Annotated in this window: 53 protein-coding genes and 3 pseudogenes (2 of these 56 only partly in view); 23 read left to right on the forward strand and 33 right to left on the reverse strand. The window is 72.8% G+C overall.

Annotated features, from left to right (window positions below; genetic code table 11):
- Positions 1 to 1,801, forward strand: partial view of an MMPL family transporter gene (locus PV419_RS39355; RefSeq protein ID WP_319697260.1) — the 3' portion only. It extends 467 nt beyond the left edge of the window; 1,801 of the gene's 2,268 nt are visible here — the last part of the coding sequence; its start codon lies beyond the left edge, outside the window; its stop codon occupies positions 1,799 to 1,801.
- On the opposite strand, the gene PV419_RS39360 is transcribed toward PV419_RS39355, so the two are convergent.
- A complete protein-coding gene (locus PV419_RS39360; protein WP_319697262.1) occupies positions 1,718 to 2,173 on the reverse strand; it encodes an Lrp/AsnC family transcriptional regulator in 456 nt (151 codons plus the stop codon). The genes PV419_RS39355 and PV419_RS39360 overlap by 84 nt on opposite strands.
- 80 nt (positions 2,174 to 2,253) lie before the next feature.
- On the opposite strand from PV419_RS39360, the gene PV419_RS39365 reads away from it, so the two are divergent.
- The gene (locus PV419_RS39365; RefSeq protein ID WP_319697264.1) at positions 2,254 to 3,582 is read left to right on the forward strand and encodes an APC family permease; all 1,329 of its coding nucleotides are present in this window, start codon (positions 2,254 to 2,256) and stop codon (positions 3,580 to 3,582) included.
- Complete coding sequence (locus PV419_RS39370) at positions 3,579 to 4,346, forward strand: class I SAM-dependent methyltransferase (protein ID WP_319697266.1); 768 nt, start codon at positions 3,579 to 3,581, stop codon at positions 4,344 to 4,346. Before PV419_RS39365 ends, PV419_RS39370 begins: the two co-directional genes overlap by 4 nt.
- 7 nt (positions 4,347 to 4,353) lie before the next feature.
- On the opposite strand, the gene PV419_RS39375 is transcribed toward PV419_RS39370, so the two are convergent.
- Positions 4,354 to 4,857: a MarR family transcriptional regulator gene (locus PV419_RS39375; protein WP_319697268.1), complete on the reverse strand. Its 504-nt coding sequence runs from the start codon at positions 4,855 to 4,857 to the stop codon at positions 4,354 to 4,356.
- A 106-nt stretch (positions 4,858 to 4,963) separates the two neighbouring features.
- On the opposite strand from PV419_RS39375, the gene PV419_RS39380 reads away from it, so the two are divergent.
- On the forward strand, positions 4,964 to 5,380 hold the full coding sequence (locus PV419_RS39380) for an organic hydroperoxide resistance protein (protein WP_078610984.1): 417 nt from the start codon (positions 4,964 to 4,966) through the stop codon (positions 5,378 to 5,380).
- 122 nt (positions 5,381 to 5,502) lie between these two features.
- On the opposite strand, the gene PV419_RS39385 is transcribed toward PV419_RS39380, so the two are convergent.
- The gene (locus PV419_RS39385) at positions 5,503 to 5,949 is read right to left on the reverse strand and encodes a MarR family transcriptional regulator (RefSeq protein ID WP_319697269.1); all 447 of its coding nucleotides are present in this window, start codon (positions 5,947 to 5,949) and stop codon (positions 5,503 to 5,505) included.
- A 65-nt stretch (positions 5,950 to 6,014) separates the two neighbouring features.
- On the opposite strand from PV419_RS39385, the gene PV419_RS39390 reads away from it, so the two are divergent.
- Together PV419_RS39390 and PV419_RS39395 are read left to right on the forward strand one after the other, a co-directional pair.
- Positions 6,015 to 6,518: a MarR family winged helix-turn-helix transcriptional regulator gene (locus tag PV419_RS39390; RefSeq protein ID WP_319697271.1), complete on the forward strand. Its 504-nt coding sequence runs from the start codon at positions 6,015 to 6,017 to the stop codon at positions 6,516 to 6,518.
- An 85-nt stretch (positions 6,519 to 6,603) separates the two neighbouring features.
- Positions 6,604 to 7,233 (forward strand): pyridoxamine 5'-phosphate oxidase family protein, encoded by a 630-nt coding sequence (locus PV419_RS39395; protein ID WP_319697272.1) that lies wholly within the window; start codon positions 6,604 to 6,606, stop codon positions 7,231 to 7,233.
- On the opposite strand, the gene PV419_RS39400 is transcribed toward PV419_RS39395, so the two are convergent.
- The gene (locus PV419_RS39400; protein ID WP_319697274.1) at positions 7,224 to 8,237 is read right to left on the reverse strand and encodes an AraC family transcriptional regulator; all 1,014 of its coding nucleotides are present in this window, start codon (positions 8,235 to 8,237) and stop codon (positions 7,224 to 7,226) included. The two genes, PV419_RS39395 and PV419_RS39400, sit on opposite strands and share 10 nt — an antisense overlap.
- 118 nt (positions 8,238 to 8,355) lie before the next feature.
- On the opposite strand from PV419_RS39400, the gene PV419_RS39405 reads away from it, so the two are divergent.
- The gene (locus tag PV419_RS39405) at positions 8,356 to 8,862 is read left to right on the forward strand and encodes a DUF1772 domain-containing protein (protein WP_319697275.1); all 507 of its coding nucleotides are present in this window, start codon (positions 8,356 to 8,358) and stop codon (positions 8,860 to 8,862) included.
- Positions 8,863 to 8,948: 86 nt separating this feature from the next.
- Here PV419_RS39405 and PV419_RS39410 read toward each other — a convergent pair whose 3' ends face one another.
- Both PV419_RS39410 and PV419_RS39415 read right to left on the reverse strand, forming a co-directional pair.
- Positions 8,949 to 9,926: a DNA polymerase Y family protein gene (locus PV419_RS39410; RefSeq protein WP_415925480.1), complete on the reverse strand. Its 978-nt coding sequence runs from the start codon at positions 9,924 to 9,926 to the stop codon at positions 8,949 to 8,951.
- A gap of 338 nt (positions 9,927 to 10,264) precedes the next feature.
- Positions 10,265 to 13,855 carry a DNA polymerase III subunit alpha gene (locus tag PV419_RS39415; RefSeq protein WP_319697277.1) on the reverse strand — a complete coding sequence of 1,197 codons (3,591 nt, stop codon included), beginning with the start codon at positions 13,853 to 13,855 and terminating at the stop codon, positions 10,265 to 10,267.
- Positions 13,856 to 14,106: 251 nt separating this feature from the next.
- Between PV419_RS39415 and PV419_RS39420 the strand changes: the two genes are divergently transcribed.
- Positions 14,107 to 14,592 (forward strand): PPOX class F420-dependent oxidoreductase, encoded by a 486-nt coding sequence (locus tag PV419_RS39420; RefSeq protein WP_319697279.1) that lies wholly within the window; start codon positions 14,107 to 14,109, stop codon positions 14,590 to 14,592.
- Between the two features lie 185 nt (positions 14,593 to 14,777).
- On the forward strand, positions 14,778 to 15,221 hold the full coding sequence (locus tag PV419_RS39425) for a subtilase-type protease inhibitor (RefSeq protein WP_319697280.1): 444 nt from the start codon (positions 14,778 to 14,780) through the stop codon (positions 15,219 to 15,221).
- Between the two features lie 60 nt (positions 15,222 to 15,281).
- On the opposite strand, the gene PV419_RS39430 is transcribed toward PV419_RS39425, so the two are convergent.
- From PV419_RS39430 to PV419_RS39460, 8 genes and pseudogenes are all read right to left on the reverse strand, one after another.
- Positions 15,282 to 16,355, reverse strand: coding sequence for a S1 family peptidase (locus PV419_RS39430; RefSeq protein WP_319697282.1), 1,074 nt, complete (start codon positions 16,353 to 16,355; stop codon positions 15,282 to 15,284).
- Between the two features lie 170 nt (positions 16,356 to 16,525).
- Positions 16,526 to 16,792 carry a DUF6895 family protein gene (locus tag PV419_RS53525; RefSeq protein WP_415925481.1) on the reverse strand — a complete coding sequence of 89 codons (267 nt, stop codon included), beginning with the start codon at positions 16,790 to 16,792 and terminating at the stop codon, positions 16,526 to 16,528.
- A 632-nt stretch (positions 16,793 to 17,424) separates the two neighbouring features.
- Complete coding sequence (locus PV419_RS39435) at positions 17,425 to 18,312, reverse strand: slipin family protein (protein WP_319697284.1); 888 nt, start codon at positions 18,310 to 18,312, stop codon at positions 17,425 to 17,427.
- Positions 18,313 to 18,560: 248 nt separating this feature from the next.
- Positions 18,561 to 19,466, reverse strand: a complete 906-nt coding sequence (locus tag PV419_RS39440) for a S1 family peptidase (protein WP_319697286.1) — start codon at positions 19,464 to 19,466, stop codon at positions 18,561 to 18,563.
- Between the two features lie 277 nt (positions 19,467 to 19,743).
- Positions 19,744 to 19,956, reverse strand: a pseudogene (locus PV419_RS39445) (F420-dependent methylene-tetrahydromethanopterin reductase); the annotation flags it as partial.
- Between the two features lie 113 nt (positions 19,957 to 20,069).
- Positions 20,070 to 21,227: an LLM class flavin-dependent oxidoreductase gene (locus tag PV419_RS39450; RefSeq protein WP_319697361.1), complete on the reverse strand. Its 1,158-nt coding sequence runs from the start codon at positions 21,225 to 21,227 to the stop codon at positions 20,070 to 20,072.
- Positions 21,228 to 21,261: 34 nt separating this feature from the next.
- Positions 21,262 to 23,113, reverse strand: a pseudogene (locus tag PV419_RS39455) (FAD/NAD(P)-binding protein).
- Between the two features lie 475 nt (positions 23,114 to 23,588).
- Positions 23,589 to 24,812, reverse strand: a complete 1,224-nt coding sequence (locus tag PV419_RS39460) for a DUF5685 family protein (RefSeq protein WP_319697287.1) — start codon at positions 24,810 to 24,812, stop codon at positions 23,589 to 23,591.
- 237 nt (positions 24,813 to 25,049) lie between these two features.
- Between PV419_RS39460 and PV419_RS39465 the strand changes: the two genes are divergently transcribed.
- A complete protein-coding gene (locus PV419_RS39465) occupies positions 25,050 to 25,481 on the forward strand; it encodes a cell division protein SepF (protein ID WP_319697288.1) in 432 nt (143 codons plus the stop codon).
- Positions 25,482 to 25,505: 24 nt separating this feature from the next.
- Here PV419_RS39465 and PV419_RS39470 read toward each other — a convergent pair whose 3' ends face one another.
- Together PV419_RS39470 and PV419_RS39475 are read right to left on the reverse strand one after the other, a co-directional pair.
- A complete protein-coding gene (locus PV419_RS39470; RefSeq protein WP_319697290.1) occupies positions 25,506 to 26,702 on the reverse strand; it encodes an acyl-CoA dehydrogenase family protein in 1,197 nt (398 codons plus the stop codon).
- Positions 26,703 to 26,876: 174 nt separating this feature from the next.
- Positions 26,877 to 28,757 carry an MFS transporter gene (locus PV419_RS39475; protein WP_319697292.1) on the reverse strand — a complete coding sequence of 627 codons (1,881 nt, stop codon included), beginning with the start codon at positions 28,755 to 28,757 and terminating at the stop codon, positions 26,877 to 26,879.
- 301 nt (positions 28,758 to 29,058) lie between these two features.
- Between PV419_RS39475 and PV419_RS39480 the strand changes: the two genes are divergently transcribed.
- The gene (locus PV419_RS39480; protein WP_415925476.1) at positions 29,059 to 30,249 is read left to right on the forward strand and encodes a mannosyltransferase family protein; all 1,191 of its coding nucleotides are present in this window, start codon (positions 29,059 to 29,061) and stop codon (positions 30,247 to 30,249) included.
- 266 nt (positions 30,250 to 30,515) lie between these two features.
- Positions 30,516 to 31,550: a phosphatase PAP2 family protein gene (locus tag PV419_RS39485; RefSeq protein WP_319697294.1), complete on the forward strand. Its 1,035-nt coding sequence runs from the start codon at positions 30,516 to 30,518 to the stop codon at positions 31,548 to 31,550.
- Positions 31,551 to 31,693: 143 nt separating this feature from the next.
- Here the strand turns inward: PV419_RS39485 and PV419_RS39490 are convergent, their stop codons facing one another.
- Positions 31,694 to 31,909 carry a proteinase inhibitor I78 gene (locus tag PV419_RS39490; protein WP_319697295.1) on the reverse strand — a complete coding sequence of 72 codons (216 nt, stop codon included), beginning with the start codon at positions 31,907 to 31,909 and terminating at the stop codon, positions 31,694 to 31,696.
- 382 nt (positions 31,910 to 32,291) lie between these two features.
- Between PV419_RS39490 and gvpO the strand changes: the two genes are divergently transcribed.
- From gvpO to ctaD, 9 genes and pseudogenes are all read left to right on the forward strand, one after another.
- On the forward strand, positions 32,292 to 32,594 hold the full coding sequence (gene gvpO / locus PV419_RS39495) for a gas vesicle protein GvpO (protein ID WP_319697296.1): 303 nt from the start codon (positions 32,292 to 32,294) through the stop codon (positions 32,592 to 32,594).
- Positions 32,595 to 32,657: 63 nt separating this feature from the next.
- Positions 32,658 to 33,137: a gas vesicle structural protein GvpA gene (locus tag PV419_RS39500; RefSeq protein ID WP_319697297.1), complete on the forward strand. Its 480-nt coding sequence runs from the start codon at positions 32,658 to 32,660 to the stop codon at positions 33,135 to 33,137.
- Positions 33,134 to 33,853 (forward strand): GvpL/GvpF family gas vesicle protein, encoded by a 720-nt coding sequence (locus PV419_RS39505; RefSeq protein WP_319697299.1) that lies wholly within the window; start codon positions 33,134 to 33,136, stop codon positions 33,851 to 33,853. Before PV419_RS39500 ends, PV419_RS39505 begins: the two co-directional genes overlap by 4 nt.
- Positions 33,854 to 33,861: 8 nt before the next feature.
- Positions 33,862 to 34,062, forward strand: coding sequence for a gas vesicle protein GvpG (locus PV419_RS39510; RefSeq protein ID WP_319697300.1), 201 nt, complete (start codon positions 33,862 to 33,864; stop codon positions 34,060 to 34,062).
- A pseudogene (locus tag PV419_RS53530) lies at positions 34,059 to 34,421 on the forward strand (gas vesicle protein); the annotation flags it as partial. The gene PV419_RS39510 and the pseudogene PV419_RS53530, both read left to right, overlap by 4 nt.
- Before the next feature lie 56 nt (positions 34,422 to 34,477).
- Positions 34,478 to 35,365 carry a GvpL/GvpF family gas vesicle protein gene (locus PV419_RS39520; protein ID WP_319697302.1) on the forward strand — a complete coding sequence of 296 codons (888 nt, stop codon included), beginning with the start codon at positions 34,478 to 34,480 and terminating at the stop codon, positions 35,363 to 35,365.
- Entirely contained in the window at positions 35,362 to 35,565 is a 204-nt protein-coding gene (locus PV419_RS39525) for a gas vesicle protein (protein ID WP_319697304.1), read from the forward strand. The genes PV419_RS39520 and PV419_RS39525 overlap by 4 nt, the downstream gene beginning before the upstream one ends.
- Positions 35,562 to 35,840: a gas vesicle protein K gene (locus PV419_RS39530; RefSeq protein WP_319697305.1), complete on the forward strand. Its 279-nt coding sequence runs from the start codon at positions 35,562 to 35,564 to the stop codon at positions 35,838 to 35,840. Before PV419_RS39525 ends, PV419_RS39530 begins: the two co-directional genes overlap by 4 nt.
- Before the next feature lie 90 nt (positions 35,841 to 35,930).
- Entirely contained in the window at positions 35,931 to 37,640 is a 1,710-nt protein-coding gene (ctaD, locus tag PV419_RS39535; RefSeq protein WP_319697307.1) for a cytochrome c oxidase subunit I, read from the forward strand.
- Here ctaD and PV419_RS39540 read toward each other — a convergent pair.
- The 4 genes from PV419_RS39540 to PV419_RS39555 all read right to left on the reverse strand — a co-directional run bounded on the left by PV419_RS39540 (position 37,609) and on the right by PV419_RS39555 (position 41,099).
- Positions 37,609 to 38,568 carry a helix-turn-helix transcriptional regulator gene (locus PV419_RS39540; protein WP_415925477.1) on the reverse strand — a complete coding sequence of 320 codons (960 nt, stop codon included), beginning with the start codon at positions 38,566 to 38,568 and terminating at the stop codon, positions 37,609 to 37,611. The two genes, ctaD and PV419_RS39540, sit on opposite strands and share 32 nt — an antisense overlap.
- A gap of 130 nt (positions 38,569 to 38,698) precedes the next feature.
- On the reverse strand, positions 38,699 to 38,869 hold the full coding sequence (locus tag PV419_RS39545; protein ID WP_319697309.1) for a hydrophobic protein: 171 nt from the start codon (positions 38,867 to 38,869) through the stop codon (positions 38,699 to 38,701).
- Positions 38,870 to 38,961: 92 nt separating this feature from the next.
- Entirely contained in the window at positions 38,962 to 39,852 is an 891-nt protein-coding gene (locus PV419_RS39550) for a hypothetical protein (protein WP_319697311.1), read from the reverse strand.
- The gene (locus PV419_RS39555) at positions 39,849 to 41,099 is read right to left on the reverse strand and encodes a glycosyltransferase family 4 protein (protein WP_319697313.1); all 1,251 of its coding nucleotides are present in this window, start codon (positions 41,097 to 41,099) and stop codon (positions 39,849 to 39,851) included. Before PV419_RS39555 ends, PV419_RS39550 begins: the two co-directional genes overlap by 4 nt.
- Positions 41,100 to 41,371: 272 nt before the next feature.
- On the opposite strand from PV419_RS39555, the gene PV419_RS39560 reads away from it, so the two are divergent.
- Together PV419_RS39560 and PV419_RS39565 are read left to right on the forward strand one after the other, a co-directional pair.
- On the forward strand, positions 41,372 to 42,148 hold the full coding sequence (locus PV419_RS39560; protein WP_319697314.1) for a hypothetical protein: 777 nt from the start codon (positions 41,372 to 41,374) through the stop codon (positions 42,146 to 42,148).
- Positions 42,149 to 42,398: 250 nt separating this feature from the next.
- Positions 42,399 to 42,827: a hypothetical protein gene (locus PV419_RS39565; protein ID WP_319697315.1), complete on the forward strand. Its 429-nt coding sequence runs from the start codon at positions 42,399 to 42,401 to the stop codon at positions 42,825 to 42,827.
- Positions 42,828 to 42,884: 57 nt separating this feature from the next.
- Here the strand turns inward: PV419_RS39565 and der are convergent, their stop codons facing one another.
- From der to PV419_RS39625, 12 genes are all read right to left on the reverse strand, one after another.
- A complete protein-coding gene (gene der, locus PV419_RS39570) occupies positions 42,885 to 44,345 on the reverse strand; it encodes a ribosome biogenesis GTPase Der (protein WP_319697316.1) in 1,461 nt (486 codons plus the stop codon).
- Positions 44,346 to 44,419: 74 nt separating this feature from the next.
- On the reverse strand, positions 44,420 to 45,043 hold the full coding sequence (locus PV419_RS39575; RefSeq protein WP_319697363.1) for a lysophospholipid acyltransferase family protein: 624 nt from the start codon (positions 45,041 to 45,043) through the stop codon (positions 44,420 to 44,422).
- A gap of 125 nt (positions 45,044 to 45,168) precedes the next feature.
- Complete coding sequence (gene cmk / locus PV419_RS39580; RefSeq protein WP_319697318.1) at positions 45,169 to 45,870, reverse strand: (d)CMP kinase; 702 nt, start codon at positions 45,868 to 45,870, stop codon at positions 45,169 to 45,171.
- Between the two features lie 64 nt (positions 45,871 to 45,934).
- Positions 45,935 to 47,032, reverse strand: a complete 1,098-nt coding sequence (locus PV419_RS39585) for a prephenate dehydrogenase (RefSeq protein ID WP_319697319.1) — start codon at positions 47,030 to 47,032, stop codon at positions 45,935 to 45,937.
- Positions 47,029 to 47,391, reverse strand: coding sequence for a chorismate mutase (gene aroH, locus PV419_RS39590; protein WP_319697321.1), 363 nt, complete (start codon positions 47,389 to 47,391; stop codon positions 47,029 to 47,031). The genes PV419_RS39585 and aroH overlap by 4 nt, the downstream gene beginning before the upstream one ends.
- Positions 47,392 to 47,546: 155 nt before the next feature.
- The gene (locus tag PV419_RS39595; RefSeq protein ID WP_319697322.1) at positions 47,547 to 48,668 is read right to left on the reverse strand and encodes a pseudouridine synthase; all 1,122 of its coding nucleotides are present in this window, start codon (positions 48,666 to 48,668) and stop codon (positions 47,547 to 47,549) included.
- On the reverse strand, positions 48,668 to 49,375 hold the full coding sequence (scpB, locus tag PV419_RS39600; protein WP_319697323.1) for an SMC-Scp complex subunit ScpB: 708 nt from the start codon (positions 49,373 to 49,375) through the stop codon (positions 48,668 to 48,670). The genes PV419_RS39595 and scpB overlap by 1 nt, the downstream gene beginning before the upstream one ends.
- Complete coding sequence (locus tag PV419_RS39605) at positions 49,372 to 50,613, reverse strand: segregation and condensation protein A (RefSeq protein WP_319697325.1); 1,242 nt, start codon at positions 50,611 to 50,613, stop codon at positions 49,372 to 49,374. Before PV419_RS39605 ends, scpB begins: the two co-directional genes overlap by 4 nt.
- Positions 50,614 to 50,681: 68 nt before the next feature.
- On the reverse strand, positions 50,682 to 51,278 hold the full coding sequence (locus tag PV419_RS39610) for a hypothetical protein (protein ID WP_319697326.1): 597 nt from the start codon (positions 51,276 to 51,278) through the stop codon (positions 50,682 to 50,684).
- Positions 51,263 to 52,429, reverse strand: a complete 1,167-nt coding sequence (locus tag PV419_RS39615) for a ParA family protein (RefSeq protein ID WP_319697328.1) — start codon at positions 52,427 to 52,429, stop codon at positions 51,263 to 51,265. Before PV419_RS39615 ends, PV419_RS39610 begins: the two co-directional genes overlap by 16 nt.
- A 363-nt stretch (positions 52,430 to 52,792) precedes the next feature.
- Entirely contained in the window at positions 52,793 to 53,908 is a 1,116-nt protein-coding gene (gene ald / locus PV419_RS39620; RefSeq protein WP_319697364.1) for an alanine dehydrogenase, read from the reverse strand.
- Between the two features lie 189 nt (positions 53,909 to 54,097).
- On the reverse strand, positions 54,098 to 56,185 hold the 3' portion of the coding sequence (locus PV419_RS39625; RefSeq protein WP_415925478.1) for a tetratricopeptide repeat protein. Its footprint extends 78 nt past the window's final position; only the last 2,088 of its 2,166 coding nucleotides appear in the window; the start codon falls outside the window, past its right edge; its stop codon occupies positions 54,098 to 54,100.

The following is a 56,185-nucleotide window of genomic DNA, read 5'->3' on the forward strand; positions in this document are numbered from 1 at the left end:
CGCGACCAAGGCGGTGAAGACCGTACAGGCCCGCCACCCTCAGGTGCGGCTGGCGCAGGCGGGCGACAGAAGCCTGTCGCGCGTGGTGGACGAGGGCATCAAGGGTGACTTCAAGCGGGCCGAGTTCTTCTCGCTGCCGCTCACCGTGGGGATCCTGCTGGTGGTGTTCGGCTCGCTGATCGCCGCCGCGATCCCGCTGCTGCTGGCGGCCACCACGGTCGTCGCCACCTTCGGCTTTCTCCAGGTGCTCGCCCGCTGGGTGCCGGTGAACAGCGCCACGTCCTCCATGGTGCTGCTGATCGGCGTGGCGGTGGGCGTCGACTACTCGCTGTTCTATCTGCGCCGGGCGCGCGAGGAGCGCGCGGCCGGGCACGGCGTCGCGGAGGCGCTGCGGATCACGGCGCGCACCTCGGGGCGGGTGGTGGTGGTCTCGGGTCTGACGGTGATGCTGTGCCTGGTCGGGCTGCTGTTCACGGGGCTGGACAACTTCAAGGGGCTGACGACCGGCGCGGTGCTGGTGGTCGGGGTGGCGATGGTCGGCTCCGTGACCGTGCTGCCCGCCCTGCTGGCCCTGTTGGGGCACCGGGTGGACACGGCCCGTATCCCGTGGGTGGGCCGCCGCCGGACCGCGGCGGACCGGTCCCGGGCCTGGGCGGCGGTGGCCGGCGCGGTGGTGCGGCGCCCGCTGGTGTGGGGCGGCTCGGCGGCGCTGGCGCTGCTGGTGCTCGCGCTGCCCGCGCTGGACATGCGGCTGCAGGACGCGGCGGTGACCGACAGCCTGTCGCGGAAGGTGCCGACGGTGGACGCGGCGGCCCGGATGCAGGAGGCGTTCCCGGGAGCCCCGGCCCCGGCGTCGGTGGTGATCTGGGGAAAGCGGGATCCCGACGCCGTGGACAGCCCGGCGGTACGGAGGGCGGTGGAGAGCCTGCACGGGCGGGCCGCGGCGAGCGGCGGGGCGCTCAACGAGCCCATCTCGGCCACCAAGGTGGGCCGGGCGCTGGTGGTGCGGGTGCCGCTGGCGAGCTCCGGCACCGACGACGCGGCGAACCGGGCGCTGGAGACGCTGCGCGAGCGGACCCTGCCCGCCGCGCTGGGCGAGGTGGCGGGGGGCGACGGCGGAATCGACTACGCGGTCGGCGGCAAGACGGCCTTCGCGTACGACTTCACCCGCCAAGTGACCGACCGCACGCCGTACGTCTTCGCCTTCGTGCTGCTGCTGGCCTTCGTGCTGCTGGTCGTCGCGTTCCGCTCGCCGGCCATGGCGCTGGTGTCGATCGTGCTGAACCTGCTGTCGATCGGGGCCGCTTACGGGGTGCTGACCTGGGTGTTCCAGGACGGCCACCTGGGTTCGGCGCTCGGCTTCACCTCGTACGGCGGGGTGGTCGGCTGGCTGCCGCTGTTCATGTTCGTCATCCTCTTCGGGCTGAGCATGGACTACCACATCTTCGTGCTCAGCCGGATCCGCGAGCGCCGGCTCGCCGGGGAGGAGGCGCGCGAGGCGGTGGTGGGGGGCATCGCGTCCGGCGCGGGCGTGGTGACCAGCGCGGCCGTCATCATGACCGCGGCCTTCAGCGTCTTCGTCGTGCTGTCCGCGATCGAGTACAAGATGATGGGCGTCGGGCTGGCGGTGGCCGTCCTCATCGACGCGACGCTGGTGCGCGGGGTGCTGCTGCCCGCCGCGATCACGCTGCTCGGGCGGAGGTCCTTCCCGCAGGCGTCACTCCAGGGGCGCGATCGCATCGCCCGCCACATGCTGGTAGATGATCGAGCTGCGGAAGTCGACCACCTCCCGGCGCCCTGAGAGGCGGTCCATCAGGAAGGCGTGCAGCCGGTCCACGTCCGGCACCGCGACATGGACGAGGAAGTCGTCGCCGCCCGCGACGACGTACACGGACAGCACCTCGGGGAGGGGCACCAGGTACGCCTTGAAGCCCTCGATGACCTCCCGGCTCAGCGGCCGGATGCGGACCGCGACCAGCGCCTGCACCGGGCGGTTCAGGGCGCGCAGGTCGACGGTCGCGCGATAACCGGTGATCACCCCGCGCTCCCGCAGGCCGCGCACCCGCTCCAGGCAGGTGGAGGGGGCGATGCCGAGGGTGCGCGCGAGGTCGCGGTTCGTCTGCCGTGCGTCGCGCTGCAGTTCGCGGACGATCGCCGTATCAAGTTCGTCCATGGCGCCTCCCCAGCCCGGCTCACCGAATTTCGTTCGGTGAGCCGGTCAGCTCATCGGTGTTTCAGCTAGCTTCTCGAGCTGTGACCGTACAACGTACTCCAACTCCTGTTTCCCCACGTCCGCCGGCAGCCCGCTCGGGCGTTCGCCGCCTCGGGATCGGCGGCGGCACCGCCCTGTACGCGGGCGCCGTCCTCGGCCCCGGCGTGCTCGCGCTGCCCGCGCTCGCCGCCGCTGCCGCCGGCCCGGCCTCGGTCCTCGCCTGGGCCGCGCTGCTGGCGACCAGCATCCCGGTCGCCGCCTGCTTCGCCGCGCTCGGCGCGCGGTTTCCCGACGGGGGCGGGGTGGCGACGTACGTCCACCGGGCCTTCGGGCCACGGGCGGCGGCGACCGTCGGGTGGTGGTTCTTCGGGGTGGTGCCGGTCGGGGTGGTCGCGGGCGCCTGGATCGGCGGCCAGTACACCGCCGCCGCGGCGGGCCTCGGCGAGGCGGGCACGGCGGCCGTGGCCGGGCTGGTGCTGACGGCCGCCTTCGCCGCGAACCTTGGCGGACTGCACCTGTCCAGCCGGGTACAGCTGCTGCTCGTGGGCCTGCTGGCGGCGCTGCTGCTGGCCGCGGTCCTGGCGGCGGTGCCGCATCTGCGCGCCGCGCACTTCACGCCCTTCATGCCGGGCGGCTGGAGCTCGGTCGGCTCGGCGGCCGGGGTGCTCTTCTTCGCCTTCGTGGGCTGGGAGGCGGCCAGCCATCTGTCCGCCGAGTTCGCCGATCCGCGCCGGGACCTGCCACGGGTCACCGCGCTCACCCTCGCCGTGGTCACCGTGCTGTACCTGGGGCTCTCGCTGGCGACGGTCGGCGCGCTCGGCCCCGCCGCCGCGACCACGGACACCCCGCTGACCGAACTGCTGGCGCGGAGCGTGGGCGGCGCGGCCCGGCCGGTGGCCGCGGTCGCGGCTCTGTTCCTCACGTTCGGCGCCGTCAACGCCTACCTGGCGGGCGCGGCCCGGCTCGGCGCCGCCCTCGCCCGCGACGGCGCGGCGCCCCGGTGGCTGGCCCGGGGCGGCAGGCCCGGCGAGGTGCCGCGCCGCAGCCTGGCCGTGCTGGCCGGGGCGTGCGCCCCGGGCGGGGTGGTGGCCGCGACGGGCGCGGCCGACCTCGACCGGCTGATGCGCGCCACCTCCACCTGTCTCGCCGCGGTCACCCTGGCGGGGCTGCTGGCGGCTCTCAAGCTGCTTCCGCGCCGAACTCCCCTATGGTGGTCGGCGGTTGGCAGCGCGGCCGTCGTCTCCACCGTTCTCGCCCTCTCCGGGCCGCTGTTGCTGATCCCGCTCGGGCTGGCCGTCGCCGCGCTCTGCTTCCAGGCCTTCGCCCGCCGACGCCCCGCCCGGGGCCGCGACCACGAGGACCACGTATGACCACGTCCGCCGAACGACACTACGAGCAGCTGCTGGCCGCCCACTACACCTGGATGACCGGAGGCGATGTGGCCGCGTCCGCCGAGGACGAGGCCAAGCTGTTGCGCGGACTCGGCGTGGCCCCGGCCTCCCCCGGCCCCTCCCCGGCTGTCGACCTGGGCTGCGGGCCCGGCGCCCAGGCGCTCGCCCTCGCGGCGCTCGGCTTCTCGCCGGTGATCGCGGTGGACACCAGCCAGGCCCTGCTGGACGAACTCACCGCGGCCGCGAAGCGGTTCCCGGATGCCGCGATTCGGCCCGTACGAGCCGACCTCCGCACCGCCCTGCCCGAACTCACCGCGCCGGGCGAGACGGACGTGATCGTGTGCATGGGCGACACACTGACCCATCTGCCCGCCAAGGACGACGTGCCCGCCCTGCTCGCCGACGCCGCCCGCGCGCTGGCCCCGGGCGGCCGCCTGGTCATCACCTACCGCGACCTGACCCGACCGCTGGAGGGCACGGACCGCTTCCTGCCGGTGCGGAGCGACGCGGATCGCATCCTCACCTGCTTCCTCGAATACATCGACGCCGACACCGTGCGGGTCCACGACCTGCTGCACCTGCGGACGGCCGAGGGCTGGACGCTGCGGACCTCGTCGTACCCGAAGCTGCGCATCGCGGCGGACTGGCTCGCGGGCCGGTGCCGGGACGCGGGCCTGGAGGTGGCCCATGACGAGGTGGGGCCGCGCGGCATGCGCGTCCTGGTGGCGGTGCGGCCCCGCTGACAGCGGCTCAGCTCTCCGCGTCCGCCTGCGCGGCGTCGAGCGCCGCCGTCAGCCGCTGCAGTCGGGCGCGCAGATCGACCACTTCCTCCGGGTCCAGGCCGCTGGCCTGGATGATCTGGAGAGGCACGGCCCGGGCGGCCTCCCGCAGCGCCTCGCCCTCGGCCGTCAGCCGGACCGTGACCGAGCGCTCGTCGTGGAGGCTGCGCTCGCGCTGCACGAGGCCCGTCGATTGCAGGCGCTTGAGGAGCGGCGAGAGGGTACCCGAGTCCAGGCGCAGGAACTCCCCGAGCTTCTTGACCGGCATCTCGCCGTGTTCCCACAGCACCAGCATCACCAGGTACTGCGGATAGGTCAGCTCGATGTCGCGCAGGACCCGCCGGTAGACGCTTCCGAAGGCGCGCGAGGCGGCGTGCAGGGCGAAGCAGACCTGCAGATCGAGGCGGAGCAGGTCGTCAGCGGCTTCATCCGCTGTCGGAGTCGGGGCCGTGGCCGGGCCGGTCTGGTGTGACATGTACCTAGGGTACCTCTTAATTGTGCACAACTTAATTGTGTGCTCTACTTCTGGCATGGCGGAGCGCACGACGGCGAGCCGCAGGACCCGGAAAGGGATGATCTTCATGGACGCGCTCTACACCGCGGTGGCCACGGCCAACGGACGCGACGGCCGGGCCGTGAGCTCCGACGGACAGCTGGACCTGGCCCTGGCCATGCCCCCGGAGCTGGGCGGCAGCGGCAAGGGCACCAACCCCGAGCAGCTGTTCGCCGCCGGCTACGCGGCCTGCTTCGCCAGCGCGCTCGGGCTCGTCGGCCGCCAGGCGAAGGTCGACACCAAGGACATCTCCGTCACCGCCGAGGTCGGCATCGGCAAGGACGAGTCGGACGGCGGCTTCGGGCTGAAGGTCACCCTGCGCGTCGAGCTGCCCGAGGAGCTGGAGGGCGAGACCGGCCGCAGCCTGGTCGAGCAGGCACACCAGGTGTGCCCGTACTCGAAGGCGACCCGGGGCAACATCGCCGTCGAGCTGATCGCCGAGTAATTTCAGAGCCGGGCAATTCAGAGACGGGCAATCCAGAGACGGGTCGTCCGGAGAGCGGCCAGACGGGTCCGGGGTCCGTCACCCCTTACGAGAGATGACGGACCCGCCGGCCGCCGCAGCGATCACGCGGCCGGCGCCGCGCCTGCGACCCCTCCCAGGTTCTCCGCCATGCGGCGGAGTACATCGACGGTGGCGAGGTACTCCTCGTCCGTCACCCCGCCGGTCACCCGCCGCCGGGTGGCCCCGACCCGCTCGGCCACCGCGGCGTGCCCTTCGGTGCCGAGCGGAGTGAGCGCGTACGGCCCGTCGGCGCCCTCCCGGGCGAGCCAGCCCCGGCGCTCCAGCCCGTCCAGGACCTCGTCGAGCGTGATCGCAGCCGCGCCCCAGAAGGGGCGCAGCGCCGCGGTGAGTTCATCCAGGGCCTTCGGCCCCGTCGACAGGGAGTTCAGGGCCTGCCAGTGGCGCCGGACGAGGCCACTGTCACTCAGGACGCGTTCGAACTCGACCTCGAGCAGGCCGTCCAGATACTTGAGCCAGTATCCGATCGGCTTCACGCCTTGCTCCTCCATGGCTTCTCCTCCACAGGTGCATGTAAAATAGCAACTAGATGTTCTTGATTATGCATGGAGGCATGATGGCCGACAACCGGGAACCCGTCGACGACATCGAGCGGGCCATGGTCGCCATCCGGCGCAGCCAGAGCAGGCGTTCACTGGCGCGGCTCGCGGGGCGGGACTCCGACGACGGCGCGCCGGCGAGCCGGGGCACGGCGGCGAGGGGCGCCGCCTTCGACGTCCTGGACGCGATCGAGGCGGCGGAGCAGAGCGGCGAGCCGGCCACCGTCTCCAAAGTCGCAGCCGCCCTGGCCGTCGACCAGCCCCGCGCCAGCAAGCTGGTCGCGGGGGCGGTCGAGGCCGGGCTGGTGCGGCGGGAGGCGGACCAGGCGGACGGGCGGCGCGCCCTGCTGGTCATGACCGAGGCGGGGCGCGCCCTGACGGACGAGGTCCGGCGGTTCCGGCGGTCCGTGTTCGCGGAGGCGATGGCCGAGTGGCCGGAGCCGGACCGCGCCGAGTTCGCCCGGCTGCTCACGGACTTCGTCGGCTCGCTCGGCAGGATGGGGGGCCGGGCGCCTCGGTGACAACACGACTCTGTCAGTGGGATGACGTAAAGTCTCGAACGTACGATCAGGCAGTCGGGCGGGTCGCGACCGGGGGGAGACGGTGATGGAGATGACGGACCTGGTGGAGGTCTCATCCGAGGCCGAGCTGCGGGAGCTGGTCGGCGAGCCCAATCAGCAGGCGGCCAACAAGTCCCGCCCCTCCCTGCACGAGCTGGACCGGCAGTGGCTGGCCCGGTCGCCGTTCTGCCTGATCGCCACCTCGGACGCCGAGGGACGGTGCGACGTCTCCCCCAAGGGCGACCCCGCGGGCTTCACGCTCGTGCTCGACGACACCACCATCGCGATCCCGGACCGCCCCGGCAACAAGCGGATGGACGGCTTTCGTAATGTGCTCGCCAATCCCCACGTCGGGCTGATCTACCTGCTGCCCGGGCGCGGTGACACGCTCCGGATCAACGGCCGGGCGCGGCTGCTGCGTGACGCCCCGTTCTTCGACGACATGGTGGTCAAGGGCAACCGCCCGCGGCTCGCCCTCCTCCTCGAGATCGAGGAGGTCTTCCACCACTGCTCCAAGGCGTTTCTGCGCTCGGAGCTCTGGAAGCCGGAGACGTGGCGCCCGGACGAGCTGCCGTCAAGGCCCCTGATATGCAAGGCGCTCGAAGCCCCGGACGTCCCCCTGGAAGCGCTGGAGGAGCACTACGGCCCGCGGTACGCGGAGCGGCTCTACAACTGAGGTGATGTGACGGACGTGATGACGTCGGCGGGGTCACTCGGATCGGGCTCCCGCCGGGCGGGGCCGGAATACCGGACCGTGTCGCGGTGCTGGGCGGGACTGAGGCCGCGGACCCGTTTGAACGCCGCGCTGAGCGCGAAGGCGCTGCTGTAGCCGACCTGCCGGGCGACCGAGGCGAGGGTGGCGCCGGGTTCGGCCAGCAGGTCGGCGGCGAGGGAGAGTCGCCAGCCGGTGAGGTAGGTCATCGGCGGCTCGCCCACCAGCTCGGTGAAGCGACGGGCGAGGGCGGCTCGGGAAGCACCGACCTCGGCGGCGAGATCGACAACCGTCCAGGGCCGGGCGGGATCGGAGTGCAGCAGCTGAAGCGCGGGGCCCACCACCGGGTCGCCGTGGGCCCGGTACCAGGCCGGCGCCGCGTCGGCTGACCGGGAGAACCATGTGCGCAGCGAGCTGATCAGCACGAGGTCGAGCAGCCGGTCAAGGACCACCTCCTGCCCCGGTTGATCGCGGCCCATCTCCTCCTCCAGCAGCGGCAGCAGGGGGGAGTGCCATTCCTCGGCGGTCAGCAGGAGGACGGTCGGCAGGCTGCGCAGGAGCCGTCGGCTGACCTCGCCGGGCAGCTGGTACGTGCCGCTGATCAGCACGTGCGCCGCGTCTGGGCGGTCGCCCCACATCCGGACGCCCTGGTCGAGTTCCTCGCACAGTTCGCCCCCGGCGGGGTCGGTCGACACCTGCCCGGGGTGGATCACCACCTGCGGCTCGGTCGAGGGGTGGTCCGCCACCAGGTACGGCTCGGGCCCGCGCACGATCGCCAGGTCACCGGGGCGCAGCCGCACGGCAGGTTGGCGGTCGGGAACGATCCAGCACTCGCCGCGGAGCATGGTCAGAACGGTCAGCGGCGCCTCGTCCTGGATCCGGATCGCCCAGGGCGGGTCGAACACCGAGCGAAGGAGAAACGCGTTGCGGGCGCGGGGGCCGGTGAGGAGTGCGCCGAGTGCGTCCACACCGGTCAGCGTAGGGCCTGCTGGAGGCTCGCGTATGCGGTCGAGCGTCTCGGCCATGGCTCGGGGTCCGGTCGGCCGGTTGACTGACGGTGTGGCACAACGAACGGGGATTGTCGGCATGTCGGTTATTCGCATTGTTGTTCTGTTCGGAGCGACGCTGACCACCGGACTCGGCGCCGGGCTCTTCTACTCCTATGCCTGCTCGGTGATGCCGGGTCTGGCCCAAGCCGACGACCGGAGTTTCATCGAGGTGATGCAGCGGATCAACGTGGCCATTCTCAACGGGTGGTTCATGCTCTCCTTCCTGGGCGCCCTGATGTTGATCGGGATCGCCGGGGTGCTGGAGCTGAAGGGCGGCAACCGCACCGCGCTGCTGTGGATCGGCGCGGCGGCCGTGTTCCAGCTGGCCGTGCTGGTGATCACCGGTGTGGTCAACGTCCCGCTCAACAACCGTCTGGCAGCGGCCGGTTCGCCGGACGGCATCGCCGACCTCGCCGCCGTCCGGGCCGCCTTCGAGACCACCTGGGTCCGGTGGAACCTGGTCCGCGCCCTGACCTCCACCGCCGCCTTCGCCTGCATGGCCTGGGCCCTGCGGCTCTCCGCCCGGACACCCGCCGCGGGCTGAACGGATCCACCGCCGCGGGCCGGGCCGTGGGGCACCGCGCCACCGGCCGCCCGGGCATCGCCGTGGTGAGCGTCCCGCCCTGGTTTTCAACAGGTGTCGAACCCCCCGGCCGGGCGTACCGCCCGCTCGCCGAAGCGGGCCCGCGCCCGGTCGACGGCGGCCTCGATACGGCGGGCCTTGTCGTCCACGGGGTCGAACGTCAGCTGGTGGGAGGCGAGTTCGGCGGCGGTCAGCCCCTCGGCGCGCAGCGCGATGGACCGCACCCGGGCCCGCTGCAGGCCGAGCGCGGCGTGCAGGGCGTACGCGGTGGCGGTCAGCGCCGGGGTGTGGGCGGTCGGCTCGGCCAGGGTCCGGCTGCGGGTGGTCGTGGAGCGGTCGGCGTAGCGGACGGTGAGGGTGAGGACGCGGGCGACCTGCCCGCTGGTGCGCAGCCGGGAGCCGAGCCGGTCCGCGAGGGTGAGCAGCGCGCGGCACCGGCGCTCCGGGTCCAGCTCGTCGTGGCCGAAGCGGTGTTCGGCGGCCATGGAGCGGGCCGGGGCGTTCGGGGTGACGGGGACCGGGTCGATCCCGCGCGCCCAGTCGTGCACCCGGCGCGCGGTGGCCGGGCCGAGGATCCGGCGCAGGGTGGGCAGTGGCACGGCGGCGATCCGGCCGGCGCTGTCGAGGCCGTACGAGCACAGGGTACGGGCGGTCGCCTGGCCGACGCCGGGCAGGGCGGTGGGGGGCTTGTCGGCGAGGAAGGCGGCGACCGCGTCCGGGTCGTCGGGGACGGTATGGACCGCGCCGGCGTCCTGTGCGGCCATGCGGGCGAGCAGCGGGTTGGTGGCGACGCCGACCGTGCAGTCGACGCCGTACCGGGCCAGCGCCCGGACCCGTACGATCTCCGCCAGTCCGGCCGCGTCCCGGTCGAAGTAGCGCAGCGCGCCGGCGACATCGGCGAGCGCGGCATCGGGCGGCACCGCCTCGACGACAGGGGTCACCTCGGTGAGCAGGGCGAGCAGGCCCTCGTAAGTGTCCGCGCCGAGGACGGGGTTTAGCCCGATCGTGTGATGTCCTGCTTTCAGGCTTGCGGTGTCCTGGGCAGGCCGAGATAGCGTTGCTGTGCGATCTGGGACGCCGGGTACGGCGCCAGCAGTCGGGGCCCCTGCTCCACCAGAGAGATGGTTCAGGGCCTCCCCGTCGCCTTTGGCCGCATCCACATGGCCAGATCGTGAGGGACTCCGCCCTTCCAGGACCGGACCACGGACACGATCCGTGTCGCCGCCCGGTTGCGAAAGCGGACGACCAGTACGCCCAAGACCGTTCGGGGCGTGCCAGTGCGCGGGCTCACTCCCGCTCACCGTCAAGGAACGGTGGAAGCGCACGTACAGCACATGCGGTTGCTCATGGGTCGGTCGGGGAGTCATCCCGCGCTCCCTGGGCTGGAATGCCACAGCTTGCGGCCGGTGGCGGCCTGTTCGCCCGCGGGCCGGAGGTCGGCCCACGGGTGCATGGCGTAGCCGGTGGGCAGGTGGATGCGGCGCCCGGAGTCGCCGCCGGTCTCGCTCCCGGCCCCGCTCCCGGCCTCGGCGTCCGCGCCGGCCGGGACACCGGCGGGGGCCCCGGGCTCGGGCTCCGCCCGGCCCGCGCCCGCGAGTTCGGCGGCGACCGCCTCCAGGCCGCCCTCGCGCCGGAGTTCGACCAGCTCGGCGAGGTTCCAGACCGCCGAGCCGACGACGCTGAGGCTGCGCGGCCCGCGCCGCTGGACCACGCCGCGCACCAGCAGCAGCCAGGAGTGGAAGACGGTGTGCGCGCACGCGGCGTGGCTGTCGTCGAAGAAGGCGCAGTCGACCAGCCCCGTACCGTCGTCGAGCGTGGTGAAGATGACGCGCCGCCCCGAACGGATCGGCGGGGTCTGGGTGGCCGCCTTGGCCCCGGCGACCAGCACGGTCTCGCCGTGCCGCGCGTCGCGCAGCCGCTTCGCCGGGACCGCGCCCAGTTCCTCCAGGAAGGCCCGGTGGTCGCCCATGAGGTGGCGCGAGACATCCATACCGAGGATGCCGAGCTCGGCGCCGAGACGTTCCTCCGGGTCCAGGTCGGGCAGCCCGGCGGGGGCGGGCGGCGCGGTCTCGGCCAGCGGGAGCTGGCCCTCACCGGTGCCGTCGCGCCGGGCGCCCCGCTGCTGCCGGTGCAGTTCGGCGATCTGCAGCAGCAGGTCGCGGCGGCTGGTGCCGAAGGCGTCCAACGCGCCGACCTGGGCGAGCCGTTCGGCGACCGGCCGCCCGGGGTGGGCGCGCCGCCACAGGTCCTGGAGCGAGGAATACGGCTGCCCGGCCGCGATCCGCGCGGTCTCGGCCTCGCTGATGCCGTGGACGTCGCTCAGTGCGAGCCGGATCCCGAAGCCCGCGCCCGTGAAGCCCGCGCCGGTCGCCCTGTCCGACCCCCCATCACCAGACACCAGTTCGATTCGATAGGCGGCGCCGGACCGGTTCACATCCAGCGGCAGGATCGGCACCCCGCGCCGCCGCGCGTCCGCCAGCAGCAGCCGCTTCGGATACATCCCGGGGTCGTGGGTGAGCACCCCGGCGTAGAAGGCCGCCGGGTGGTGCGCCTTGAGCCAGGCGGACTGGTAGGTCGGCACCGCGAAGGCCACGGCGTGCGCCTTGCAGAAGCCGTACGACCCGAACGCCTCGACGATCTCCCAGGTGCGCGTCAGCACCTCCGGCGGATAGCCGCGGTTCGCGGCCTCCGCGTGGAACCAGGCCCGCACCCGCCCCTGCCGCTCGGGGTCGGACAGCGCGCGCCGCGCCTCGTCGGCGAGGTCCCGTTCGCAGCCGGTCATGATCGACAGGATCTTGATGATCTGCTCGTGGAAGACGACCACGCCGTAGGTCTCGCGCAGCGCGTCCTCCAGGTCCGGATGCGGATAGCGCGGCGGCTTGCGGCCGTGCCGCGCCTCGATGAAGGGGCGCACCATGTCGGCCGCGACCGGGCCGGGCCGGAAGAGCGAGATGTCGACCACGAGGTCGTGGAAGGAGGTGGGCTGCAGCCGTCCGAGGAGGTCGCGCTGGCCGGGCGACTCGATCTGGAAGCAGCCGAGCGTCTCGGTGGAGCGGATCAGGTCGTAGGTCGCCGGGTCGTTCGGCCGCACCACCTCGGGGTCGTCCAGGTCCAGCGGCCGGCCCGTGACCCGTGCCACCTCCGCGGCCGCGTGCGCCATCGAGGACTGCATCCGCACCCCGAGGACATCGAGCTTGAGCAGCCCGAGGTCCTCGACGTCGTCCTTGTCGAACTGCGACATGGGGAAGCCCTCGCCGCTGGTGGGCACGACGGGCGTACGGGCCCGCAGCCCGGCGTCGGAGAGCAGCACCCCGCACGGGTGCATGGCGATGCCGCGGGGCAGCCCGTCCAGCGCCTCGACCAGCTCCCAGAGCCTGCCGTGACGTTTCTGCTCGGCGGCGACCGCGCGCAGCTCGGGCAGTTCGGCGAGCGCCGCGCGGGCGTCGCGGGCGCGGATGTGCGGGAAGGACTTGGCGAGCCGGTCCACCTCGGCGGGGTCCATGCCGAGGGCCGCGCCCACGTCCCGTACGGCGTGGCGCACCCGGTAGGTCTCGGGCATCGAGACGGTCGCGACCCGCTCCGCCCCGAAGCGGCCGAAGATCGTGCGGTAGACCTCCAGGCGGCGCGCGGACTCCACGTCGATGTCGATGTCCGGCAGCGCGGCCCGCCGCACCGACAGGAAGCGCTCCATCAGCAATCCGTTCGCGACGGGGTCGGCGTGCGCGATGCCGAGGAGGTGGTTGACGAACGAGCCCGCGCCGGAGCCGCGGGCGGCCACCCGGATGCCGAGCGCCCGGGTGTCGTCGACGACCTGGGCGACGGTGAGGAAGTACGAGGCGAAGCCCAGCCGCTCGATGGTGCGCAGCTCGTCCTCCAGCCGCCCCCACCGCTCGTGGTCGCGGTCGTAGCCGCGCAGCACCATGGCGGCGGCGCAGCGCGAGCGCAGCACCCGCTCGGCGCTCCGGTGTCCGGCCCCGACCAGGTGCGGCTCGGGGAAGTGGATGCTGCCGAGGCCGAGGTGGTCCTCGGGGTCGACGAGGCATGCGGCGGCGGTGTGCGCGGTCTCCTCCAGCAGCCGGTGCGCGGCGTCCCGCCGCCATCCCGCGGCCTCCGCGATCTTCTCGGCGATCCGCGCCATGTCCCGCGGACCCTTGAGCCAGCGCTCGCCGCTGTCGAGCGCCGCGAGGTCGCGCGGGTCGATCGGCACCAGTCTGCGGGCGGCGTCCAGCACATCGGCGACCGGGCCCTGCCCGGGGTCGGCGTACCGTACGGCGTTGCTCAGCACGACCCGTACGCCCTGGTCGGCGGCGAAGCCGACGGTACGGGCGGCGAGCCGCAGCGAGCCGGGGCCGGTGCCGGTGCGGCCGTGCCACACGGCCTCCAGGCGCAGCGCGTCGCCGAACAGCTCGCGCCAGGGGGCGATCAGCTGCTCGGCCCGGTCGGGCCGCCCGGCGGCCAGGGCCCGGCCGACGTCGGAGTCCGGGCCGAGGAGCACGGTCAGCGGGGCGAGGGCGGTGGCGCCGCCGCCGCTTGCGAGGTCTTCCCAGTGCAGCAGGGACTGCCCGGCGCCGCCCGGGTGGGCTTCTGCGTGGGCGGCCGAGACCAGCCCGCACAGCGCGGCCCAGCCGGCCGCGCCGCCCCGCGCCAGGAAGACCGCGCGGGGCGCGGACTCGTCGATGAACGCCCCGCCGCGCACCGGTGTGCGCCGCCGGACCGTACGCCCCGGCTCCACGGCCCGCGCCCGTACGGCGAGGTCCACCCCGAAGAGCGGCCGCACCCCCGCGGCCGCGCCCGCCTTGGCGAACCGGACCGCCCCGGCGAGGCTGTCGCGGTCCGTCAGCGCGATCGCGTCCATGCCGCGCTCGGCGGCGCACTGGGCCAGCCGCTCCGGGTGGACGGCTCCGTACCGCATGGAGAACCCGGAGGCGGTGTGCAGATGCGTGAACCCTGGCATCCGCACCTCCCGCTGTTTGTCGCACCCCCCTGCCGTCCCTGCTCGCCACGCGGCGGAGCCGCATGTAGCGCAGCCCCCGGACCCACCTTAAACCAATTCTCGAACACTCGTGCGAAACGACTCGCCTCCCGCGCGACCTGCGGGAATGACACCTTCCCCTTTCACCATAAGGGACTAAAACCTCATAACACCCACATCGCAAGGCGGTGCGCCCATACCGGCCCGGCGGCCGGCCGCGTAGGGTCACCGCCATGACCGACCGCCCCGACCACGCCACGGAATCCGACGACACCGACCTGCTCGGCCTGTTGCGGGAGCAGCGCACCGGCGCGCTCGTCACCCTCAAGCGCGACGGCCGCCCCCAGCTCTCCAACGTCGCCTTCGCCTACGACCCCACGGCGCGCCTCATCCGCATCTCGGTCACCGACGACCGCGCCAAGACCCGCAATCTGCGCCGCGATCCGCGCGCGAGCTTCTATGTCACCAGCGGCGACCGCTACTCCTACCTGGTCGCCGAGGGAAACGCCGAGCTGACCCCGGTCGCGGCCGCCCCCCACGACGCCACCGCCGACGAGCTGGTCGAGGTCTACCGCGCCATCGCGGGCGAGCACCCGGACTGGGAGGAGTTCCGCGCCGCGATGGTCGCCGAGCGGCGGCTGGTGGTGCGGCTGCGGGCCGAGCGGGCGTACGGGTGGGGTCGGGAGAGCGGCGCGCTGAGCGGCTCACTCGACGGCTGACCGGCGCCGTGCGACCCGGCCAGGTCACCGCCGCGTGCTCCCAGGGAACGCACCTTCCTCGCGCAACAATGAGCCACCACATGATTACGTGTTGCGACCGGAAGTGATCGAGTGATGTGCGTTCCTGATATGCATCGCGTGCGACTCCGTCCGGTATCCGCAACCACGAGCAAGGAGTGTTCGAAATGCGGAGAACCGCAGGGGCGATCGCTCTGGGCGCCGCCTTGACCTTGAGCAGCGTGGTGGGGACAGGAGCCGGTGGCGTGGCGAGCGCCGCGCCCGCGCAGCCGAGGAGCCTGTATCCGGCCTCGGCGCTGGTGCTCAGCTACGGAGAGGGGGAGGACGCGGCCTCGGCCCCGGTGCGGCGCGCGGTGACGCTGAGCTGTCACCCCACCCCGGCCGGCACCCACCCGACGCCCCGTCGGGCCTGCGCCGAACTGCGCGCGGTCGACGGGACGTTCCGGGCGCTGACGGCCAGGACGGAGCACGGCCGGGTCTGCACGAAGGAGTGGCGCCCGGTCACCGTCACCGCGGAGGGGGTCTGGGAGGGCCGCCGGGTCTGGTACGAGCACACCTTCCCGAACCCCTGCCTCAAGAACAGCCTCCGGAGCCAGCTGTTCGGCTTCTGAGTGCCCGAGCGCGCTGACCGGCAGGGCCCCGAAGGCCCTGCCGGCCGGCGTGTCAGCCCCTCAGCCGATCTCGGCGTCGAACGCCTGGAGCGCCTCCGGCACCGGCTGGAAGAAGGTCTCACCGCCCGAGGAGCAGTCGCCGCTGCCGCCCGAGGTCAGCCCCAACGCGGTGTCGTCCGCGAAGAGCGAGCCGCCGCTGTCGCCGGGCTCGGCGCACACGGTGGTCTGGATCAGCCCCTCGACCGTGCCCTCCTGGTAGTTGACGGTCGCGTCGAGGGCGGTGACCTTGCCGTCGTGCACCTGGGTCGTGCTGCCGCTGCGCTGCACCGTCTGGCCGACCGTGGCCTCACCGGCCTTGGTGATGGCCTGCGTGCCGCCGTAGAGGTTCACCTCGCTCGGGTGCGCGGTGTCGCCGGTGTATTTGACCAGCCCGTAGTCGTTGTCGGGGAAACTGCTGCCCGCGTTCTTGCCGATCTCCGCGCCGCCCTGGGAGTCGGACCAGCTGCTGATCGCCTCGGTGCAGTGACCGGCGGTCAGGAAGTACGGCTCACCGCCCTTGACGACGTTGAAGCCCAGCGAGCAGCGCCCGCCCTGGCCCCAGATGGGGTCGCCGCCCGCGATGAAGGTCCGGAACGTCCCGGCCGAACGCCGCACCTCGACCTTGTCGCCGAGCCCGTCGGCCACCTCGTTGAGCCGGTCGAGCCGGGCTCCCTCGACCGTGCGGTCAGCCGTTACGACGACCTTGTCGGTCCTCGGGTCGACCGACCACGAGGTGCCGGGGATGGTCGCCTTGTCCTTCAGTACCGCACGGGCGGCGCCGAGCTGCGCCAGCGAGTACTTGACCACCCTGGCCTCGGCCCCGGCCGCGCGCACCTGGTCAGCGGCTGCCTGGTCCAGGACGTTGACCACCAGCTTCTTGGCCTCGGCGTCGTAGTACGCCCCGGCCGCACCGCCCTTGAGCCCGGCGATCAGGGTGGCCGCCGTCTGCCCGGCCTCGGCGGCCGAGAGGGTGGGGGGCGGCGGTGGGGTGGGGGCGGCGGTGGCGGTCTGCAGGGACAGGGCCCCGGCGGTGAGGGCCACGGCGGCGGCGCCGGTGACGACCACACGTCGCCGGGATATGCGTCGGTGCTTCAACTCAGGCCTCCTGTGGGGGGTTGGGCCCGGCGGTGAGGTGCGCCGGACCCGGAGGACTCATGGCACAGGCGTGCCTGCCCAGCCGGGGGCGCGTCCATGCCAAATTGCGCCGCCGAGTATTCCGGGGTGCGCGGGGCGCGTACAAGGTCGCGTACACGTCGCGCGAAAGATCACGAAAATGCGCCCCTGGCGCCGGGCACGGCCGTGCGGGCGCACGGCAGTTCGGAACGGGGACGCGTCGAAGGCCGGGTCGGCCGGGGTGACCTTGGCACATGCTCGACGACGTGTGCGGCGCCCATCGCGGCGAAGTGGGGGATCAGCCGCTCCAGGCCGGGGTGACGGTGGCCGGTCCGGGCGAAGTGCGCGTAACACTCCAGGACGTCGGTGGCCAGAGGGTGGCGCAGCAGCCGCTCGTACAGCAGGGCGCCCTCCTTCAGCTGCGCCCAGCAGAACCCAGCGCGATGTCCTCGTCAGCAAGGCCGCGTCCAGGGGAAGCGCGACACCGTCGGCAGCCAGCCAGGCCAGCCAGCGGGTGATGCGCGCCGCGGTGGCGACGTCCCGCCGCAGCAGCGCGCGGGTGGCGCCGCGGCCCAGGGCCAGGACACCGGAGCGTGCGGCCTGGTGCACGGGCCCGTCCAGGCCGGGCAGGGCCAGCGACGCCAGCTGCCCCATCCGCAGGGACCAGGGCACCCAGCCCCCAGTCGATCCAGGCCCTGGTCCACGGCTGCTCCCGCCCGCCCGGCGGCGCGGCGGGCGGGCGCTGCGCGGGGGGCAGCGCCGAGAGGCGGAGGCGGACGGCCGCCGATTCCTCCGGCAGCAGGGCCCGGCCGGTCAGCACATACGGAGCCAGCACGTCGGCCCCAGGACTCGCACGGCGCCCACCGCGACCGCCGCGCCTGATGCCGCCGTCGCCCTGCCTCCGTCGCCGATCGCGGACGGCTCACGATGCGCCGCCTGAAGATCCGCCGCTTGGAGATGTGCCGCCGCGACAGCCGTGCCCCCGGTGCCCCGCAGGGCATCGAGGGCACAGCGCGCCAAGAGCTCGGCCGATGGCTGGAAGAGAAAATTCTTAGCCAGAACGGCGCTGGGGCTCGGTCGGCTCGACCAGCTCGGGCATGCCGGCTGACGCCTCACCAGCGGGCAGATTGGCGGGCCGGGGCTCCGGGGCCGCCACGGAGCCGTCGGGGTGGGGCGTCTCCTGCTGGCCCCTTTCGAGGAAGCGCAGCAGCTCCACAGGGATGGGCAGCACCAGCGTGGAGTTCTTCTCGGCGGCCACCGCCATCACGGTCTGCAGCAGTCGCAGCTGCAGCGCGGACGGCGTCTCGGCCATCTGCGCGGCCGCCTCCGCCAGCTTCTTCGAGGCCTGCAGCTCCGCGTCGGCGTTGATGACGCGGGCGCGCCGCTCCCGGTCGGCCTCGGCCTGGCGAGCCATCGAGCGCTTCATGGTCTCCGGCAGCGAGACGTCCTTGATCTCCACCCGGTCGATATGCACGCCCCACCCCACGGCCGGGCTGTCGATCATGAGCTCCAGGCCCTGGTTGAGCTTCTCCCGGTTGGAGAGCAGATCGTCCAGGTCGCTCTTGCCGATGATCGAACGCAGCGAGGTCTGGGCCATCTGGGAGACCGCGAAGCGGTAGTCCTCGACCTGGACGATCGCGTCCGCCGGGTCCACGACCTTGAAGTAGACGACCGCGTCGACCCGCACGGTCACATTGTCCCGGGTGATGCCCTCCTGAGCGGGCACGGGCATGGTCACGATCTGCATGTTCACCTTGCGGAGCCGGTCGAACGCCGGAACGATCACGGTGAACCCGGGGGGCCGGATCGCCGACCTCAGCCGGCCGAGCCGGAAGACCACGCCCCGCTCGTACTGCTTGATCACGCGCGCCGCCGCTATCGCGTACACGGCCCCGCACGAGGCCACGACCGCGCCTGCTGTCACAAGCTCCTCGACCATCACGGCCACCTGCCTGCCGTATCGCGAGCGATGCCCCATCTGGGGCGCTGTTGTCCACGATAGTCCCGCCCCCGACGCACCGGGGAGAGAAGCGTCGGCAACCGGAATCGACGAAGCGGCCGGGAACGACACAGAACGCCCCTGAACGGCGGGAACCCCCGCCCGGAGGACCGGGCGGGGGTCAGGGGACTCGGCCGGACGACCGGCCGTGGGTCGGTACGGCCGTGGGGGTCCGTACCGGCCGTGGATCAGTAGACGCTCACGCCGTACGCGTTCAGCGCCTCGACGACCGGCTGGAAGAAGGTCGTGCCGCCGGAGGTGCAGTTGCCGCTGCCGCCGGAGGTGAGGCCGAGGGCAGTGCTGCCGGCGTACAGGGGGCCGCCACTGTCGCCGGGCTCGGCGCATACGGTGGTCTGGATCATGCCGTAGACGATGTCACCGCTGCCGTAGTTCACGGTGGCGTTCAGCGCGGTGACCCGGCCGCTGTGGATGCCGGTGGTGCTGCCGCGCCGGGTGACCGTCTGGCCCACGGTGGGGTTGGCGGCGCTGGTGATGTCCTGGCTGCCGACGGTGCCGGCGGGGGTCACCGAGCCGCTGTACCGGACCAGACCGTAGTCGTTGGTCGGGAAGCTGGAGCCGGACGTCGGGCCGATGGTCGTAGTGTGGCCGGAGTTGCTCCACCACGTGCCCGCGCCGTCGGTGCAGTGACCGGCGGTGACGAAGTAGTTGGCTCCGCTGCTGTTGCGCACGTTGAAGCCGAGGGAGCAGCGCCAGCTACTCGCGTAGATCGCGTCTCCGCCGGAGATCAGCTTCTGCATCTTGCCCGGAGTGCGCTTGACCTCGATCGCGTCGGCGTTGGCGCCGGCGGTGTTCTTGATCTTGGATATCTCGGCCTGCGAGACGGTGCTGTCGGCGGTGACGACAAGGGTGTTGGTCGCCTTGTCGACATACCAGGCCGTGCCCGCGACATCGGCCTTGAGGACGGCGTTGCCGGCCGCCTTGGCCTCGGCCGCGGTGAACTTGGGGGTCGCGTCGTTGCCGGCGTAGGCGCTGGGTGCGGCGAGTGCCGTCCCGGCCAGCAGGGCCGAGGTCGCGGCGACCAGGGCGAGACGTCTCGCGTGCTTGTTGTGGGGGGCGTTGCGCTTGATCCTCAACTCTTCCTCCGGGGGAATCGGGGGTCCGCTTGGGTGAGCAGGCCCGTGAGGCGCAGTCAATGAGCACGCCGACGCCGATATCAACGGCTGACGCCGCGGGGGCGTTTCCGACGTGCTCCTGACAAGCGCTCCCGGAAGTATTCGTGGACTCAACCACGGTGCGCAAGAGGACGATTGAAAAAGTCGTGGGCACAAGTCGCATGGCCCCGGCGGCTTCCGGCCACCGGGGCTGTGCACCCATCCCCTCGGGTACCTGGTTCGACGAGTCGTCGGCCGATCAGGTTCCGTTCCCCGCCGACGACTTCGCACCAAGCTGCGGAAGGCCGAGGTGTTCGCGCAGCGCACTGCCCTCGTACCGGGTCCGGAACGCACCGCGCTCCTGGAGCAGCGGCACGACCCGGTCGACGAACTCGTCGAGCCCGCCGGGGGTCGGCCGCGGTACGAGGATGAAGCCGTCGGCGGCCTCGGCCCGTACAAAAACGGCCATTTCAGCACCGTGATCGACTCCAATATCCGCCCAGACGGTGGTGTTGTTGACGCCGGGGAAGTGCGCGGCCAGGTGCATCGCCCTGGTCGTCCGGCCGCTCGACTCACCGCTCGGCGTCATTGGGACGCCTCCTTCGCCCGTGCGTACCGGTTGGCCGGGCGGGCCAGGCCCAGGTGGTCGCGGAGTGTGGCGCCGGGGTAGAAGGTGCGGAAGAGTCCGCGGTGCTGCAGCAGCGCCACCGTGCCGTTGACGAACCGCTCCAGGTCGTGGCGCGGTACGACGGGGGTGATGTGGAAGCCGTCCGCGGCCCCCGCCTGGTGCCAGCGCGCGATCAGCTCCGCGAGGTCGACCGGGCCACCGCGGTACAGCGGGAGCCCGTCCGCCCGCGCCGCCAGCGGGCCGCTGGGTGGCGGGAGTTCGGAGGCCGGTTCGCCGTCGGACAGGTCGACCGCGAGGGCGGCGAGCATGGTGAGCCCGTCCTCGTCGCGGCCGTACGCCACCGCGCGCCGCCGCAGCTCGTCGCGGATCGCGCCGGCCGCCTTGGGGGTGGCGGCCCGGACGTACGCCACGTCGGCGTGGCGGGCCGCGGTCCGCCGGGCGACCGGGTCGGTGGCGTCGACCACGACGACCGGGTGGCCCTGGGGCGGCCTGGGCACGATGGACGGGCCGCGCACGCTGAACCGGGCGGACTCGAAGTCGACGTAGTGCAGCTTGTCGCGGTCGATGAAGCGGCCCGTGGCCACATCGCGGATCTCGGCGTCGTCCTCCCAGCTGTCCCACAGCCGGGCGGCGACGTCCGCGACCTCCCCGGCCTCCTCCCACAGCTCCTCGGCGGGGGCGGCGGCGCGGCGGCCGATCAGCCGGGCCTCCGCCTCGGTCGTCGACACCTCGGCCCGCCAGCCCGCCCGGCCGTGGCTGACCCAGTCCAAGGTGGCCACGGCGCAGGAGAGGTGGAACGGCTCGGTGTGGGTGGTGGTGACGGTCGGCACCAGGCCGATCCGCCCGGTGTCGGGCGCCACGCGCGAGAGCACCGCGAGCGCGTCGAGCCTGCCCCGCCCCTCCCCCGGCGGGCCCAGGGAGTCGTCCAGGGTGACGAAGTCGAGCCTGCCGCGCTCGGCGAGGCGCGCGAGCTCGACGAAGTACGGCGCCCGGTACTCCCCGGTGCCGTCGATGGCGGCGGCCAGGTGGAGCAGGCGGGGCCGGGGCGCGGGGCGGGCCCCGTGCGGATGTGACGCGTGGGGGTGCGGTGCCAGGGGCGGCTGGGAGTCGGCCATGGTCAGGGGGCCTTCCTGGTGAGGGGTGCACGATTCAGCGCGCATGGGCTCGGACGGTGAGCGGGGCGCACGGGGGCAGGGAGCGGAGCAGCGACAGCAGGGCGCGCGCCGTCGCGTCGTTCTGGCGGAAGGCGGGCGCGTTCGTACGGGGCCGGGCGAAGGCCCCGGAGGCGCGGGCGTCGGTGTGCGGTCCGAGCGCGAAGCGGCGCGGATGGGGGCGGCCGCGCCGTCCCGGTGCAGCGAGAGCAGCAGCGGGTCGCGGGTGTGCTCCACGGTCGGCTCGGGCAGCCGGGCCTCGACCAGCGCGCGGGCCTCCACACCCGGGCCCGCCACCCCGGCGCCGCTCGCCCGGAAGACCTTGCGCAGCGGGTCGGCGACGACGTGCGCCTCCGCGCCGAGGAAGCGCACCACGCCGGCGCGGGAGAGCGCGAGAAGTTGGCGCAGCCGGGGCCGGGCGGGCCGGAGGCGAGGTAGCTGAAGAATCCGTGCCACTGGCCGCCGATGTCGCCGAGCCGCGTCAGCCGGCCGTATACGGACAGCAGCGCGAGGAAGACCGCGAGGTCGGGGCTGTTGCCGGGGTCGTGGCGGCGGGCGAGATCGGCCTCGATGTGCGCGCGCAGGTCCTGCTGCAGGGCCTCGGAACTCTCGAACCGCCGCCCGGCCAGGGGCCGGTCGAGGGCGTCGAGGTCGAGCCGGTCCGCCGGGTCGGGGACGGCGGCCGCGACCAGGGCGCGCAGTTCGGGGCCGTCGGGCGGGCAGGCGGCGTATCGCTCCTCGAAGTCGGGCCAGGGGGTGGCCGTGCGGTCCGGGTGGGCGGTGAACAGCCGGTGGTAGTGGGCGAAGCCGAGCTCCTTGGCGATCAGCGGCCAGATGTCGCGGCGGTAGTCGGGCCGGCCGGGGCGCCGCAGCAACTCCTCGACCTGGGCCGGGCCGAAGAAGCGGGGCAGTGGTGGGCGTTCGCCCCGCCACCCGTAGCCGATCTTGGAGCGGTACGGGACGCCGCGTCGCGAGCCGACGTGGAGCACGGGCTCGCGGCCGGAGGGCCGGTACCTCAGCTCCCCGCCGCCGGTTTCCTCGTAGCGCCCGCCGCGCCCCTCGGTGAGCAGGACCATCAGGTCGATGAAGGCGAGCCCGAAGCCGCGCACGATCACCGGCCGACCGGGGCGCAGCCGGCTCAGGTCGCTCTCGGCGGTGAACTCCGGGGGTAGATAGACGAGTTCGTCGAGTCCGTGTTCGGCGGCGAAGGCGGTGAGCGCCCGCTGCTGCGGGTCGGGTTCGGCGTCGAGGTGTCCGAGGGCGAGCACGACGGCGTCGGCGGTCAGCGGGGTGGCCCGCCCCTCCAGCCACACCCGCTGCACGCCGTCGCGCGGGCCGGTGATCCGTACGGCGCGGCAGCGGTGCCCGTGGACCGTGACGGCGGGCGGCAGGGCGGCCACCGAGCGCTCGTGCACCCAGGCCAGATACGCGCTCTGCAGCCGTCTGTCGGCGAAGCCTCGGCCTGTCAGCGCGGCGGCTTCGGCGGCGACTTCGGGAGAGAGTTCGGGGGCGGGGCCGTCGGGGAACGCCCCGGCGCGGACGCGCTCCGCCCACTCGGCGAGGGAGGGGCCGGGGCGGACCGGGCCCTCGCTCTCGACGGTGTCGTCGGTGAACATGGTGACGTCCTCGGCCATGGAGTTCATCCACAGCAACGGGGACTGGTCCGGGCGCCAGACGCGGCCGCCGCCGGGCGGGTGCGGGTCGACCAGGTGCAGATCGAGGGGGGTGGCCTCGCCGTACAGCTCGGGGGCGTTGGCGGCGATGCGCTCCACGAGGCCGGTGCCACGGGGGCTCGCGCCGACGATCACGAGGGCGGGGGGTCTGGAGGGAAGGTCCGGTCGCACGGACATGCGGAAGGCTCCGTCGGTTCGTCACCGAACACGTCAGTGGCCTTCACACCCGGCCGCGCCCCTCAGCACGGCCTGTCGCCGAGGCTAAGCCGTCCCCACGACCCGTTGTCAAGGTTGTCCGAACTGTGAGCAGTACGTCTCGCGGCCAGTTGACGCAAAACCGCAAGACTGTTCCACTTGGGCCATGCGGCCACGTCAGCGACTGATCACGCGCGGACACATCGACTTCGGTCGGGTGTGGTCCGCGTCCTGTTCGGGTTCCTGTCCGGGCTGACCGCCGCCTCCGCCGCTCCGGCGTTCCGAGGCCTTCTCATCTGCTCTGCCTGCCCGCCGCCCGCTGTCCCGGTTCGGCGCGGCCGTGCCCATTCTCGCAGTTCACGTATCTCACGTAGGTCACGCAGCACGCGCCTTCACCCACGCTCAAGCGCTTCCCCCTCCCCTCGCCCTCCCAGCCCCCAGCTCTGGCCGCCGCCTTTCAGCAATCGCAGCTACAGTCACAGCAGTCACAGCCGTCACAGCAATTGCCCTCGCCGTTGCAGCAGTCACAGCAATCACAGCAGTCGCTGCAGTCATCGCACTTGTGGCACCAGCCCTCGCGCTCCTGACCGCTCCACGGGTCGTGGTACGGGTCCTTGCAGCACACCTGGCAGGTGCAGAAGAGCCCGGCCCACACCGCGCATCCGGCTATCAGCCCCCGCCGCCTGCGATTCGGCGGCTCGGGCGGGGCGCCCCCGGGGCCACCCGGGCCGGGCCCGTACGGGTTGTTGATCCACGGCGACTGCGGGGGCGGCGTACCCTGCGCGGCGTGTGGAGCGTGCGCGGCGGTGGCCCCGTGCGAACAGGACGTCGTGCCGAACGCCCGGTCCACCGCGCGCCCCAGCTCATGCGCCAGCAGCACATGGGCGAGCTTGCCGTTCTCGAACTCCACCTCGCGCAGCGCGAGACGGACCCCGTGCACCGCGTCGTCGCACAGCCTGCGCACCTCGGCCAGGTCCGCCCCGGTGGCCGTGATCGGGTTCCAGGCTCCGGTCGCGGTGTCCTCGGCCAGGTCCTCCACCGCGTCCAGCAGATGCGCGAGCCGGCCGAACAGCCGCCCCGCCTCCTCCAGCGGCGCCTGGTTGCCGGGCCGCCCGGCCAGCACGGCGGTGTGCCCGAAGGCCGCGGCGGTCGCGGTCTCGGTCGGCTCGGTGACGGCCAGCAGCGGCGTGCCGAGGCCCGCCGCCCGCTCTATCCCTTCCTGGCGGCCGACCGCGTCCAGTAGCACGGCCGTGTCGAAGCCGAGCTCCGCGCCACTGCGGGCGCCCGCCCGGTCCCACCCGGCGGCGACCCGGCGGGCGGCCACGGCGACCGGTCGGCGCGCCAATGCCCCGTCCCCGTCGGCCACATGGTCGCGGATCTTCGCGGAGGCCAGCACCAGGGAGACGGTGGCCGCCAGCCGCGCGCCCTCGCCCTGGGCGACCGGCGCGCTCCGCATGCCGCGCAGCGGACAGGGCCCGGCGGTGCGCCGCCAGCCCTCCGTACGACGCGACTGGGCCTCCACGAGCACCGAGACGACCAGACCGTCGTAGTTGGTGGCGACCCGCGCGAACTGGCCACGGGCTCCGCGCAACGCGAGGCACAACCCGCACAGATGCGCCATCCACTCGGTGCGCAGGTTTTCCGACAGCCGGTGCCGGCAAGGGCGGATAATGCCAAACAACTTTCTCCCCGTTCACCCATACGTCCCCGGCGTCACCCGTCCGGCCCGGCGGAGTCTACCCATCGCCTCGTCAGGGCCTGTCAGCAGGAGGAACTCTGATTCGCCGCCATACGTTGTGCACCAGTACCGTCACGAATCCCCTGTGCGGCCGCAATCCACGTGGCACACCTTCCGCATCATGGACGACGATAGAGGGGGCAGGTGCAGTACAGAGAGCGGCAGTGAAAGGAGGCGTCCATGGGATCGGTGCGCAAGGCGAGTGCCTGGCTTGGCCTCGTCGACGACAGCGATGACGAGCGCTACTACGACGACGACTACGCCGAGGGGCCCGAGCCCGGCGACGCCTGGGTGACCGACCCGCGGGTGCGGGTGGCCGACCAGGCCGCGCGGGACGAGGGCACCCGTATCGCCACGGTCACCCCCGAGAGCTTCCGGGACGCGCGCGGCATCGGCGAGATGTTCCGGGAGGGCGTGCCGGTCATCGTCAACCTGACCACCATGGAGCCCGCCGACGCCAAGCGCGTGGTCGACTTCGCGGCCGGGCTGATCTTCGGGCTGCGCGGCTCGATCGACCGCGTGGCCAACCGCGTCTTCCTCCTGACCCCGCCGGACTACGAAGTCCTCAGCGCCAACAGACACCACGCCACGGGCTTCTTCAACCAGAGTTAGGCAAGGCCGCTCACCGGGACGCGCTCATCGGAACGCGTCGATTCCGGTGAGCGCCTTGCCGAGCACCAGTTGGTGCATTTCGACGGTGCCCTCATAGGTGAGCACCGATTCCAGATTCGTCGCGTGCCGCATCACCGGGTACTCCAAGGAGATCCCGTTGGCGCCCAGGATCGTCCGGGCCGTGCGGCAGATCTCGATCGCCTCCCGCACATTGTTGAGCTTACCGAAGCTGACCTGCTCGGGGCGGAGCGTTCCGGCGTCCATGCGCATTCCCAGGTGATGGGCGAGCAGCACGCCCTTGTGCAGCTCCACCGCCATGTCGGCCAGCTTGGCCTGGGTGAGCTGGAAGCCGCCGATGGGCCGGCCGAACTGCTCGCGGGACCCCGCGTACTCCAGCGCCGCCTGGAAACTCGCCCGGGCCGCGCCCATCGCGCCCCAGACGATCCCGTAGCGGGCGTGGCTCAGACAGCTGAGCGGGCCGCGCAACCCGGTGACCTCCGGCAGCACGGCGCCGGCGGGCAGCCGCACCTCGTCCATCACCAGCTCGCTGGTCACCGAGGCGCGCAGCGACCACTTGTGCCGGATCTCGGGGGCCGAGAAGCCGGGGGTGTCCGTCGGCACGGCGAATCCCCGGATGCCCTCGTCCGTACGGGCCCAGACCACCGCGACCCCGGCCACCGAGCCGTTGGTGATCCACATCTTGCGGCCGGTGAGCACCCAGTCGGAGCCGTCCCGCTTGGCGTAGGTGCGCATCGCGGCCGGGTCCGAACCGTGGTCGGGCTCGGTCAGCCCGAAGCAGCCGATGACCTCGCCCGTGGCCATCGGGGGCAGCCACCGCTCCTTCTGCTCCGTCGAGCCGAAGCGGTGGATGGCGTACATGGCCAGGGAGCCCTGCACGGACACCAGGGAGCGGATCCCGGAGTCGGCGGCCTCCAGCTCCAGGCAGGCCAGCCCGTACTGGACGGCGCTCGCGCCCGTGCAGCCGTATCCCGTCAGCGACATGCCGAGCGCCCCGAGGGAGCCGAGCTCGCGGGCCAGCTCCCGGATGCCGGGCAGCTCGCCGCGCTCGTACCAGTCGGCGATGTGCGGCAGGACGCGGGTGGCGGCCCATTGGCGCACGGTGGCGCGGACGGCGAGGTCCTCCGGGGCGAGCAGGTCGTCGATCCCGAGCGGGTCGGCGGGGTCGAACGGCGGCAGGCTGCGGGTGGCGCCCTCGGACATGGTTCGGCCTCCGGTTCCGGTGCGGTTCGGCTGCGGTGAGATGCGGTGGGGTGCGGTTTCGGTGCGGCCGGGTGATCATTCCGGTCGGATCCGACGCTACGGCCGGGTAATCCCCGGCGTCCAGACCGCGCCCGGCCGTCCAGCGACGTCCGCGGGGGCCGGAGGGAACCGCCGTCAGCCGGAGGTCTCCGCGCCGACCGCGGCGCGGTCGGCGCGGCCGGGGCGGGGCACGCGGGCGGCGCCCGTGTCCTGCGCCGCGTCGCGGGCGGTGTCCGGGGCGGGGGCCGGCTCCGTTTCATGCCCGGCGTCCGTCGCGTGCTTGGCATCCGTACCGCGCCCGGCGTCCGCCGCAGGCCCGGCATCCGTACTCTTCCCGGAGTCCTTCGCGTGCCCGGAGTCCTTCGCGTGCCCGGAGTCCTTCGCGTGCCCGGAGTCCTTCGCGTGCCCGGAGTCCTTCGCGTGCCCGGAGTCCGTCCCGTCCTCCTCGGGCGCGCACTCCATCGACTTCGGCAGCCGCAGCGCCGCCAGCGCCCCCACCAGCAGCAGCCCGGCGCTGACCGCCAGCGTGACATGCAGGCCGTGGACGAAGGACTGGCGCGCCGCCGCGCGCAGCGCCCCGCCCTCCGGGCCGCCGAGCCGGTCGGAGACCTTGTAGGCCACACCGAGCGACTGGCTCGCGGCCTCTCTGGCGGACTCCGGGACGCCCGCGGCGTGGGAGACGCCGGGCGCGTACGTGGCGTTCATGACGCTGCCAAGGAGGGCGATGCCGATGCCGGCGCCGAGCTGGTAGGAGGTCTCGCCGATCGCGGCCGCGCCGCCCGCGGACTTGACCGACGCCTCGTTGAGCATGGACTCGTATGCGCCGAAGAGCGTGGTCTCGAGGCCGAAGCCGAGGAAGAGGAAGGCGCCGACCAGGACCGCGGGCCGGTCGGACTGGCCCATGACGACCAGCGAGAGGACGGCCGCCGCGGTCAGCGAGAAGCCGAAGGCGACCATGGTGCGGGGGCCGAGCCGCTGCAGCATCCGGGACCCGGCGAGCCCGGCGGCCATCGCGGCGAGGGTGAGCGGCAGCAGCCGCATGCCCGTCTCCAGCGGGGTGAGGCCGAGGACGAGCTGCAAGTACTGGGCGGCTATGAGCTCCAGGCCGACGAGCGCCAGCAGGGCGACCACGATGCAGCCGACGGAGATGCTGAACGCGGGCCGGGAGAACAGCCGCAGGTCGACCAGCGGATGCTTGCGGCGGCGCTGTCGGCGTACGAAGAGCACCAGCAGGGCCGCGCCGAACAGGACCGGCCCGGCGGTGACGGGCTCCAGCAGGCCCGCGCCGCTGCCCACCCGCTTGACGCCGAAGACCAGACAGAACAGCCCGCAGGCGGCCATGATCGCGCCCAGCACGTCCCAGGGGCCGTCGCGGTCGCCGGTGGACTCCGGCAGCAGCCAGCGGCCGACGGGCAGGGCGACCGCCATCAGCGGGATGTTGATGAAGAAGACCGAGCCCCACCAGAAGTGCTCCAGCAGGAAGCCCCCGAGCAGCGGCCCGACGGCCGCGCCCACGGCGGCCACCGCGCTCCAGACGCCGATGGCCAGGGCGCGCTCGCGGCGGTCCGGGAAGACCTGGCGCAGGATCGACAGCGTCGCGGGCATGATCATCGCGCCGCCGACGCCCAGCAGGGCGCGGGCCACGATGAGGATCTGCGGGGTGCCGGCCTCGGCGGCGAGGGCCGAGGCCGCGCCGAAGAGGCCGTAGCCGAGCAGCAGCACCCGGCGGCGGCCCACCCGGTCGCCGAGCGTCCCGAAAAGGATCAGCAGGGAGGCGCAGACCAGCGGATACGCGTCGACTATCCACAGCAGCTCGATCGAGCCCGGCCGCAGGTCCTCGGTGACGGCGGGCACCGCGACGTGCAGGACGGTCGCGTCAACGGCGACGAGCAGCAGGCTGACGCAGAGCACGAGGAGCACGATCCAGCGGTTGGCTCCGCCGGTCGCGTCGGTGCCGCGCCATTGCCGGGGGACGCCCGGCGTCCGTCGATTGCCGGCCGTGGTCGTCCCGGACATGAACCGCACCTCCCTGTCGTGCGCTCGCGGCCCCTCGGGGGCGGGACGTCGCAGGCTGAGGACGTCCGGCGACCCGGCGGCGAGGGCGAGTGAATGGTCAGCGTACGCGAGTCGTCACGCGGGTCGTGTGGCCCATCCCATGTTGAGACCCACGTCGCAGGGGTGAACGAAGGCGTACGTTCCGGTGTCCCCCATTTGTCCCTCCCGTTTTGTTCCCACGCCTTGCCCCGCCCCACACCCCACGCCCCACACCCCTTCGGCGCCCGTCGGCCGTCGGGATCGCGCCTGGATAATCGGGTCCGTGACTGAACTCGTCCGAGCCGACGCCCCGGCCGGAAAACACGACGAACGGGCAAGCCGCGCGGTTCCCACCATGCTGCGCCGGGCCGCTCCGGCGCTCCTGGCGTATACGGGGACGCGGCTGCTGGGCGTCGTGGTTCTCGCGATCTGGGCGGCGGTGGCGGGCAAGAGCTGGCACACGCTGCTCTCCGCCCGCTGGGACTCCCTCTGGTACTCGCGCATCGCCGAGCAGGGCTACGGCTACACGCTCCGTCTGCCCGACGGCTCCATCCACTCCGATCTGGCCTTCTTCCCTCTGCTGCCCTGGCTGGAGCGGCTGATCTCGGCCCTGACCCCGCTGGACGCCGCCGCCGCGGGCCTGGCGGTGAGCTGGGTCGCGTCGCTGTTCGCCGCGTGGGGGATCTTCGCGATCGGCGACCGGCTGCGCGGGCGGCGCGTGGGCACGGCGCTGGTCGTGCTGTGGGGTGTGCTGCCCGTCGGCATCGTGCAGTCGATGGCCTACTCCGAGTCGCTCTTCACCGCGCTGGCCGCCTGGGCGGTGTACGCGCTGCTCACCGGGCGGTGGGTATGGGCCGGGTCACTCGCGGCCCTGGCCGGGCTGACCCGGCCGGTGGGGGCCGCGGTGATCGCGGCGGTGTGGATCACGGCGGCGGTGGCCCTGCTGCCCGCCGGACGCCGGCACCGGGCCTGGCGCCCGGAGCACCGGCGGATGCTGCTGGGCATGACCCTCGCACCGCTCGGCTGGCTGGGCTACGTGGCGTGGGTGGGGGTGCGGACCGGCAGCGTCACCGGCTATTTCGACGTCCAGAACGGCTGGCGGAACGGATTCGACGGCGGCGTGGCCTTCGCGCGCTTCGCGGGGGGCCTGCTGGCGGGGCCGGGCTTCCCGGCCGGGCTGGGACTGCTGGGCGGCGTGGCCCTGCTGATCTGGGTGTTCCTTCGGTGCGTACGGCGGCGCGAGCCGCTGCCGCTGCTGGTGTACGCCGGGGTGGTGCTGACCCTGGCGCTGACCGCGAAGGGCTACTTCGGCTCCAAGCCGCGGCTGCTGCTCCCCGCCTTCCCGATCCTGCTGCCGGTCGCGGCCGCCCTCGCGCGCCTCCGTACGGCCAGGGCCGTGCTGGTCCTGGGGTCGGTGGGGCTCGCCTCGGCGGCGTACGGGGCCTTCTGGCTGAACGGGTCGGGGCCGCCGTGAGGGGGCCCCGGGGCGACGGGCAACGGCCGGGGAAACTCCGAGGAACGCCTCGGCTAATCGCCGATAAACGACGCTGTAAGAATTCCATAAAGAAGTCCGGGAGCCGCTTCGGGAAGGCGACTCTCGGAAAAGCCGCGACCACCCGCGGATTTCCTCCGGAAAGGCGTGTTCAAAAACCGCGGACGAGACCCACTCCACATCACATCGTCATCACAAAGCGACCTGATCGACCGAAGCGGCCTGTCACGCAATGTAACGTCGATTGAGTGCGTACCGATGACAAGCTCCCTCAGGTGAAGGGGCGCCCGACCGATCTGGCGCGACCGCGCATGACCCGAACACGCCGCTGGCTGCTCGGGTCCACCCTCGCTGTGTACGCGGCGACCGTGATCGGGGTGCTCACCACCTCGTGGCTGGTGCAGTTCGACTGGCAGGTCATGCTGTTCCGGCCGTACAAGCACTGGCCGGAGATCCACACCTTCCTGGACTACTTCGTGGTCATGGGCCAGCGCGGCCCCACCGCGGTGGCGGTGACCGCCTGGATGGGCTGGTGCTGCTACAAGCAGCGCACCCTGCGCCCGCTGATCGTGCTGGGGACCTCCCTGCTGCTGCTGAACATCACCGTCGGCTCCGTCAAGCTCGGCTTCGGCAGGCTCGGCCCGCACTACGCGACCACCGTCGGGTCCAACGAAATGTGGGGCAACGGCGATATATTTCCTTCGGGTCACACCGCGAACGCGGTGGTCACCTGGGGTGTGCTGGCCTATCTGGCGACCACTCCCCGGGCCCGCAGGGTCGCCTCGGTCATCGCGGCGGTCTTCGCCTTCGGTGTCGGCATGACCACCGTCTACCTCGGCACCCACTGGGTCAGCGACGTGGTGCTCGGCTGGGCGGCCGGGGTGCTGGTGCTGCTGGCGCTGCCGTGGCTGGAGCCCGCCATGGCGCGTGCCGAGGCGCTGCTGCTGGCCCTGTACGACAAGGTGCGCGAGCGCCGGGCGTCGGCGCCGCTGCCGGTCACGCGCCCGGTGGCCGCTTCGACCCTGGCCACCCCGCGCGCGGCGCGCGACGACGAGCTGCCGGCCCGCGAGACGGTGAGCGTCGGCGGCCGGCCGAGCGGCGTCGCGGCACATATGCCCGAGGCCCGGCCGCACCACCCGCTGCGGACGCATCCGATCCGCTCGGAGCGGGGCGTCACCCCGGGCGGCAGCCGCCGCCCGCCGCACGCCGACCGGCTGCCGCGCGCCACGGCGCCGCTGGGCCCGCCGGCGGGCCGGGGGCGGGCGGCCAGCACCGGCGGCTGACCGCGGGGGCGGCCGGGGGGACGGTACGCACACCTCTCCCGCAGCCCCGCCGCCCACCGATCGCGCCGAGCCGATCGTACCGACGGCCCCGGACGCTCCCGCCGAGCGTCCGGGGCCGTCGCCGTACCGCGTGCGCGCCCCCGTCACCCCTTCCAGCAGCGCTTGACGGTGTCGTCGGCCACCTCGAAGTTGATCCTCCCCCGCAGGTACTCCATGGTGATGATCGCGCCCGTCGGAAGCGCGCGCACGGTGCTCCAGCCCCGCTCACGGGCGCGTTCCTGGGCGGTCCGGGCATCGAGGCCCACATAGCTGTCGAGGTCGTCGTCGGGTTCCGCGGAGGGCGTCGGTACAGGTGCCATGACGCCACCGTATGCGTCGGGACACGGCGGAGGAACCCGGCTCTCCGGCCCGCTGACACAGGCTCACCCGTACCGGGTCTCTCACGCGTCACACTTGTGTCACAGTAAACACGCCCGGGTTTCCTTCGTTCTCTGTCACTCGTACGTGCACCGTGTTGACGGCACGAAGGTGACGGCGAGTTTTCGTCGATATCCCTCGTATTGACGCCGCTCCGGTATTGGTTGAGGCCGCCTCACAGCAACTCCCCAGGTAAATTCCCGAAGCCCGCTGGGAATCGACCACCGCCGCCCACGGGGCACACATTTCCGCCACAAACTGACCGGGTCCACAGCCGCAGGTTTGCCCCCGGCCGGGCGCGGTACCCGCCGCACCGAGGCACACATGACAGACACATCCGATGAGACCGGTAAGAAGACGGCGAACGGCGGACCCACACCGCTGGCGCTCCTGCGCGCCGCCCGCGATCAGCTCGTCGAGCTGACGGGTCTGTACCCCGAGGCGCTGCCGCGCCTGGAGCGGACCGAGGAGGGCTGGGTGCTGGACGCCGAAGTGGTGGAGCTGGCCCGGGTGCCGGAGACGATGAGCCTGATGGCGCTGTACGAGGTGACCCTCGACCCGGACGGCCTGCTCACCGGCTACCGCCGCGTCCGCCGCTACGAGCGCGGGCGGAGCGACCGTGGCTGACGCCCCGTCGGCACCGCCCCGGGCCCGTGCGGCCCGGCCGGCCACGAGAGGAAGACACCCGACATGACCACCGTTGTCCCGGCACAGCAGACCAGGAGCGGAGGCGGCACCAGCGGCCTGTACGACGTCCTCGAGCTGATTCTCGACCGAGGGCTGGTGATCGACGCGTTCATCCGCGTCTCGCTGGTCGGCATCGAGATCCTCAAGATCGACGTGCGGGTCGTGGTGGCGAGCGTGGACACCTACCTCCGGTTCGCCGAGGCCTGCAACCGCCTCGACCTGGAGGCCGGGCCCAACAAGTCCGCCGGCCTGCCCGAGCTGCTGGACGGCGCCACCGAGAGCGCCGCGCGCAGCAAGACCAAGGGCGCGCTCTCCGGCGCCGGGCAGAGCGTCGGGCAGAGCGTCTCGAAGGCGGCCCACTCCGTCGCCGACGCACTCCGGCCCGCCGGCGGAGGCGAGGAGGGCGAGGAGGAATCGCAGGGCCGCGGCCGGCGCCCGGCCGCCCGTAAGGCCGCGGCGAAGAAGGGCGAGGAGGGCGAGTGAGCACCTACGTCTACGGCATAGCGCAGGGCGCGCTCCCGGACCTGCGTGACGAGCTCCTGGGCATCGGCGACCCACCTCGGCCCGTACGCGCCCTGACCGAGGGCGAGTTGTCCGCGATCGTCAGCGACTGCCCCGAGCAGCTGCGGCCCAAGCGGCGCGAACTGCTCGCCCACCAGCATGTGCTGACCGAGGTGGGCGGCGACCGGGCCGTGCTGCCGATGCGGTTCGGCAGCATCTCGCCCAGCGACGAGGACGTGCGCGGGGTGCTGGCCGAACAGGCCGACCGCTATCAGGCGCAGCTGCGGCGCCTGGCGCGCTGTGTGGAGTACAACGTCAAGGCGGTGCACGACGAGGACGCGGTGCTCCATCAGGTGCTCGCCGAGGAGCCGGACCTGCGGGCGATGGCCGAGGCCAACCGGGCCGTGGGCGGGGGCACGTACGAGGAGCGGCTGCGCTTCGGCGAGCTGATGGCGGGCGCCGTGCGGGCGCGCGAGGTGCGGGACGCCCAGCTCGTCGAGAAGGCGCTGGCGCCTGCCGCCGAGGAGCTGCGGCCCGGACCGGAGAGCGGCGGCTGGTTCGTGAACCTGTCGTTCCTGGTCGGCGAGGGCGGCGGGGGCGCGCTGACCGAGGCGGTGGCCGAGCTGGAGCGGGCGCATCCGCGGCTGAAGCTGCGGATCCACGGCCCGCTGCCGCCGTACAGCTTCGTCGAGTCGTAGGGCCGCCGATGATCGGCTGGGTGTTGCGGCAGCTCCTCGCCCAGGCGGAGCGGGAGTACTACGACCCGGCGAACATCCAGCGGGCGCTGGCCGACCTGGCGGCGCGGCTGGAGGAAGGGCTGATCGGCGAGGAGGAGTTCGAGCGGCGGGAGGACGAGCTGCTCGACCGGCTTGAGGAGGCGCAGCGATGGGCGAACGGGATCCGCTGACCACCCCGCGGGGCCACGGCGGGCTGACCGGCGCGCCCGGGCCGTCCGGCGGGACCGCGCCGTACGGGTCGTCCGGCTACGCGTCCCCGGGCTCTGGGGCGTCGGCCCCTGGCTCGGCGGGCTATTACGGGCTCGCGGGGCGCGGCGAGGGCTCGGCCAACCTGGCCGACATCCTGGAGCGCGTCCTGGACAAGGGCGTGGTCATCGCGGGCGACATCCGCATCAACCTGCTCGACATCGAACTCCTCACGATCAAATTGCGGCTGGTCGTGGCCTCCGTCGACAAGGCCAAGGAGATGGGCATCGACTGGTGGGAGCGCGACCCCGCCCTGTCCTCGCGCGCCCGCGGCCACGAGCTCGACGCGCCGGGCGACGGCGGGAATGACGGCGGGAATGACACCGGGGAGGAGAAGCCATGACGCGGGAGCTGCAGTACGCGTACGGGGTCGTCCGGGGCGCCGGGGCGCCGGACCCCGTCCCGCCGGGGGTGAGCGGCGTCGCGGGCGGCCCGGTGCGCGCCGTGCACCATCTCGGCCTCGCGGTGCTGGCGAGCCCGGTGCCGGCGGAGGAGTTCGAGGAGGGGCCGCTGCGCGCGCGGCTCGAGGACCTGGCCTGGCTGGAGGAGGTCGCCCGCGCGCATCAGCGGGTGGTGAACGCGGCGGGCGCGGTCGGGTGCGTGGTGCCGGTGGGGATGGCCACCGTCTGCCGGGGCGAGGAGGGGCTGCGGCGGATGCTGGAGGAGGGGCGGGCGCGCTTCGCGGCGGCGCTGGACCGGCTGGAGGGCCGGGTCGAATGGGGCGTCAAGGTGTACGCGGCGCCGGCCGACCGGAACCCGGCGGCCGGCGCGCCCGCGACAGCGCCCGCCCGAGCACCCTCGCAGACGCTCTCGCAGACGCCCTCCCAAGCTTCCTCCCAGGCGCCTTCACGAGCGCCTTCGCGGGCCGTCTCCGGAGCGGTCTCGGGCCGCGAGTATCTGCGCCGGCGCACCGCGGAGCGGCAGGCGCGCGAGCAGCGGTGGCAGCGTACGGAGGACGGCGCGCGCCTGGTGCATGACACGCTCGCCGGGCTCGCCGAGCGGGCCCGGCTGCACCCTCCGCAGGACGCGCGGCTGTCCGGCGAGGCGGACCGCAATGTGCTCAACGCCGCGTATCTGGTGCCGCGTGAGGACAGCGCCGACTTCGCGGAGCGGGTGCGCGAGCTGGCCGGCCGGGTGGTGGGGCTGCGGGTGGAGCTGACCGGCCCCTGGGCGCCGTACTCCTTCGTGGCTCCCGGCCCGGCGGGTGAGACGCGGGCGGCGTCATGACGGCCATGACGCCCACCAGTCCTCTCGCCCAGCGGCCCGTCGCCCTGGTGGACCTGCTGGACCGGCTGCTGGCGGGCGGTGTGGTCGTGGTCGGCGACCTCACCCTGCGGATCGCCGACGTCGACCTCGTACGCATCGATCTGCGCGCGCTCATCAGCTCGGTGAGCGAGAGCGTGCCGTCCCCCTGGGAGGAACCGTGACCCGCAGGCTGGAGCTGGACCAGGAGAGCGTCGAGCGCGATCTGATGCGGCTGGTGCTCACGGTCGTCGAGCTGCTGCGGCAGCTCATGGAGCGGCAGGCGCTGCGCCGGGTGGAGCAGGGTGGCCTGACGGAAGATCAAGAGGAGCGGATCGGGCTGACGCTGATGCTGCTGGAGGACCGCATGGGCGAGCTGTGCGAGCGCTACGACATCGGGCGCTCGGACCTCAATCTGGATCTTGGGCCACTCGGGCCGCTGTTGCCGCCGACCGAGTGACGCAAGGGGCGCACCCTCGCGCCCGCGCGCCCGTCACCCGCATCATGGCCACAGTCCCAATCCCGCCGAAACAACACAAAAGGAGCGCCGATGGGGACGGAGACCGCGCAGGCGGCTACCGGACCGGCGCGGGTGCCGGGCGTGGGCCAGGTTCTGGTGGACTGGCTGACCACCACGGACCACAAGAAGATCGGGCATCTGTATCTGATCACCGCGTTCGGCTTCTTCCTGGTGGCGGGGGTGCTGGCGATGGTGATGCGCGCCGAGCTGGCCAGGCCGGGGATGCAGCTGATGTCGAACGAGGCGTACAACCAGGCCTTCACCATGCACGGCACCATCATGCTGCTGCTGTTCGCCACGCCGGGCTTCGCGGGCTTCGCCAACGAGATCATGCCGCTGCAGATCGGCGCACCGGATGTGGCCTTCCCGCGCCTGAACATGTTCTCGTACTGGTTGTTCCTGTTCGGCGGGGTGATCGTGCTGTGCGGCCTGGTGGTGCCCGGGGGCGGCCCGGACTACGGCTGGACCGCGTACGCCCCGCTCAGCAGCGGGGTCCGCACCCCCGGCGTGGGCGCCGACATGTGGATCATGGGGCTGGCACTGGCCGGGTTCGGCACCATCCTCGGCGCGGTGAACTTCCTGACCACCATCATCACGATGCGCGCCCCCGGCATGACGATGTTCCGGATGCCGATCTTCACCTGGAACACCCTCTTCACCTCGATCATGATCCTGATGGCGTTCCCGGTGCTGGCGGCGGCGCTGCTGTGCCTGGAGGCGGACCGGCGGTTCGGGGCGGTGGTCTTCGACGCCCGGTTCGGCGGCGCGCTGCTGTGGCAGCATCTGTTCTGGTTTTTCGGCCACCCCGAGGTGTACATCATCGCGCTGCCTTTCTTCGGCATCATCACCGAGATCATCCCGGTCTTCTCCCGTAAGCCGATCTTCGGCTATGTGATGCTGATCGGCGCGACGATCGCCATCACCGCGCTGTCGATGATGGTGTGGGCGCACCATATGTTCGCCACCGGCGCGGTGCTGCTGCCCTTCTTCTCCCTGCTGTCGTTCCTGATCGCGGTGCCGACCGGGGTGAAGTTCTTCAACTGGATCGGCACGATGCTGGGCGGCTCGGTGTCCTTCGAATCGCCGATGCTGTGGGCGGTCGGCTTTCTGGTCAGCTTTCTGTTCGGAGGGCTGACCGGGGTGATCCTTGCGTCGCCGCCGATGGATTTCCACGTCACCGACACCTACTTCGTCGTGGGCCACTTCCATTACGTCGTCTTCGGGACGGTCGTCTTCGCGATGTTCGCGGGGTTCTACTTCTGGTGGCCGAAATTCACCGGCAAACTTCTCGACGAACGGCTCGCCCGGATCCACTTCTGGACGCTGTTCGTCGGCTTCCACGCCACCTTCCTGGTGCACCACTGGCTGGGTGCCGAGGGCATGCCGCGCCGCTACGCCGACTATCTGGCGGCCGACGGCTTCACCGCCCTCAACACCGTCTCCTCCATCGGCTCCTTCCTGCTGGGCATGTCGACCTTGCCGTTCCTCTACAACGTCTGGAAGACCGCCAGGTACGGCACGAAGGTGACGGTCGACGACCCCTGGGGGTTCGGCCGCTCCCTGGAGTGGGCGACCTCCTGCCCGCCGCCCCGCCACAACTTCCTCGCCCTGCCGCGCATCCGCTCCGAGTCCCCCGCCTTCGATCTGCACCACCCGGGGTTCGCCCCGGGCGAGGAGGCGGAGCGGGAACTCGGGCCGCGGGGCCCGGTCAGCCCAGGGCCCGAGTCAGCCGGTCCCTGAGGTCCCGGATGTGATCCTTCAGCTCGGCCGGCTCGCGCACCTCGAAGTCCACGCCCAGCATGACGATGTGGAACGCCATGACGTCCAGGCTCGCGGCGCCGGTGTGCAGCAGACAGCTGTGCTCGTCGACCGGCTCCAGCACCCCGGCCGCCGGCGAGACCCGCTCGGCCGCCCGCTCGGCGGACACCCGCAGCAGCACGGTGGCCTTCGCGGCGTACGCGGTGGTGGACACGCCCTCGCGGACATACGCGGCCAGGTCCTCGGCGGGCGGGCGGCGCGGGGCGAAGCGCGGGCCGTGCGGCGGCGTCGGGGTGATGCGGTCGGCCCGGAACGTACGCCAGCCGCCCCGGTCCACGTCCCAGGCGACGAGGTACCAGCGGCGCTGCGCCGCCACCAGCCGGTGCGGCTCGGCGGTGCGGCGGCTGACCGCGCCGCCGTGGTCGCGGTACTCGAAGCGCAGCTGGTGGCAGTCCCGGCAGGCGTTCGCCAGCTCGGTCAGCACCGCCGGGTCGACGGTGGGGCCACGGAATCCGCCCAGCATGGGCACGGTGAAGGCGCCCAGCGCGCTCACCCGGCGGCGCAGCCGGTCCGGCAGCACCTGCTCCAGCTTGGCGAGCGCGCGCACCGACGTCTCCTCGATGCCCTCCACCCCGCCGCCCGCCGCCTGGCGCAGCCCGACCGCGACCGCCACCGCCTCCTCGTCGTCGAGCAGCAGCGGAGGCAGCTGGGCGCCCGGGCCGAGCTGATAGCCACCGGCCGTCCCGGGGCTGGAGTGCACGGGGTAGCCGAGTTCGCGCAGCCGGTCGATGTCGCGGCGCACGGTGCGCGCGGTCACCCCGAGGCGGTCGGCGAGCTCGCCGCCGGACCACTCGCGGTGGGCCTGCAGAAGGGAGAGCAGACGGAGCAGGCGTGCGGAGGTCTCCAACATGGCGCCGAGTGTGCCAGCCGCCGAGGACAGGGTCCCCCCAGCTCCCGCTGGGAGGCGTCCCTGTCCTCGACGCCGGGCGAGCGGCGTCAGCCGCCGATGTATCCGCGGCGTCAGCCGCTGGTGTCACCTCTCACCATCGGTACCAGTGCGTCCGGCGGCCGGTCGCCCCGGTGCTGTGGAACAGGAAGCCGAGCAGCCAGACCACCAGGACCGCGAGGGCGATCCACCACAGTGCCTTGACCGCGAATCCGACTCCGAACAGGACCACGACGAGCGCCAGAACCAGAAGGACAGGAATCATCGTTCACACCTCCGCGGTGCGAGTTCCCCTTGTGTCCAGCTTATGCCTGCGTTATGCCCAGGTTAATACCGGCCCGTCCTGACAGATCTCCCTCAGGCACTCTCGACGCGCACCGCCAGGTCGTTGTTGACCGTGTAATACGGTCCGGCCTTCGCGGCGCCGTGCGGAGCGGCGACCGACTGCGCCGGGTAGGTGAAGATCTCCTTCTTGTCCGGGATGTCGTCCAGGATCCGCGCCAGCCGCGCCGGGGCCGCGTCCGGGCCGGCCGGGCGCAGCCACAGGTCCCACGCCTCCTCACCGCCCTTCCAGCCGTCCGCCAACTCCGCGAGCGGCAGCGTGAAGGAGAACTCCGCGCCATCCGCACCGTCCGCCACCAGCCGCCCCGTCCACACCCGCGAAGGTTCGGTCCGGAAGCGGGCCTCGGCGACCGCGTCGGCCAGCCACTGGGCCGGGTGCTCCACCCGGTACAGCCGGCCGCGCACCACCAGCCCGCCGCCCTCGACGCGGAGCTCCCCCGCCTCGGCGTGCGGGGCGCGGCGCCAGCTGCGCAGCGAGAGGTTGCCGTGCTTGGTCGGATACGGGATGCGGACGGCCAGCGGCGAGGTGCTGGGGCCCGGCCTGCGGTCGACGAGCGAGCGCAGATCGTTCAGGCCCGGCGCGAGCCGCTGCGACTCGGCCTCGCCGAGCGTCGCATGGACGTCCCAGCGCCCCTCGGGCAGCGGCACCGTGCTTGGCAGCGCGGCCTGCAACCCGCCGTCCTCGGTGGGCACGAGCGGCAGCCGTACCTCGTCCTCGGGGCCGGGGGCCGCGCCCCGGCGCACCAGCACCAGCGCGGCGTCAGGGCCCGCCTGGGTCCCGGGACGAACCCAGTCGGTGACGTGGAAGGTGAGCCCGCCGGCTGAGTCCGCTACGCAGTCGGCGCGCGGCAAAGCGAACGCGGCGACCGTGTCGGCCTGGTCGGCCTGGTTGAGGTTCTCGGTCATGCGGCACGCACCCTTCCGAGCATCGAGTGGCCCACGTCCTTCGTCGCGAACACACCGCTGAGAAGGGTGCCGCGGGCGCGGTGCAGGGCGCCGCGCAGCGGGCCGCGCGCCACGAGGTCGGTGAAGAGTGACTCGTAGCGCCCGGCCACCTGGGACGGGTCGAAGCGGGCGGAGCGCTTCAGCGCCTCATGGCCCATCCGCTGCCGCAGTTCGTCGTCGTTGATGAGGTCCAAAAGGGCCGCGGCGATGGCGTCGACGTCTCCGGTGGGGACCAGGCGGCCGTCCACCCCGTCGTCGATGATCTCGGCGGGCCCGTGCGGGCAGTCGGTGGAGACCACGGGAAGACCGCAGCGCATCGCCTCGACGATGGTCATCCCGAAGGACTCCATGCTGGAGGTCACGGCGGCGATCGACCCCTTGGCCCACTCCGGGTCGAGAGGGTTGGCGGGGCCCATCAGGTAGATGTGGTTGTACAGCCCCAGCTCGTCTATCAGGGCCCGCAGCTTGGTTCGCTGGTCGCCGCCGCCGTAGATCCGCAGTCGCCAGTCGGGGCGTGCCGCGCTGACCTTCTCGAACGCCCGTATCAGCAGGTCGTAGCGTTTCACCGGGGCGAGCCTGCCGGCCGCCACAACCCACTTGCCGGCGCCGTCGGCAGGCTCCAGGCCCGGTTCGGGCACGCTGTTGGGCACCGCCTCCAGCCGTACGCCCGGCAGCCGCATCTGGCCCCGGTACGTCTCGGCGTCCGCCTGGGTGACGGTGGTGACCGCGTCCAGCCGCGGGTACACGCCGCGCAGCGTTCGCTTCAGCGCCTTGGAGTGGGTGCTCAGGGTCAGGTGCTCCTGGCCGACGCGCACGGGCCCGCGGCGGGCCTCGCGGGCGATGTGCACATTCAGACCGGGGCGGGTGCCGACGACGACATCGGCGTCCAGCCGCCCGAGGTGCTCGGCTATCCGCCGGTCGGTGAGCCGGCTGTACTGCTTGTACCGGCCCTCGCTCCTCGGGAAGACCCGCGCGGGACGGGCGTGATCGGGGTCCGCCCCCTCGTAGGTCGGGCTCTTCTTGCGGATGTCCACGAGGTGGCTGAGCCGCACGTTCGGACCAGGATCGAAGATCGGCACGTCACGGTGGCGGAACACCGACACGATCTCCACGTCGTGCTGTTCGCCCAGCGTGCGGGCGAGGTTGTACGTGGTCCGGATCGTCCCGCCGATCCCGTACGCGTTGTGAATCAGGAATGAGATATGCATCCGTCCCGGTATCCAACCATTTCCCACCGTTTCCCCGCGGACAGCCTTACTCATCCGCCTATCACTGGGTCAGACACGGGAAACGGTTGCTGGGTTGGGTTCCATCACCGTCTTGTTCTTGAACATATGTCAAATTGGTAGCTAACGTGCGGAACTTTTACCGGCCTTGGCTCATCAGAGGCTCAAGTGCAGTGACCCAGCCGCGGATGGCCCGTTGACTACATGGAGCCGGCAAACCGCCCGGCGCACGGACCGATACCGAGGAGCCACCCGTGCCGCGCATGCTCGACGTCAGCGATGACGTACGCGCCGAGATCGGCGACGAAGAAGCCGACCGGCTGCTGGCCGGCGAGAACGCCCCGGGCAGCTACGACTGCACCTCCTGCCGCACGCCCGGGAACACCGACCAGGAGCGCACCAGCACCGTGCTCTTCGTGGGCCAGGAGACGGCGGTGCTCGCCTTCGCGCACGCCAGCTGTGTCCCCTCCCAGGTCGTCCCGGTCTCCGAGGAGCAGCTGCGCGGCGCCGTGCGGTCCATCACCGCCGAGGAGGCCCCGCCGCCCGCCGCCGACACCCAGCAGGCGGTGCTCGGCGTCACCAGCGGGGTGCTTCTGGTGGGCGGCGAGGCCCGGCCCGCGCTCGTCGTCGAGCCGACCGAGCCGATCAGCCGGCCCGGCATCGGCGGCGCGGGCGACGACTTCCTGCCGCTCCTGACCGAGCAGGGCTTTCTGCCGGTGTACGACCTCGGCCGGCCGCCGGCGCCCATCCCCGGGTGGTCCGTACTGCTGGCCGCGGGGCAGTTGCACGCCGTGCTGATGCCGGCTCCGGGCGGGGGCGCGCCCGTGGCCTGGTGGCAGGCCCACCACCCGATGCCGCTGAGCGACGGCTGGCGGTCCGCCGTCGGCCGCTCCCAGCAGGTGCTGCTCTATGCCGCAGCGGCCGGCACGATCGGCAACCAGCCGCGCGAGGACCAGCTGCGCGCCGCCCTGGACCGGGCCGCCGCGCGCGGCGCCCTGGTCGGCGCCTCCATGCCGCGCGCGGGCACCTGACCCCATGACCGGGCCCGCACCACGCCCCGCCGACCTCGTACACGCGGCCCATTCACCGCCGATCCCGCATCCGACGGGCGGCCGGGTCGTTGGCACATACGTGCACGCATACGACCCTCCCGCCCGAGCCCCGTATCCCCCACCCTCCCGAGCCGCGTATCCCCCACCCTCCCGGGCCGCGTCGCTCCCGCCCACCCGGGCCGCGTCGCTCCCGCCCACCCGGGGCCTGCAACACGCCCACATCCCGGCCATGCGCCCGGCGCAGGACACCCTGGGCGATCACCGGCGGCCCTCCGCCACGCCGATCTACGACGCGCTGTACGCGGAGTACCGGATGATGTTCCGAGCCCTGCCCGGCGACCGCTCGGACGAGGAGGACCTGGGGTTCACGGCGTTCAGCGCCATCGGACAGCCCGCCCAGCCCCGCGGGCTGACCAGCGGCGGCCACGGCCACACGGGCGGCTACCCGGGTCACACGGGCGGGCACGGTCCTCTGGGCGGGCACGGCCATGCGGGAGGCCATGGCCATACGGGTCACACAGGGCACACGGGGCACGCAGGGCACACGGGGCACACGAGCGGCCACACCGGGGCCTGGGAGCCCGCCGGACACCACCACCGCACCTATCTGCCCGCGCTGCCGTCCGGACAGCGCGACGGGCGGGGCCACGGGTACTGACCCCGCGTCCCCGCCCGTGACCGCTTGCGCCCGCGGAACCCGCTTCGGCTCGCGCGGCTACTTCTTGCGGCCGCGCTTCTCGCGCACCCGCACCGAGATCTGCAGCGGAGTCCCCTCGAAGCCGAACTCCTCGCGCAGCCGGCGCTCGATGAACCGGCGGTAGCCCGCCTCCAGGAAGCCCGAGGCGAACAGCACGAAGCGCGGCGGCTTGGTCCCGGCCTGCGTCCCGAAGAGGATGCGGGGCTGCTTGCCGCCGCGGACCGGGTGCGGGTGGGAGGCGACGATCTCACCGAGGAAGGCGTTGAGCCGCCCGGTCGGCACCCGGGTCTCCCACCCGGCCAGCGCGGTCTCGATCGCCGGGACCAGCTTCTCCATATGGCGGCCGGTGCGCGCCGAGACATTGACCCGCGGCGCCCACTGGATCTGGCCCAGCTCGGTCTCGACCTCGCGCTCGAGGTAGTAGCGGCGCTCCTCGTCGAGCGTGTCCCACTTGTTGTACGCCACGACGATCGCGCGCCCGGCCTCGACCGCCATCGAGACGATCCGCTGGTCCTGGACGCTGATCGACTCGCTGGCGTCGATCAGGACGACGGCCAACTCGGCCTTCTCCACGGCGGCGGCGGTGCGCAGCGAGGCGTAGTAGTCCGCGCCCTCCTGGAGGTGCACCCGGCGGCGGATACCGGCCGTGTCCACGAACTTCCAGGTCACCCCACCCAGTTCGATCAGCTCGTCGACCGGGTCGCGGGTGGTGCCCGCCATCTCGTTGACGACCACCCGCTCCTCGCCCGCCACCTTGTTGAGCAGGGACGACTTACCGACGTTCGGCCGGCCGATGAGCGCGATACGGCGCGGACCGCCGACGGTGGCGCCGAAGGTCTGGGCCGGAGCCTCGGGCAGCGCCTCCAGCACGGCGTCCAGCATGTCGCCGGTGCCGCGGCCGTGCAGAGCGGAGACCGGGTGCGGCTCGCCGAGGCCCAGCGACCACAGCATCGCCGCGTCCGCCTCGCCGCTGGGGCCGTCGACCTTGTTGGCGCACAGCACGACGGGCTTCCCGGCCCGGCGCAGCAGCTTCACCACGGCCTCGTCGGTGTCGGTGGCGCCGACCGTGGCGTCCACCACGAAGACCACCGCGTCGGCGGCCTCGATGGCGAACTCGGCCTGCGCGGCCACGGACGCGTCGATGCCGAGCACGTCCTGCTCCCAGCCGCCGGTGTCGACCACCTTGAAGCGGCGGCCGGACCACTCGGCCTCGTAGGTCACCCGGTCGCGGGTGACGCCCGGACGGTCCTCCACGACCGCCTCCCGGCGGCCGATGATGCGGTTCACCAGAGTCGACTTGCCGACATTCGGGCGGCCGACGACGGCGAGGACAGGCAGCGGACCATGTCCCGCCGCGGCCAGGTCGCCCTCGACCTCCTCCGGGTCGAAGCCTTCCTGCGCGGCGAGCTCCATGAACTCCGCGTACTCGGCGTCGCCAAGCTCCCCGTGCTCCGCGCCGGTGTGGATCTGGTCGTTCATGAAGTCATTCCTCGTCGTCCTTCGCCGCTGTCCGCAGCTGCCGCGGGCCCGTACGGCCCGCTGGTGTGTCACGTCTATGGGTGGCCGACGCGGCCGGTGAGCCGCCTGGCGTCCGCCAGATGCGCTCCCAGCCGCTTCTGGACGCGTACGGTCGCCTCGTCCAGGGCCGAGCGGGTCCGCCGGCCGCTGCCGTCGCCCGCCTCGAAGGGGTCGCCGAAGACCACGTCGATCCGGCTGCGCAGCGGCGGCAGCGCCGGCACCACCCGGCTGCGTCGCGGCGCGCTCCCCGGCCCGCCCTGCCGCGCGGTGCCCAGCACCGCCACCGGCACGATCGGGGCGCCCGACCGCACGGCGAAGTAGGCGAGCCCGGAGCGCAGCGAGGCGAAGTCGCCCTCGCCGCGGCTGCCCTCCGGGAAGATCCCCAGCACTCCGCCGCGCTCCAGCACCCCCAGAGCGTCCGTGATCGCCGTCCGGTCGGCGCTCGCCCGGTCCACCTTCAGCTGCCCGATCCCGCGCAGGAAGGGGTCCAGCGGACCGACGAACGCCTCCTTCTTGACCAGGAAGTGCACCGGCCGCGGCGAGGTGCCGATCAGCATCGGGCCGTCGAGGTTGTGGGAGTGGTTTCCCGCGAGGATGACCGGACCGGTGGCCGGAATCCGCCAGGAGCCCAGCACACGCGGCTTCCACAGCCCGTACATCAGTCCGATGCCGATCCGGCGGCCGACCGCGGCGCCGCTCGCGCTGGGCAACGCGGCGGAGGTCTGGTCGGTCTTGCCGGTCTTGTCAGCCTTATCGGCCTTGTCAGGCCTGTTGGGGGTTCGGGTCACGCGGAACGCTTCTCCTCGACGAGAGTGACCACGCACTCGATGACCTGCTCAAGGGTGAGGTCGGTGGTGTCCACCTCGATCGCGTCGTCCGCCTTGGCGAGCGGCGAGGTCTTGCGGCCCGAGTCGGCGGCGTCCCGCTTGGCCAGCGCGGCCTGCGTGGCGGCCAGGTCCGCGGCGTCCTTGCCCTTCAGCTCCCCGCTGCGACGGGCGGCCCGCGCCTCGGCGGAGGCGGTCAGGAAGATCTTGACGTCGGCGTCCGGCAGCACAGTGGTGCCGATGTCCCGGCCCTCCACGACGATGCCGCGCGGCGCCTCGGTGGCGATGGACCGCTGCAGCTCGGTGATCCGCGCCCGCACCTCGGGCACCGCGCTGACCGCGCTGACCTTGGAGGTGACCTCCTGGGTACGGATCGGGCCGGAGACGTCCACGCCGTCCACAGTGACGGTGGGGCCCGCCGGGTCGGTGCCGGAGACGATGACGGGCTTGGCGGCGGCGTCGGCCAGGGCGATGGCGTCCTCGACGTCGATGCCGTTGTTCACCATCCACCAGGTGATCGCCCGGTACTGGGCGCCGGTGTCGAGGTAGCCGAGGCCGAGCTTGACCGCGACGGCTTTGGAGGTGCTGGACTTGCCGGTGCCCGCGGGGCCGTCGATCGCGACAATCACTGCTGCCGGGGCGGTCCGGGCGGCGGTTTCCACGGTGACAGACACCTTTCTGGTACACGGGCGGTTTCGCGGGCCTCTTACAGAGCCTCGCACAAGGTTACTGCCGGATCGACCAACCTTTTTCCCGCAGGGCGGCCGTGAGCCCGGGCGCGGCCTGGGGTTCGACGAAGAGCTGGATCAGGCCGGCCTGCTGGCCGGTCGCGTGCTCGATCCGTACGTCTTCGATGTTGACCCCGGCGCGGCCCGCGTCGGCGAAGATCCGGGCCAGCTCGCCGGGTTGGTCGCCGATGAGCACCGCCACCGTCTCGTACGCGGCCGGGGCCGCGCCGTGCTTGCCCGGCACCCGCTCGCGCCCGGCGTTTCCACGCCGCAGCACGTCCTCGATGCCCTGCGCGCCGTCGCCGCGCTTGGCCTCGTCGGCCGACTGCAGTGCGCGCAGCGCCCGGACCGTCTCGTCGAGGTCGGCGGCGACCGCGGCGAGGATGTCGGCCACCGGGCCCGGGTTGGCGGAGAGGATGTCGACCCACAGCGCGGGGTCGGAGGCCGCGATCCGGGTCACATCGCGGATGCCCTGCCCGCACAGCCGTACCGCCGTCTCGTCCGCGTCCTCCAGCCGCGCCGCGACCATGCTGGAGAGCAGCTGCGGGGTGTGCGAGACCAGCGCGACGGCCCGGTCGTGGGCGTCCGCCTCCATCACCACGGGCACGGCCCGGCACAGCGCGACCAGCTCCAGCGCGAGGTTGAGCACCTCGGTGTCGGTGACGGCGCCGGCGGCGCTGGTCGGCGTGAGCACCCATGGCCGCCCCTCGAAGAGGTCGGCGTTCCCGGCCAGCGGCCCGGAGCGCTCGGCGCCCGCCATGGGGTGGGTGCCGAGGTACCGGGTCAGATCGCAGCCGAGCGCCTCCAGCTCGCGGCGCGGCCCGCCCTTGACGCTGGCGACGTCCAGGAAGCCGCGCGCCGCGCCGCGGCGCATCGCCTCGGCAATGGTGTGGGCCACATGCGCGGGCGGTACGGCGACGACCGCCAGGTCGACGGGTCCCTCAGGCTCCTCCGCCGTGCCGGCGCCGAGGGCCGCCGCGGTACGCGCCTGGTCCGGGTCGTGGTCGCTGAGATACACCCGGACCCCGCGGCCCACCAGGGCGAGCGCCACGGAGGTGCCGATCAGGCCGGTACCGATGACGAGGGCGGTTCTCACTGGGCGATGTCCTTACGGAGGGCGGCGGCGGCGCCGAGGTAGACATGGGCGATATCGGACTTCGCCAGACCGGTCTCGATATGCGCGAGGATGCGGACCACCCGCGGCATGGCCCCGGCGATGTCGAGCTCCTGCGCGCAGATCAGCGGCACGTCGGCGATCCCGAGCTTGCGGACGGCGACGGCGGGGAAGTCGCTGTGCAGGTCGGGGGTGGCCGTGAACCACACGCTGATCAGGTCGTCCGGCGTCAGACCGTTGCGCTCCAGGATGGCGGTGAGCAGCGCGGAGACCTGCTCGTGCATATGCCGCGGCTCGTCCCGCTCCAGCTGGACGGCCCCACGGACCGCTCGTACCGCCACGTCCGTGCTCCCTTCCGTACCGCCCCGGCGTCCCCCGGCCAGCCTAGCGAGGCGGGCCGGGCGGGAGGCCGCCGCGACCACCCTGCGGACACCCACCGTCACCAGGGTCGGGGCGGGACGCGGCGGGGGAACGGGACGGGGGCGGAACGCGGCGGCTAGAGCTCGACCTCGCGCATCAACATGCCGACCTCGGTGTTGGTCAGCCGCCGCAGCCAGCCGGACTTCTGGTCGCCCAGCGCGATCGGGCCGAAGGCCGTACGCACCAGCTTGTCGACCGGGAAGCCGGCCTCGGCGAGCATGCGCCGCACGATGTGCTTGCGCCCCTCGTGCAGGCTCACCTCGACCAGGTAGTTCTTGCCGGTGTTCTGCACGACCCTGAAGTGGTCGGCGCGGGCGTAGCCGTCCTCGAGCTGGATGCCGTCCTTGAGCCGCTTGCCGAGGTCGCGCGGCAGGGGGCCCTGGATCGCGGCGAGGTAGGTCTTGATGACGCCGTAGCGGGGGTGGGTGAGGCGGTGGGCCAGCTCGCCGTGGTTGGTGAGCAGGATGATGCCCTCGGTCTCGGTGTCGAGGCGACCGACGTGGAAGAGCCGGGTCTCGCGGTTGGTGACGTAGTCGCCCAGGCACTGGCGGCCGTCCGGGTCCTCCATGGTGGAGACGACGCCCGCGGGCTTGTTCAGCGCGAAGAAGAGGTACGACTGGGTGGCGACGGTCAGCCCGTCGACCTTGATCTCGTCCTTCTCCGGGTCCACGCGGAGCCCCTGCTCCTGGACGATCTTGCCGTTGACCTCGACCCGGGCCTGGTCGATGAGCTCCTCGCAGGCGCGGCGCGAGCCCATGCCGGCGCGGGCGAGGACCTTCTGCAGCCGCTCGCCCTCCTGCTCGGCTCCGGGAAACGTCTTGGGCAGCTTGACCCGCGGCTTGTCGTGCCGGGCGCGGTTGCGCTCCTCTATCTGGGCCTCGTACTCGCGCGGGCGGGCCGGAGCGGCGGGCTTACGGCCACGGCCTGCGCCCTTGGGGCCGCCGCTCGGGGCGCCACCGCCCCTGGGACCACCGGTCCCGGCGCCACCGGTCCCGGCACCGGACTTGGGGCCTCCGCTCCCCCGCTTCGGGCCGCCGCTCTTCGAGCCTCCGGGCTGGCCGCCGCCCGCGTCGTAGCGGCGCTCCTCGGGACGGGGCCGGCCCGTGCGCTTCTGCTTGTCGTCGCGCCCGTTGCCCGCGCCCCGGTAGTTCTGCCCGCCGCCGGTGCTGCCCCTGCTGTTCCTGCCGCTGCTTCGCATCAAGATTCCGTCTGAGAGTGGCCGCTGTCGTGGCCCTGGTTGCTGTCGTGGCCCTGGTTGTCGTCGTCCTGCGGGTCCGGTGCGTCCGGGTCGAAGGACGGCAGCCCCTCCTGGGACTCGCCCTCGACCGCGTCCGCCTCCGGGAGGAACGGGGCGAGCTCGGGAAGCTCGTCCAGGCCGCGCAGGCCCATCCGCTCCAGGAAGTAGTTCGTCGTCCTGTACAGGATCGCACCTGTTTCGGGTTCTGTTCCCGCCTCCTCCACCAGACCGCGCTGCAGGAGGGTCCGCATCACGCCATCGCAGTTCACCCCGCGTACGGCCGAAACGCGGGAACGGCTGATCGGCTGACGGTACGCGACCACGGCGAGGGTTTCCAAAGCGGCCTGGGTGAGCCGGGCCTGCTGGCCGTCCAGGACGAAGCGCTCGACGGCCGCGGAGTAGGCGGGGCTGGTGTAGAAGCGCCAGCCGCCCGCGACCAGCCGCAGCTCGAAGCCGCGGCCCTGCGCGGCGTACTCGTCGGCCAGCTCCCGCAGCGCGCTCCGGATCGCCCGGCGCGGCCGGTCCAGGATCTTGGCCAGGTGCTCCTCGGTGGCAGGCTCGTCGACGACCATGAGCACGGCCTCCAGGGCGGGCTTGAGGTCGAGCTCGGCAAGGTCCGAGGCCCCGGGCGGGGCCTCGGCGGTGCGGGATGGCTGCTGCTCGCTCACGTCTCTGCCTCCTTTTCGGGCTGCCACTGCGGTTCCTGGGCCCGCTCTTCCTGCGTCCGCTGTGTCCGCTGTTCCTGCTTCCGGTCCTGCTGCTCTTCCTGATCGAACTCGTCGGTCACCAGCGGCTGCCGCCCCTCCGCGCCCGTCCAGCGCACCATGAGCGAGCCGAGCGCCTCCTCCTGGTCCAGGTGCACCGCGCGCTCCCGGTACAGCTCCAGCAGCGCCAGGAACCGCGCGACGACGGTCAGCACATCGGGCGCGTCCTCGGTCAGCGTCTGAAAGCTCGCCTCCCCCAGCTCCCTCAACCGCGCCACCACGACCTCGGCCTGCTCCCGGACGCTGACCAGCGGGGCGTGGATGTGGTCGACGTACACCTGCGGCTTGGGCTTGGGCTGCATCGCCTTCACGGCCAGCTTCGCGAAGCCCTCCGCGCCGATGCTGATGACGACCTCGGGGAGGAGGTCCGCGTGGTGCGGCTCCAGGCCCACGGTGCGGGGGTAACGGCGGGACTCCGCGATCAGCCGGTCGTTCAGGATGTCCGCGATCCGTTTGAACGCGCGGTACTGCAGAAGGCGCGCGAAGAGCAGGTCCCGGGCCTCCAACAGGGCCAGGTCGGCCTCGTCCTCGACCTCGGCCGCGGGCAGCAGCCGGGCGGCTTTGAGATCGAGCAGGGTCGCGGCGACGACCAGGAACTCAGTGGTCTGGTCGAGGTCCCAGTCCGGCCCCATGGCCCGGATGTGCGCCATGAACTCGTCGGTGACCTTGGAGAGGGCGACCTCGGTGACATCGAGCTTGTGCTTGGAGATCAGCTGCAGCAGCAGGTCGAAGGGCCCCTCGAAGTTCGCCAGCCGCACGGTGAACTTGCCCTGCCCGGGCCCGGTGCCCTGGCCGTCCGGGGCCTCCTGGCCCGAGTCGACCGCCCGGCTGGACGCGGCCTCCGGCCCGCCCTCGCCTGTGTCGCGGCCGATCGCCGCGCCCGTGACAGGGGGCTGCTCAGGCGTGGTCTCCGCGCCGTTGTCGGCGTCCGGGGGTCCCGCCTGCCGCGCGTCGGCCGCCTCGGCGGGTGGAGCCGCGCCGTCGGCCGTCGGCACGGGGCCGGGCTCGGCGGGTGGGGCCTCGGGGGGCGGGGCCTGGTCCCCGTGTGCGGTGCCCGTCGCGCGCGGACCCGTGCCTGGACCCCGGCCGAGGATGCGGCGGGGTGGGCGAGGGGGCTGGGCGGGGGTGGGGTTCGTGGGCATCGCGGTCCAGGGGGCGGGGGGTCGGGCGGCGCGGCCCGTACGAGCGGGCAGGCTATCGCCCGACCCCCTCAGCGACCGCGCAGGCGGCGCACCAGGATGCTCGCGTCGCCGCGTGACTCGAGGTCGGCGAGGACGACCGCGACCGCCTCACGGACGATCCGGCCGCGGTCGACGGCGAGGCCGTGCTCGCCGCGCAGCACCAGCCGGGCGTGCTCGAGGTCCATCAGCTCCTCGGCGGAGACATAGACCGTGATCTTCTCGTCGTGGCGCTCGCGGCCACTGGGGCGGCGGTTGGCCGCGCGGCCGCGGCGGCGGGCCGGGCCCGCCTGAGCCGGCGCGGACGGGCCGTCCTGCTGCTGGCGGCCGCCCCGCCGCTCCCCGCCGCCCGCCGGGCGGCGGTCGCCGACGGCGTCGGAGCGGGCGGGGGCCTCCCGGCCGCTGTGCTCGGCCGAACCGGACTGCTCCGCCTCCTCCGTCGCCCGTCGCTCCCCCAGGCCGCCCTCGGCCCCGTCAGCGGCCGTGTCGGGGTCACTGGCCGGGGCGGGCACCCGCGCCTCCGCGCCGTTCTGGCGGCGGGAGGACGCGGGGGAGGACGACTGCAGCGCCATTCCTCCGGTGGTGCGGAACAGTTCGTCGGCTCCCGGCAGACTCACTCGGCGTGACACCGGGCGAGCACCTCCCTGGCGAGCTGGCGGTAGGCGGCGGCACCAACGGAGTTGGACGCGTACGTGGTGATCGGCTCGCCCGCGACCGTGGTCTCGGGGAAGCGGACCGTGCGGCCGATGACCGTGTGGTAGACGTGGTCGTCGAACGCCTCGACCACGCGGGCCAGGACCTCACGGCTGTGCACGGTGCGCGAGTCGTACATCGTGGCGAGGATGCCGTCCAGTTCGAGCTCGGGGTTGAGCCGCTCCTGGACCTTCTCGATCGTCTCCGTGAGCAACGCCACACCGCGCAGGGCGAAGAACTCGCACTCGAGCGGCACGATCACCTTGTGCGCCGCGGTGAGCGCGTTCACGGTGAGCAGGCCGAGCGAGGGCTGGCAGTCGATGACGATGTAGTCGTAGTCCGCCATCAGCGGCTTGAGCGCGCGCTGCAGGGTGGACTCCCGGGCGACCTCGCTGACCAGCTGCACCTCGGCAGCCGACAAGTCGATATTGCTGGGCAGCAGGTCCATGTTGGGCACGGCCGTCTTCAGCAGCACCTCGTCGGCCGACATGCCCCGCTCCATGAGCAGGTTGTAGACCGTGAGGTCGAGCTCCATCGGGTTGACGCCGAGGCCGACCGACAGGGCGCCCTGCGGGTCGAAGTCGACGAGCAGGACCCGGCGTCCGTATTCGGCGAGGGCCGCGCCGAGGTTGATGGTGGAGGTGGTCTTGCCGACGCCGCCCTTCTGGTTGCACATCGCGATGATCTTCGCGGGGCCGTGGTCGGTCAGCGGTCCGGGGATCGGGAAGTACGGCAGCGGCCGCCCGGTGGGGCCGATGCGTTCGCGTCGCTGGCGGGCCGCGTCGGGCGCGAGTGTGGCCGCGTACTCGGGGTCGGGCTCGTACTCGGCGTCCGGGTCGTAGAAGTGCCCGTCGGGGAGGTCGTCGTAGGCGGCGAAGCGGGCGGGATCCATGCCCCCCTGGTCGCCGGCCATGGCGTTCACGTGATGGCCGTCCATGCTCTGACTCTGGTGGGCTGTCGTCATGTTCTGGTGCGTGGCGAAGGTGCGGACAGCGACAGAGCCGACAGCCTCGAGCCCCGAGGGACCCTGGCCCCGCGCAGCCGATCCTGGTTGACCACCCCCGGGAGAAAATGTCGACTCATTCACAAGTCGTCCTACCTCCTTGGTGACCAGGAAATTTCTAGATAGGTCAGCGTGACACCATGCCGACGGTTGGCGACTCTATGGCGTGTCGGCGGTTCGCAGCAACACAATCCACCGGACACGGCACGATGTGTCGGCAATCGAACACCGCGCTGTCAAGGGCGTATGGGGGGTGAAGCGAGGATTCCTCGACGGGCAAAGCGTCTGAATAGTTACTTTTAGGGCGAGTTGGCCGAGCGACCTGTCATCCGCGTTACGGGTCGTATCGGACACATCAACGGCCGGACCCCGCCCTACGGCAAAGACCCGGCCGGATGCCCGTTATTGACCTGTTGTTGACGGTCGACGTTGACCGCTCAGCCGGTTTCAGCCGAGCAGCGAGCTCAGTTCGACGACCGACAGGCCGTGCGCCTCGGCGACCGGGCCGTAAACGACCTCGCCCTCATGGACGTTGAGCCCCTTGGCCAGCGCGGCGTCCCGGCGCAGTGCGTCCCGCCAGCCGCGGTTGGCCAGCTCCACGATGTACGGCAGCGTGGCGTTGGTGAGCGCGTGGGTGGAGGTGTTGGGCACCGCGCCCGGCATGTTGGCCACGCAGTAGAAGACCGAATTGTGCACCGTGAAGGTCGGCTCGGCGTGGGTGGTGGGCCGGGAGTCCTCGAAGCAGCCGCCCTGGTCGATCGCGATGTCGACAAGTACACTTCCGGGCTTCATCCGGGAGACCATCTCGTTGGTGACCAGCTTGGGCGCCTTGGCGCCGGGGATGAGCACCGCGCCGATGACGAGGTCGGCCGCGAGCACGGCCTTCTCCAGCTCGTAGGCGTTGGAGGAGATGGTCTGCACCCGGTTGCCGAAGATCTTGTCGGCCTCGCGCAGCTTGTTGACGTCCCTGTCGAGCAGGGTGACGTGGAAGCCCATGCCGAGGGCGATCTGCGTGGCGTTCCAGCCGGAGACGCCGCCGCCGATGACCACGGCCCGGGCGGCTGCCACGCCCGGCACCCCGCCGGGCAGCACCCCGCGCCCGCCCGCCGACCGCATCAGGTGGTACGCGCCGACCTGCGGCGCGATCCGGCCCGCGACCTCGGACATCGGCGCGAGCAGCGGCAGCGCGCGGTTCGCGGTCTCGACCGTCTCATAGGCGATGGCCGTGGTGCCGGACCCCAGCAGCGCGTCCGTGCACTCCCGGGAGGCGGCCAGGTGGAGGTAGGTGAAGAGGGTCTGGTCCTTGCGCAGCCGGTGATACTCCTCCGCGACGGGCTCCTTGACCTTGAGCAGCAGGTCGGCGGTGGCCCACACATCGTCCGCCGTGCCGAGGATGCTCGCTCCGGCGGCGGTGTACTCCTCGTCCGTGATGGAGGAGCCGAGGCCGGCCCCCCGCTCCACGAAGACCTGATGACCACCGCGGACCAGCTCATGCACACCGGCGGGGGTGATGGCCACGCGGAACTCGTTGTTCTTGACCTCGCGGGGGATACCGACCTTCACGTCGATCACGGTCCTTGAATCTGGGGATATCCGGGTTTTAAGCAGACAAACCGGAATGCGTCCGCATGCCGGAGACGACCGCAACAATCGCGGTACACCCAGTCTAATGAAGGGTGCCGCGCTGTCCAGCCTTGTATTGCATCAATCTTTAGCCGATCGACCGCTGATTTCGTAGGTCACTGTCTCTGTTCAGTCACCTTCGGCCCCCGCGGGGCTCTCTTTCCCCACCCCACTGCCGCCCTGTGCTTTCCCCACCCCACTGCCGCCCTGTGCTTTCCCCACCCCACTGCCGCCCCGTTGTCGCGCCGCCAGCCGTCGCGCGGCGCGCCGGTGCGCATCGGCCGCCGCCGGGTCGCCGAGCCGGTCCAGGGCCTCCGCGGCCCGCAGCGCGCCCTCCGGATTGCCCGCCCTGCGGAACGCGGCCCCGGCCGCCCGCCAGGCGCGCAGCGCCTCGCCCCACTGGCCCGTGCGGGAGTGGACCGTGCCCAGCCGCTCGTACAGCCGCGCCTCGCCGATGCGGTCGCCCCGGGACAGCCGCAGCTGGAGCGCCCGCCCGTACCAGTCGGCCGCCCGGTGCCAGTCCCCCAGGTCCTCATAGGTGCCGCCGATGGACTCCAGCGAGCGCCCCGTGGTGTACGGATCGCCCGCCTCCCGGGCCGCCTCCAGCGCGTGCTTGTAGCGGACCAGCGACTCCTCCACCCGGCCCGCCCCCGCGTCCAGGTCGCCCAGGTTCAGCAGCGCGGCGGCCTCCTCCACCGGCAGATCGCGGCGGCGGGCCACATCGAGCACCAGCCGGTGCAGCCCGTACAGCTCCGGGGCGGCCTCCTCGGCGCTCCGGTGGGCGCCGAGCGCATGCGTCAGGCCGGCCACCAACCGGCGCGCCAGCGTGTCGAGCCCGCCGTCCTCGACGGCCAGCCGGGCGATCTCCAGCAGCACCGGCAGCCGCGACTCCAGCCAGCCGGCCGCGTCCGCCGACGACGCGAACCTCAGCGACCTCGGCATTGCGGCCAGCTTCTTGCGGGCGGGCGAGCCGGGCGGCTGGGCGGCCAGGCGGCACGCGTGCAACTGCCGTACGGTCCGCTCCAGCATCCGGGCCCCGGCCAGCTCCACCTCGGCCGGGCGCTCCTGGGCCCGCAGCGCCACCCGCAGCATCGGGTCCAGGCAGCCCGGCACCTGGTACTGGCGCTCGGCCGGCCGGCGCAACAGCCCGTGCGCGACAAAGACCTCCAGCGCGGACTCGGCGTCCGTCACCGAGCAGCCGGCCAACGCGGACGCTATCTGGGCGTCCGCCCAGCCGCCGGGCGCGAGCACCAGCAGCCGCAGCAGCCGGGCGGCGACCGGCGGCAGCGCCTCGTACGCCAACCGGAAGGCACGGGCCAGCGGGCGCGCGCCCCGGTCCTGGTCGCCGACGGTCGGCGGCAGCTCGCGCAGCCGTGCCACCGCGTCGGCGACGGACGCCTGGGGGCGCGCCGCGAGCCAGCCGCCGACCAGCACCAGCGCGGCGGGCTGGCCACCGCACTCCTCGACCAGGGACTGCGCGGCCACCGGGTCGCAGGTGATGCGGGTGGTCCCGGCGTACTGCGCGAGCAGCCCGATCGCCGCGCTCACGTCGAGCCCGCCGAGCGTGCACGGCCGCACGTCCGGCACCCCCGTCAGCGGGCCGCGCGAGACGGCGACGACCAGGCTGTCCGGCGCGTCCGGCAACAGCGCGTCCACCTGCTCGGCGCCGGGCGCGTCGTCGAGCAGCAGCAGCCTGCGCTTCCCGGCCAGGGCGTCGCGCAGCGCCTCGCACAGCTCGTCCTCGTCCGCCCCGGCCGGGACGGACACCCCGAGCACGGCCAGCAGTTCGCGGGCGGTCCGCTCGACAGGCACGGGATCGCCCCCGGATGTGGCCAGCCGCGCGCGCAGCACCCCGTCGGGGTAATCGTCGGCCAGCCGCCGCACCAACTCCTCCGCCAGCGCGGTACGGCCCGAGCCGGGGCGGCCCGCGATCAGCAGCACCCGGCTGCGGGGGGCCTTGCGGCCGGCGAGGGTGTCCAGGCCGGCCCGGTCGATGTCGGCCCGCAGCGCCAGCAGCTCGCGCCGCCGCCCCGCGAAACCGCTCCCCACGGACGCCGCCGCCGCGAACAACACGGCCCGCGTCGCGCCGCTCCACAGCCCGCCGGCGTCGTCCGGCGGCCTGGCGGGGGACTCGGCGCGTCCGGCGGTCTGGAGCGGCGGGGCGGCGCGGCGGGACGCGGGGGGCGGCGTCGGCTCGGGGGCCGGCGCGGGACGGGG

The organism is Streptomyces sp. ME19-01-6, assembly GCF_033793745.1.
In the GTDB taxonomy this organism is placed as follows: Bacteria; Actinomycetota; Actinomycetes; order Streptomycetales; family Streptomycetaceae; genus Streptomyces.

Bases quoted from the DNA above. Each gene is read 5' to 3' on its own strand.
- PV419_RS39520 (WP_319697302.1), top strand. From the start codon at position 34,478: ATGACGCGGGAGCTGCAGTACGCGTACGGGGTCGTCCGGGGCGCCGGG.
- PV419_RS39555 (WP_319697313.1), bottom strand. From the start codon at position 41,099: ATGCATATCTCATTCCTGATTCACAACGCGTACGGGATCGGCGGGACG.
- PV419_RS39475 (WP_319697292.1), bottom strand. From the start codon at position 28,757: ATGTCCGGGACGACCACGGCCGGCAATCGACGGACGCCGGGCGTCCCC.
- PV419_RS39575 (WP_319697363.1), bottom strand. From the start codon at position 45,043: ATGTACGGGCTGTGGAAGCCGCGTGTGCTGGGCTCCTGGCGGATTCCG.
- PV419_RS39375 (WP_319697268.1), bottom strand. From the start codon at position 4,857: ATGTCACACCAGACCGGCCCGGCCACGGCCCCGACTCCGACAGCGGAT.
- PV419_RS39370 (WP_319697266.1), top strand. From the start codon at position 3,579: ATGACCACGTCCGCCGAACGACACTACGAGCAGCTGCTGGCCGCCCAC.
- PV419_RS39360 (WP_319697262.1), bottom strand. From the start codon at position 2,173: ATGGACGAACTTGATACGGCGATCGTCCGCGAACTGCAGCGCGACGCA.
- PV419_RS39465 (WP_319697288.1), top strand. From the start codon at position 25,050: ATGGGATCGGTGCGCAAGGCGAGTGCCTGGCTTGGCCTCGTCGACGAC.
- PV419_RS39470 (WP_319697290.1), bottom strand. From the start codon at position 26,702: ATGTCCGAGGGCGCCACCCGCAGCCTGCCGCCGTTCGACCCCGCCGAC.
- PV419_RS39380 (WP_078610984.1), top strand. From the start codon at position 4,964: ATGGACGCGCTCTACACCGCGGTGGCCACGGCCAACGGACGCGACGGC.
- PV419_RS39595 (WP_319697322.1), bottom strand. From the start codon at position 48,668: ATGCGAAGCAGCGGCAGGAACAGCAGGGGCAGCACCGGCGGCGGGCAG.
- PV419_RS39435 (WP_319697284.1), bottom strand. From the start codon at position 18,312: ATGGTCGAGGAGCTTGTGACAGCAGGCGCGGTCGTGGCCTCGTGCGGG.
- gvpO (WP_319697296.1), top strand. From the start codon at position 32,292: ATGACAGACACATCCGATGAGACCGGTAAGAAGACGGCGAACGGCGGA.
- PV419_RS39510 (WP_319697300.1), top strand. From the start codon at position 33,862: ATGATCGGCTGGGTGTTGCGGCAGCTCCTCGCCCAGGCGGAGCGGGAG.
- ctaD (WP_319697307.1), top strand. From the start codon at position 35,931: ATGGGGACGGAGACCGCGCAGGCGGCTACCGGACCGGCGCGGGTGCCG.
- PV419_RS39605 (WP_319697325.1), bottom strand. From the start codon at position 50,613: ATGCCCACGAACCCCACCCCCGCCCAGCCCCCTCGCCCACCCCGCCGC.
- der (WP_319697316.1), bottom strand. From the start codon at position 44,345: ATGAACGACCAGATCCACACCGGCGCGGAGCACGGGGAGCTTGGCGAC.
- PV419_RS39390 (WP_319697271.1), top strand. From the start codon at position 6,015: ATGGCCGACAACCGGGAACCCGTCGACGACATCGAGCGGGCCATGGTC.
- PV419_RS39500 (WP_319697297.1), top strand. From the start codon at position 32,658: ATGACCACCGTTGTCCCGGCACAGCAGACCAGGAGCGGAGGCGGCACC.
- PV419_RS39450 (WP_319697361.1), bottom strand. From the start codon at position 21,227: ATGGCCGACTCCCAGCCGCCCCTGGCACCGCACCCCCACGCGTCACAT.
- PV419_RS39565 (WP_319697315.1), top strand. From the start codon at position 42,399: ATGCGCCCGGCGCAGGACACCCTGGGCGATCACCGGCGGCCCTCCGCC.
- PV419_RS39490 (WP_319697295.1), bottom strand. From the start codon at position 31,909: ATGGCACCTGTACCGACGCCCTCCGCGGAACCCGACGACGACCTCGAC.
- PV419_RS39540 (WP_415925477.1), bottom strand. From the start codon at position 38,568: ATGTTGGAGACCTCCGCACGCCTGCTCCGTCTGCTCTCCCTTCTGCAG.
- PV419_RS39550 (WP_319697311.1), bottom strand. From the start codon at position 39,852: ATGACCGAGAACCTCAACCAGGCCGACCAGGCCGACACGGTCGCCGCG.
- PV419_RS39385 (WP_319697269.1), bottom strand. From the start codon at position 5,949: ATGGAGGAGCAAGGCGTGAAGCCGATCGGATACTGGCTCAAGTATCTG.
- PV419_RS39420 (WP_319697279.1), top strand. From the start codon at position 14,107: ATGACCGACCGCCCCGACCACGCCACGGAATCCGACGACACCGACCTG.
- PV419_RS39425 (WP_319697280.1), top strand. From the start codon at position 14,778: ATGCGGAGAACCGCAGGGGCGATCGCTCTGGGCGCCGCCTTGACCTTG.
- PV419_RS39525 (WP_319697304.1), top strand. From the start codon at position 35,362: ATGACGGCCATGACGCCCACCAGTCCTCTCGCCCAGCGGCCCGTCGCC.
- PV419_RS39415 (WP_319697277.1), bottom strand. From the start codon at position 13,855: ATGCCAGGGTTCACGCATCTGCACACCGCCTCCGGGTTCTCCATGCGG.
- PV419_RS39395 (WP_319697272.1), top strand. From the start codon at position 6,604: ATGGAGATGACGGACCTGGTGGAGGTCTCATCCGAGGCCGAGCTGCGG.
- PV419_RS39545 (WP_319697309.1), bottom strand. From the start codon at position 38,869: ATGATTCCTGTCCTTCTGGTTCTGGCGCTCGTCGTGGTCCTGTTCGGA.
- PV419_RS39405 (WP_319697275.1), top strand. From the start codon at position 8,356: ATGTCGGTTATTCGCATTGTTGTTCTGTTCGGAGCGACGCTGACCACC.